55 protein-coding genes, 4 tRNA genes, 2 pseudogenes and 1 riboswitch (1 of these 62 cut by a window edge) are annotated in these 55,397 nt (G+C 71.5%); of the genes and pseudogenes, 37 read left to right on the forward strand and 24 right to left on the reverse strand.

All coding sequences use genetic code 11. From position 1 onward, the window contains the following. Window positions 1-17: 17 nt before the first annotated feature. From IO24_RS0130305 to IO24_RS0130315, 3 genes are all read right to left on the reverse strand, one after another. Window positions 18-773 (reverse strand): polysaccharide deacetylase family protein, encoded by a 756-nt coding sequence (locus IO24_RS0130305; RefSeq protein WP_031141162.1) that lies wholly within the window; start codon window positions 771-773, stop codon window positions 18-20. A 371-nt stretch (window positions 774-1,144) separates the two neighbouring features. After that, window positions 1,145-2,422, reverse strand: a complete 1,278-nt coding sequence (locus tag IO24_RS0130310; RefSeq protein ID WP_031141164.1) for a glycosyltransferase family 2 protein — start codon at window positions 2,420-2,422, stop codon at window positions 1,145-1,147. A 20-nt stretch (window positions 2,423-2,442) separates the two neighbouring features. Continuing rightward, the gene (locus IO24_RS0130315) at window positions 2,443-3,513 is read right to left on the reverse strand and encodes a GNAT family N-acetyltransferase (RefSeq protein ID WP_420823233.1); all 1,071 of its coding nucleotides are present in this window, start codon (window positions 3,511-3,513) and stop codon (window positions 2,443-2,445) included. Between the two features lie 186 nt (window positions 3,514-3,699). On the opposite strand from IO24_RS0130315, the gene IO24_RS0130320 reads away from it, so the two are divergent. Further along, window positions 3,700-4,548 (forward strand): Cof-type HAD-IIB family hydrolase, encoded by an 849-nt coding sequence (locus IO24_RS0130320; protein ID WP_031141168.1) that lies wholly within the window; start codon window positions 3,700-3,702, stop codon window positions 4,546-4,548. Here IO24_RS0130320 and IO24_RS0130325 read toward each other — a convergent pair. Then, a complete protein-coding gene (locus tag IO24_RS0130325; RefSeq protein ID WP_031141170.1) occupies window positions 4,512-5,279 on the reverse strand; it encodes a transglycosylase SLT domain-containing protein in 768 nt (255 codons plus the stop codon). The two genes, IO24_RS0130320 and IO24_RS0130325, sit on opposite strands and share 37 nt — an antisense overlap. A 3-nt stretch (window positions 5,280-5,282) precedes the next feature. Beyond that, a riboswitch (cyclic di-AMP (ydaO/yuaA leader) is annotated at window positions 5,283-5,452 on the reverse strand. A 510-nt stretch (window positions 5,453-5,962) separates the two neighbouring features. Between IO24_RS0130325 and IO24_RS0130330 the strand changes: the two genes are divergently transcribed. From IO24_RS0130330 to IO24_RS0130345, 4 genes are all read left to right on the forward strand, one after another. Beyond that, a complete protein-coding gene (locus tag IO24_RS0130330; protein WP_031141172.1) occupies window positions 5,963-6,973 on the forward strand; it encodes a polyprenyl synthetase family protein in 1,011 nt (336 codons plus the stop codon). 231 nt (window positions 6,974-7,204) lie between these two features. Continuing rightward, entirely contained in the window at window positions 7,205-8,467 is a 1,263-nt protein-coding gene (locus IO24_RS0130335; RefSeq protein ID WP_031141174.1) for a LolA family protein, read from the forward strand. 41 nt (window positions 8,468-8,508) lie between these two features. Then, complete coding sequence (locus IO24_RS0130340; protein ID WP_031141175.1) at window positions 8,509-9,495, forward strand: ABC transporter ATP-binding protein; 987 nt, start codon at window positions 8,509-8,511, stop codon at window positions 9,493-9,495. Further along, entirely contained in the window at window positions 9,482-10,360 is an 879-nt protein-coding gene (locus IO24_RS0130345) for an ABC transporter permease (RefSeq protein WP_031141178.1), read from the forward strand. Before IO24_RS0130340 ends, IO24_RS0130345 begins: the two co-directional genes overlap by 14 nt. On the opposite strand, the gene IO24_RS0130350 is transcribed toward IO24_RS0130345, so the two are convergent. The 3 genes from IO24_RS0130350 to IO24_RS0130360 all read right to left on the reverse strand — a co-directional run bounded on the left by IO24_RS0130350 (window position 10,357) and on the right by IO24_RS0130360 (window position 12,730). Beyond that, window positions 10,357-10,947, reverse strand: coding sequence for a flavodoxin family protein (locus IO24_RS0130350; RefSeq protein WP_031141179.1), 591 nt, complete (start codon window positions 10,945-10,947; stop codon window positions 10,357-10,359). The two genes, IO24_RS0130345 and IO24_RS0130350, sit on opposite strands and share 4 nt — an antisense overlap. A gap of 119 nt (window positions 10,948-11,066) precedes the next feature. Continuing rightward, window positions 11,067-12,221 (reverse strand): amidase, encoded by a 1,155-nt coding sequence (locus IO24_RS0130355; protein ID WP_420823231.1) that lies wholly within the window; start codon window positions 12,219-12,221, stop codon window positions 11,067-11,069. A gap of 5 nt (window positions 12,222-12,226) precedes the next feature. Continuing rightward, a complete protein-coding gene (locus IO24_RS0130360; protein ID WP_031141183.1) occupies window positions 12,227-12,730 on the reverse strand; it encodes a DUF6668 family protein in 504 nt (167 codons plus the stop codon). A 159-nt stretch (window positions 12,731-12,889) separates the two neighbouring features. Here IO24_RS0130360 and IO24_RS0130365 point away from each other — a divergent pair, with 159 nt between their 5' ends. Next, window positions 12,890-14,269, forward strand: coding sequence for a hypothetical protein (locus tag IO24_RS0130365; RefSeq protein ID WP_031141185.1), 1,380 nt, complete (start codon window positions 12,890-12,892; stop codon window positions 14,267-14,269). 13 nt (window positions 14,270-14,282) lie between these two features. Here the strand turns inward: IO24_RS0130365 and IO24_RS0130370 are convergent, their stop codons facing one another. Beyond that, window positions 14,283-15,233, reverse strand: coding sequence for a M28 family metallopeptidase (locus tag IO24_RS0130370; protein ID WP_031141187.1), 951 nt, complete (start codon window positions 15,231-15,233; stop codon window positions 14,283-14,285). Between the two features lie 152 nt (window positions 15,234-15,385). Beyond that, the gene (locus IO24_RS0130375; RefSeq protein WP_031141189.1) at window positions 15,386-15,859 is read right to left on the reverse strand and encodes a VOC family protein; all 474 of its coding nucleotides are present in this window, start codon (window positions 15,857-15,859) and stop codon (window positions 15,386-15,388) included. 69 nt (window positions 15,860-15,928) lie between these two features. On the opposite strand from IO24_RS0130375, the gene IO24_RS0130380 reads away from it, so the two are divergent. Together IO24_RS0130380 and IO24_RS0130385 are read left to right on the forward strand one after the other, a co-directional pair. Continuing rightward, window positions 15,929-16,504, forward strand: coding sequence for a CGNR zinc finger domain-containing protein (locus tag IO24_RS0130380; RefSeq protein ID WP_031141191.1), 576 nt, complete (start codon window positions 15,929-15,931; stop codon window positions 16,502-16,504). Window positions 16,505-16,662: 158 nt separating this feature from the next. Continuing rightward, a pseudogene (locus tag IO24_RS0130385) lies at window positions 16,663-17,865 on the forward strand (MFS transporter); the annotation flags it as partial. A 32-nt stretch (window positions 17,866-17,897) separates the two neighbouring features. Here IO24_RS0130385 and rarD read toward each other — a convergent pair. Together rarD and IO24_RS0130400 are read right to left on the reverse strand one after the other, a co-directional pair. Next, a complete protein-coding gene (rarD, locus tag IO24_RS43545) occupies window positions 17,898-18,911 on the reverse strand; it encodes an EamA family transporter RarD (RefSeq protein ID WP_338055594.1) in 1,014 nt (337 codons plus the stop codon). Window positions 18,912-19,042: 131 nt separating this feature from the next. Next, entirely contained in the window at window positions 19,043-19,897 is an 855-nt protein-coding gene (locus IO24_RS0130400; RefSeq protein ID WP_031141198.1) for an SDR family oxidoreductase, read from the reverse strand. Window positions 19,898-19,988: 91 nt separating this feature from the next. Between IO24_RS0130400 and IO24_RS0130405 the strand changes: the two genes are divergently transcribed. Then, entirely contained in the window at window positions 19,989-20,369 is a 381-nt protein-coding gene (locus IO24_RS0130405) for a winged helix-turn-helix transcriptional regulator (RefSeq protein WP_031141200.1), read from the forward strand. A gap of 32 nt (window positions 20,370-20,401) precedes the next feature. On the opposite strand, the gene IO24_RS0130410 is transcribed toward IO24_RS0130405, so the two are convergent. From IO24_RS0130410 to IO24_RS0130430, 5 genes are all read right to left on the reverse strand, one after another. Continuing rightward, the gene (locus tag IO24_RS0130410) at window positions 20,402-21,481 is read right to left on the reverse strand and encodes a 2-oxoacid:ferredoxin oxidoreductase subunit beta (protein ID WP_031141202.1); all 1,080 of its coding nucleotides are present in this window, start codon (window positions 21,479-21,481) and stop codon (window positions 20,402-20,404) included. Further along, window positions 21,474-23,402 (reverse strand): 2-oxoacid:acceptor oxidoreductase subunit alpha, encoded by a 1,929-nt coding sequence (locus tag IO24_RS0130415; RefSeq protein ID WP_031141204.1) that lies wholly within the window; start codon window positions 23,400-23,402, stop codon window positions 21,474-21,476. The genes IO24_RS0130410 and IO24_RS0130415 overlap by 8 nt, the downstream gene beginning before the upstream one ends. 159 nt (window positions 23,403-23,561) lie before the next feature. Then, complete coding sequence (locus IO24_RS0130420; RefSeq protein ID WP_275935644.1) at window positions 23,562-24,221, reverse strand: response regulator transcription factor; 660 nt, start codon at window positions 24,219-24,221, stop codon at window positions 23,562-23,564. Window positions 24,222-24,449: 228 nt separating this feature from the next. Continuing rightward, window positions 24,450-25,811: a sensor histidine kinase gene (locus IO24_RS0130425; protein ID WP_031141208.1), complete on the reverse strand. Its 1,362-nt coding sequence runs from the start codon at window positions 25,809-25,811 to the stop codon at window positions 24,450-24,452. Between the two features lie 128 nt (window positions 25,812-25,939). Next, window positions 25,940-27,148 carry a sensor histidine kinase gene (locus IO24_RS0130430; RefSeq protein WP_031141210.1) on the reverse strand — a complete coding sequence of 403 codons (1,209 nt, stop codon included), beginning with the start codon at window positions 27,146-27,148 and terminating at the stop codon, window positions 25,940-25,942. A gap of 223 nt (window positions 27,149-27,371) precedes the next feature. On the opposite strand from IO24_RS0130430, the gene IO24_RS0130435 reads away from it, so the two are divergent. From IO24_RS0130435 to IO24_RS0130490, 12 genes are all read left to right on the forward strand, one after another. Then, complete coding sequence (locus IO24_RS0130435; protein WP_010041427.1) at window positions 27,372-27,779, forward strand: NADH-quinone oxidoreductase subunit A; 408 nt, start codon at window positions 27,372-27,374, stop codon at window positions 27,777-27,779. Then, a complete protein-coding gene (locus IO24_RS0130440; RefSeq protein WP_031141213.1) occupies window positions 27,770-28,396 on the forward strand; it encodes an NADH-quinone oxidoreductase subunit B in 627 nt (208 codons plus the stop codon). The genes IO24_RS0130435 and IO24_RS0130440 overlap by 10 nt, the downstream gene beginning before the upstream one ends. After that, window positions 28,393-29,859 (forward strand): NADH-quinone oxidoreductase subunit C, encoded by a 1,467-nt coding sequence (locus IO24_RS0130445; RefSeq protein WP_031141215.1) that lies wholly within the window; start codon window positions 28,393-28,395, stop codon window positions 29,857-29,859. Before IO24_RS0130440 ends, IO24_RS0130445 begins: the two co-directional genes overlap by 4 nt. Then, on the forward strand, window positions 29,856-30,824 hold the full coding sequence (locus tag IO24_RS0130450) for a complex I subunit 1/NuoH family protein (protein WP_031141217.1): 969 nt from the start codon (window positions 29,856-29,858) through the stop codon (window positions 30,822-30,824). The genes IO24_RS0130445 and IO24_RS0130450 overlap by 4 nt, the downstream gene beginning before the upstream one ends. A gap of 2 nt (window positions 30,825-30,826) precedes the next feature. Beyond that, a complete protein-coding gene (locus IO24_RS0130455; protein WP_031141219.1) occupies window positions 30,827-31,492 on the forward strand; it encodes a 4Fe-4S binding protein in 666 nt (221 codons plus the stop codon). Further along, the gene (locus IO24_RS0130460; RefSeq protein ID WP_031141221.1) at window positions 31,489-32,133 is read left to right on the forward strand and encodes an NADH-quinone oxidoreductase subunit J family protein; all 645 of its coding nucleotides are present in this window, start codon (window positions 31,489-31,491) and stop codon (window positions 32,131-32,133) included. The genes IO24_RS0130455 and IO24_RS0130460 overlap by 4 nt, the downstream gene beginning before the upstream one ends. Then, window positions 32,133-32,531 (forward strand): NADH-quinone oxidoreductase subunit NuoK, encoded by a 399-nt coding sequence (nuoK, locus tag IO24_RS0130465; RefSeq protein WP_031141223.1) that lies wholly within the window; start codon window positions 32,133-32,135, stop codon window positions 32,529-32,531. The genes IO24_RS0130460 and nuoK overlap by 1 nt, the downstream gene beginning before the upstream one ends. Further along, entirely contained in the window at window positions 32,528-34,522 is a 1,995-nt protein-coding gene (locus IO24_RS0130470; protein ID WP_031141225.1) for an NADH-quinone oxidoreductase subunit 5 family protein, read from the forward strand. Before nuoK ends, IO24_RS0130470 begins: the two co-directional genes overlap by 4 nt. Window positions 34,523-34,528: 6 nt before the next feature. Continuing rightward, complete coding sequence (locus IO24_RS0130475) at window positions 34,529-36,103, forward strand: complex I subunit 4 family protein (protein WP_031141227.1); 1,575 nt, start codon at window positions 34,529-34,531, stop codon at window positions 36,101-36,103. Continuing rightward, complete coding sequence (locus tag IO24_RS0130480; RefSeq protein WP_031141229.1) at window positions 36,100-37,623, forward strand: NADH-quinone oxidoreductase subunit N; 1,524 nt, start codon at window positions 36,100-36,102, stop codon at window positions 37,621-37,623. The genes IO24_RS0130475 and IO24_RS0130480 overlap by 4 nt, the downstream gene beginning before the upstream one ends. A 254-nt stretch (window positions 37,624-37,877) precedes the next feature. Beyond that, window positions 37,878-38,741, forward strand: a complete 864-nt coding sequence (gene htpX, locus IO24_RS0130485; protein WP_031141231.1) for a zinc metalloprotease HtpX — start codon at window positions 37,878-37,880, stop codon at window positions 38,739-38,741. Beyond that, on the forward strand, window positions 38,738-39,130 hold the full coding sequence (locus IO24_RS0130490; RefSeq protein ID WP_031141233.1) for a YccF domain-containing protein: 393 nt from the start codon (window positions 38,738-38,740) through the stop codon (window positions 39,128-39,130). The genes htpX and IO24_RS0130490 overlap by 4 nt, the downstream gene beginning before the upstream one ends. Window positions 39,131-39,411: 281 nt before the next feature. Here IO24_RS0130490 and IO24_RS0130495 read toward each other — a convergent pair whose 3' ends face one another. After that, the gene (locus tag IO24_RS0130495) at window positions 39,412-40,668 is read right to left on the reverse strand and encodes an APC family permease (protein WP_031141235.1); all 1,257 of its coding nucleotides are present in this window, start codon (window positions 40,666-40,668) and stop codon (window positions 39,412-39,414) included. A 194-nt stretch (window positions 40,669-40,862) separates the two neighbouring features. Here IO24_RS0130495 and IO24_RS0130500 point away from each other — a divergent pair, with 194 nt between their 5' ends. Beyond that, a complete protein-coding gene (locus IO24_RS0130500; protein WP_031141237.1) occupies window positions 40,863-41,129 on the forward strand; it encodes a GlsB/YeaQ/YmgE family stress response membrane protein in 267 nt (88 codons plus the stop codon). A 96-nt stretch (window positions 41,130-41,225) separates the two neighbouring features. Here the strand turns inward: IO24_RS0130500 and IO24_RS0130505 are convergent, their stop codons facing one another. Next, window positions 41,226-41,714 carry a YajQ family cyclic di-GMP-binding protein gene (locus IO24_RS0130505; RefSeq protein WP_030839774.1) on the reverse strand — a complete coding sequence of 163 codons (489 nt, stop codon included), beginning with the start codon at window positions 41,712-41,714 and terminating at the stop codon, window positions 41,226-41,228. A gap of 220 nt (window positions 41,715-41,934) precedes the next feature. Here IO24_RS0130505 and IO24_RS0130510 point away from each other — a divergent pair. Then, window positions 41,935-42,016, forward strand: a tRNA-Tyr gene (locus tag IO24_RS0130510). Between the two features lie 280 nt (window positions 42,017-42,296). Here IO24_RS0130510 and IO24_RS0130515 read toward each other — a convergent pair. After that, window positions 42,297-42,968 (reverse strand): cysteine hydrolase family protein, encoded by a 672-nt coding sequence (locus IO24_RS0130515; RefSeq protein ID WP_031141240.1) that lies wholly within the window; start codon window positions 42,966-42,968, stop codon window positions 42,297-42,299. A gap of 55 nt (window positions 42,969-43,023) precedes the next feature. Here IO24_RS0130515 and IO24_RS0130520 point away from each other — a divergent pair, with 55 nt between their 5' ends. Continuing rightward, window positions 43,024-43,536: a PadR family transcriptional regulator gene (locus tag IO24_RS0130520; protein WP_031141242.1), complete on the forward strand. Its 513-nt coding sequence runs from the start codon at window positions 43,024-43,026 to the stop codon at window positions 43,534-43,536. Between the two features lie 98 nt (window positions 43,537-43,634). Here IO24_RS0130520 and IO24_RS0130525 read toward each other — a convergent pair. Next, window positions 43,635-43,794: pseudogene (locus IO24_RS0130525) on the reverse strand (MFS transporter); the annotation flags it as partial. Window positions 43,795-43,854: 60 nt separating this feature from the next. Between IO24_RS0130525 and IO24_RS0130530 the strand changes: the two are divergent. Further along, the gene (locus IO24_RS0130530) at window positions 43,855-44,067 is read left to right on the forward strand and encodes a hypothetical protein (protein ID WP_030839769.1); all 213 of its coding nucleotides are present in this window, start codon (window positions 43,855-43,857) and stop codon (window positions 44,065-44,067) included. 27 nt (window positions 44,068-44,094) lie between these two features. Here the strand turns inward: IO24_RS0130530 and IO24_RS0130535 are convergent, their stop codons facing one another. After that, a complete protein-coding gene (locus IO24_RS0130535; protein ID WP_031141247.1) occupies window positions 44,095-44,751 on the reverse strand; it encodes an NAD(P)H-binding protein in 657 nt (218 codons plus the stop codon). Between the two features lie 66 nt (window positions 44,752-44,817). Further along, complete coding sequence (locus IO24_RS0130540) at window positions 44,818-46,077, reverse strand: amidohydrolase family protein (RefSeq protein WP_031141249.1); 1,260 nt, start codon at window positions 46,075-46,077, stop codon at window positions 44,818-44,820. A gap of 237 nt (window positions 46,078-46,314) precedes the next feature. On the opposite strand from IO24_RS0130540, the gene IO24_RS0130545 reads away from it, so the two are divergent. The 9 genes from IO24_RS0130545 to IO24_RS0130585 all read left to right on the forward strand — a co-directional run bounded on the left by IO24_RS0130545 (window position 46,315) and on the right by IO24_RS0130585 (window position 51,507). Further along, a tRNA-Thr gene (locus IO24_RS0130545) sits at window positions 46,315-46,387 on the forward strand. A gap of 45 nt (window positions 46,388-46,432) precedes the next feature. Next, a tRNA-Met gene (locus IO24_RS0130550) sits at window positions 46,433-46,505 on the forward strand. 89 nt (window positions 46,506-46,594) lie between these two features. After that, window positions 46,595-46,759, forward strand: a complete 165-nt coding sequence (gene rpmG / locus IO24_RS0130555; RefSeq protein WP_003948671.1) for a 50S ribosomal protein L33 — start codon at window positions 46,595-46,597, stop codon at window positions 46,757-46,759. A 100-nt stretch (window positions 46,760-46,859) separates the two neighbouring features. Next, window positions 46,860-47,312: a MaoC family dehydratase N-terminal domain-containing protein gene (locus tag IO24_RS0130560; RefSeq protein ID WP_031141252.1), complete on the forward strand. Its 453-nt coding sequence runs from the start codon at window positions 46,860-46,862 to the stop codon at window positions 47,310-47,312. 5 nt (window positions 47,313-47,317) lie between these two features. After that, the gene (locus tag IO24_RS0130565; protein WP_031141254.1) at window positions 47,318-47,746 is read left to right on the forward strand and encodes a MaoC family dehydratase; all 429 of its coding nucleotides are present in this window, start codon (window positions 47,318-47,320) and stop codon (window positions 47,744-47,746) included. Window positions 47,747-47,859: 113 nt separating this feature from the next. Beyond that, the gene (locus IO24_RS0130570; protein WP_031141256.1) at window positions 47,860-48,414 is read left to right on the forward strand and encodes a TetR/AcrR family transcriptional regulator; all 555 of its coding nucleotides are present in this window, start codon (window positions 47,860-47,862) and stop codon (window positions 48,412-48,414) included. A 93-nt stretch (window positions 48,415-48,507) separates the two neighbouring features. Next, a complete protein-coding gene (locus tag IO24_RS0130575) occupies window positions 48,508-49,944 on the forward strand; it encodes an MFS transporter (RefSeq protein WP_031141258.1) in 1,437 nt (478 codons plus the stop codon). Window positions 49,945-49,975: 31 nt separating this feature from the next. Then, entirely contained in the window at window positions 49,976-50,356 is a 381-nt protein-coding gene (locus IO24_RS0130580; RefSeq protein WP_031141260.1) for a DUF3291 domain-containing protein, read from the forward strand. Window positions 50,357-50,451: 95 nt separating this feature from the next. Beyond that, a complete protein-coding gene (locus tag IO24_RS0130585; RefSeq protein WP_031141261.1) occupies window positions 50,452-51,507 on the forward strand; it encodes a UDP-N-acetylmuramate dehydrogenase in 1,056 nt (351 codons plus the stop codon). Window positions 51,508-51,829: 322 nt separating this feature from the next. On the opposite strand, the gene IO24_RS0130590 is transcribed toward IO24_RS0130585, so the two are convergent. Further along, window positions 51,830-52,861, reverse strand: coding sequence for an adenosine deaminase (locus tag IO24_RS0130590; RefSeq protein WP_031141263.1), 1,032 nt, complete (start codon window positions 52,859-52,861; stop codon window positions 51,830-51,832). A gap of 132 nt (window positions 52,862-52,993) precedes the next feature. After that, window positions 52,994-54,220, reverse strand: coding sequence for a pyridoxal phosphate-dependent aminotransferase (locus IO24_RS0130595; protein ID WP_031141265.1), 1,227 nt, complete (start codon window positions 54,218-54,220; stop codon window positions 52,994-52,996). A 306-nt stretch (window positions 54,221-54,526) separates the two neighbouring features. On the opposite strand from IO24_RS0130595, the gene IO24_RS0130600 reads away from it, so the two are divergent. From IO24_RS0130600 to nusG, 3 genes are all read left to right on the forward strand, one after another. Then, window positions 54,527-54,599, forward strand: a tRNA-Trp gene (locus IO24_RS0130600). Window positions 54,600-54,707: 108 nt separating this feature from the next. Beyond that, window positions 54,708-54,992 (forward strand): preprotein translocase subunit SecE, encoded by a 285-nt coding sequence (gene secE, locus IO24_RS0130605; protein WP_030233953.1) that lies wholly within the window; start codon window positions 54,708-54,710, stop codon window positions 54,990-54,992. Window positions 54,993-55,072: 80 nt separating this feature from the next. Further along, on the forward strand, window positions 55,073-55,397 hold the 5' end (the start) of the coding sequence (nusG, locus tag IO24_RS0130610; protein ID WP_031141268.1) for a transcription termination/antitermination protein NusG. Its footprint extends 515 nt past the window's final position; only the first 325 of its 840 coding nucleotides appear in the window; it begins with the start codon at window positions 55,073-55,075; its stop codon lies off the right edge, out of view.

A 55,397-nucleotide genomic window follows, 5' to 3' on the forward strand; every position in this document is an offset into this window, starting at 1 on the left:
CTGTGGAAAACGACCTCTCAGCCCGCGAACTCGGGTCCGCGCACCACCGCACGGGCCCGCCGGTACCAGCGCCACGCGATGGTCTTCGGCCCGTCGCGGTACGGCGCCACCCGTGCGCCCGCCCCCGCCAGCCAGCCCTCGACGTCGGCGACGGTGTGGGTGCGCCGGACGATGAGCCGGGCGATGCGGTACCGCTCGTCGCGGCCGGAGCTGAGCGCGTGCCGCACGGCGGTCGCCGTCTCGTAGCCGGCCCGGGCCGACATGGCCCGCACCCGCGGGCTGTTGTAGCCGTGCGGGTAGGCGAGGTGGCGGATCTCGTGGCCCAGGGCGTCCTCCAGCACGGCCTTGGAAGTGCGCAGTTCGTACGCCAGGGCCTTGGCGGACAGGGTGTCGAGCTGTGCGTGTGTGACGGTGTGGCTGCCGATCTCCATGCCGGAACGTTCCAGCTCCGCCGCCCGGTCCAGGGTCATCATCGGAGCGGGCGGCAGCAGACTGCGGCCGCCCGGGGCGATGGCGCCGGTGGTGAGGTAGGCGGTGGCGGGCAGCCCGCGTTCGGCCAGGGCCTCGGCGGTGGGGCCGGGCAGATCGGCGAACCCGTCGTCGAAGGTGAGCAGCACGGGGCGGGGCGGCAGCGGAGCCCGCCCGGCCAGGTGATCGGCGATCGCGCTGATGGTGACGGGCGTCCGCCCGCTGCGGACCACGGCATCGAGATGCGCGGCGAACTGCTTCGGCGAGACCGTGAACTCGGCGATCCAGCCCGGCGGGTCGTCCATGACGGAGTGGTACAGGAAGACGGGGATGGCGGGGGCACCGTCACCCCCCTCCCGCCTCCCACCCGGCCGGTCGGCGGCCCTGGCCCCCCGGCCCGGCCTCCCGTCCGGCCCGTCGAGGTCCCTGGCCACCCGGCCCGGCCTCCCACCCGGCCGGTCGGCGGCCGCTGCCCCACCGTCCGGCCTCGCGCCTGAACTCGCCGATGCCCTCGCGACGCCGTCCGGACCGCCTGAACTCGCCGAGGCCCCTGCCACACCCTCCGGGGCACCGACACCACCCGTCGGGGCTATCGGTCCCTCGCCGTCCTGCGCGCCCCGTCCGGCCCGGTCTCTGCTGTCGTCCCGTCCCTCGCCCCGCGCGCTCGCCGACGTCCTCATCTCGCCCCCCGAGCAGTCGCGCGCAGCGCCCGCCGCGCCTTCAGGTAGCCGACCGGGCCGTACAGCATCCCCCTGCGCTGCAACCGCGACAGCCGCCGCGGCCAGGGATGTGTCCGCACGTCGTGATCACCCGGCGTCCCCCCGCCCTCCGTCTCGCGTACGGCGGTCAGCGTGCGGGCGTGGGCCAGGCCCCGCGGCAGCCGGGCGAGGAACGCCGGCAGCAGCGCGGGCCGGTTCACGAGCACCGCGGTGAGGTAGGCGGTGAGCCCGGCGCCGTAGCCGTACGCCTGGGTCTCCAGGTCCCGCCAGGTCTCCCGGTGGTGGTGCCACACCAGGGCGTACGGCGTGTAGCGCAGCCGGTGGCCCTGGGCCAGGACGCGCACGAAGCCGTAGAGGTCGTCACCGCCCCGGGCGGCCGTCCCGGCGCCGGTGGCCGGGTCGAAACCGCCGACGGAACGCAGCACCGCCGTCCGGAACGCCATGTTCGCGCCCGAGCCGAACCGCCCGGCCGTGAACGGGAACAGCGGCTCGTCGCCCGGCGGACACGCCGGGTCGTACGTCCTTGGAGTGAAGCCTTTCGCGAAACCGCCGTGGCTCTCCAGCAGCACCTGGGCCGGGGTGGTCAGCCGCGCGGGCAGGATCAGCCCGGTGCTGCACCCGAGCCCGGCGTCGGCGGCGAAGGGCGCGCTCAGCTCGGTCAGCCAGCGCGGATCGGCGACCACGTCGTCGTCGGTGAAGGCGACCACCTCGCCGCGTACGGCGTCCAGCCCCGTGTTGTGCGCGCCTGCGAGCCCCGGAACAGGCTCACAGACGTACCGCACGCGCTCGGCGTACTTCCGCTCGATCAGCTCCCGCGTCCCGTTCGTGACGGGCGCGTTGTCCACGACGACGATCTCGAACCGCGGATGGTCCTGCGCCAGCAGCGAGTCCAGCGCCCGGGCCAGCTGCCCGGCCCGCTCCCGGGTCGCGACGACGACACTCGTGAACGGCGTCACTCCGGGTTCGCCGGAGACGGCCGGCCCGCACTCCGCCCGCGCCCGCCGGGCCAGCACGGCCCTGGGATCCGCTCCCCGCGGCACCCGCCCGAGCAGCGTGCCCACGGGCCTGCCGCCCTTCCTGACCAGCACGAACACCTCACCGTGCGTCACGGGCGGGCTCCCCGGGCCAGGTCTGAGCACCGCCGCGTCACCGTCGAGGTCCAGTTCGGCGACCTGCACCACCCCGATGTCCAGGAACCGCCGTATCTCCTCCTGCGCACGCGCCGAACGGGCCATGCGCCCACCCCCCTTGTGTGTCAGGTACGGCGCAGCCGTGCCGCGCCCTTCAGCGTCCGCGCGGCCAGCGACGCGAGCCGCGGCCTGCCGCGGACGAAGCTGTGCGCGCGACGCGCCGGCTCGCGGCTCAGCCAGTGCAGCGCGGCGCCGGCCCCCGGCCGGGTCACCGCGCCCTCGTACACGGGCAGTTCGCCCGTCTTCAGCGCGTCCTTGTACTCGGCCGCGCCCCGCCCCAGGTCGAGCATGCCGATGCCGTCGGCGGCAGCCGCCTCGGCCATGCGCAGGTGCAGCACCAGACCCGGCGAGAACTTGGCGAACTCCGGGTCGTAGGCCGGGAACCAGCAGGCCAGCACCGAGGCCGAACGCAGCCCGAAGTGCGCGGCGACGGGCCGCTCCCCGGCGTACAGCGCGGACAGCGTGCCGCTGCACTCCGGCGCCCGGGTGCGGGCCAGCTGCCCGACGAGCCGGGTGATCCACTCCTGGGCGAACCGGTCCCGGCGGCCGGTCCTGCGGTACTGCGCGGACTTCCACTCCATGAGCGTGCGCAGCGCGGCCGGATCGCGTTCGTCGAACACGAACCGCAGCTCGCCGGCCTGCCGGCCCAGCTTGCGCCCCTTGGCCAGGGTGGACTTCAGGAACTTCGGCGACTGCGCGCGCAGCACCGACTCGTACGTCTCGTAGCCCTTCTCCACGTCGATGACGTAGGTGGCGTGCTCCTCGGCGGCGTACCGGACGAACAGCCGCTGCTCGGCCTCCAGGTTGTCGAAGGCGAAGCTCGACACCGAGCAGGCCTTCAGCAGTTCGCCCGTCTCCAGGTCCAGGCCCGGCCGCAGGATCGCGCCCTGCGCGTCCGAGACGCCGAGCCCGATCGCCCGGCCCTGCCCCAACGGGCCCCGCTCATAGGGCAGGAAGCCGGCCGGTTCCGTCCCCTCGTACACCACGGCGACCCGGGCCCCCGGCCTGACCCGGCCGACGGCTTCGGTGAACTCCGGCTCCATGAAGGGGTTGCGTGGTGTCTCGGAGGCCGCGCGCAGTGCACGCCAGCGCTCCCTCTCCCCTTCGCCGAGCTCCCCGGGCCCAGCCACGCGAATGCGCCCACTGCTCAACCTGACCCCCCGATCAAGTCCCCCCTGGACACTTGGAAGGTACCGCTCGATGCGCCCCCACGGGTAGGTAGCGGAGCATGTTGTTGCCAACCGGTGCAGAGGCCTTCAACCGGGCAATCGGCGTCCGTGGTGCGATGAAACGAAGGGGCGCACTGTCCGTATTCTCTGATCATGGCCGCACCCATCGCATATTCACTCATCGCCACCGATCTGGACGGGACGCTGCTGCGCGGCGACGACACCCTCTCCGACCGGTCTCTCGCCGCGCTCGCGCGGGTGGCGGACGCCGGTGCCCAGCACCTCGTGGTGACGGGCCGGCCGGCGCCGAGAGTGCGGCCGCTCCTGGACGACCTCGGATGCACGGGGCTCGCGGTGTGCGGGCAGGGCGCGCAGGTGTACGACGCCGGCGCGGACCGGCTGCTGTGGTCCATCACGCTGGACAGGGAGCTGGCCGAGACCGCCCTCGGCAAGATCGAGGCCGAGGTGGGGCAGGTGTACGCGGCGGTCGACCAGGACGGGGTCGACGGGCTCACGCTGATCGAGCCGGGCTATCTGATGCCGCACCCGACCCTGCCCGCCGTCCGGGTCGACCGGCGCGACGAGCTGTGGGGCGAGCCCATCAGCAAGGTGCTGCTGCGGCATCCCCATCTGTCGGACGACGAGTTGGCGGCGACGGCCCGCTCGGTGGTCGGCTCACTGGCGACGGTGACGATGTCGGGGCCCGGCACGGTCGAGCTCCAGCCGTGCGGGATCACCAAGGCGACGGGCCTGGCACTGGCCGCCGAGCATCTGGGGCTGCGGCCGGCGGACACCATCGCCTTCGGCGACATGCCCAACGACATCCCGATGTTCGACTGGGCCGGCCACGGCGTCGCGATGGCCAACGCCCATCCCGAACTCAAGGCCGTGGCCGACGAGGTCACCCTGTCGAACGAGGACGACGGCATCGCCGTCGTCCTCGAGCGACTGCTGGGCGGGACGGCTCAGTACGGGCCGTTGACGTTGTCGATCGAGCCGTAGCGGTCGGCCGCGTAGTTGCAGGCCGCGGTGATGTTGGCGACGGGGTCGTACGGGTCCCACGACGTGCCGTCCACGTGGTAGGCCTGGAAGGTCGGGTCGATGGTCTGGAGGAGGCCCTTGGACGGGGTGCCCTTGGCGGCGTTGGAGTCCCAGTTGTTGATCGCCTGGGGGTTGCCGGACGACTCGCGCATGATGTTGCGGTGGATGCCGTCGTAGGACCCGGGGATCCCCTTCTGCGCCATGATGTCCAGCGCCTCGCGGATCCACCCGTCCAGGTTGTCGGCGTAGGTCTTCGCGGAGGCCTGGGTGGCCTGGGCGACACCGCCGGCGGGCTTGGCGGGGGCGGACGACTTGGTCGCCGTCTTCTTCGCGGCGTCCGTCTTGGTGGCCTTCACCGTCAGCTTCAGACCCGGGTGGATGAGCTTCGGGTCGTCGCCGACGGCGGCGCGGTTGTCCTTGTAGAGCTGCTTCCAGCCGCCCGGGACGTCGTACTTGTCCGCGATGCGGGCGAGCGAGTCGCCCTTGGTCACGGTGTACGTCAGGGGCTTGGCGGGCTGGGCCGCCTGCGGCACGGACTGTGCGGCGGCGGGGGCGCTCTGGGGCTCGGCGGCGCTCGCGTGGGTGGCGCCGAGGAGCGGAAGGGTGAGTGCGGCTCCGCCGGTTCCGGCGGCGATGAAGCCTCGGGTCAGCGGGTTGGTTCTGGGGCGACGGTGCTTGCCTCGTCCGGCCATGGCGATGTTCCTCTCCGGCGCCTGCGAGGTGAGCTGTCGGGTTCGGGCCGGGAGGTGCCCGGCCGCGTACGGCGCTGTGTGCCGTGCGCGGCTTCACCCCGAGCCGTGCCGCTGTGCGGACCGGCGACTTACCTGGGTCCCCCGCTCCTGCCCTGCGTGAGTGAGTCGGTTCCGGTGGGGTGTCCGGGCGGCGGCAGGATTAGGCGTCCGCCGGACAGGCCCGGAACGTATGCGAGAGCACATGTCGGGAACAAGCACCTCAGTCACATATCGCGCGGTTGACCTTGGTCGGGGGTGTTTGGGTCGCTTGATCCTTTGCGGGAGCCAAGGCTCAACTGGCGTGAGTGGGAAGGCGGTAGGGGCCGTGGTGGAGGTGGGGTGGAAAAGGGGGGTAAGTGATTCAACTCACTGATCACGAGTCCATAGGGCAATTTCCACCAAGAGGAATTCGCTGATCTATCACGGCAAATCGTGCATACTTCGCTAGATTTGTGTAAGTCGATAAATATCTGTTCTTATGGGTTGATCGAAAACATAACGGTCGTGATCGGATACCGCCCGGCCTGTAACCACGGGCGCTGGCGGTGATCGAAACGTGACCGGATACGCTGACTCGAGTGAGGGCAGCGACCTATCGACAATCCGCATAATCACCGGCAGACACAGCAGACAGGAGACCCCTCGTGACCGACGTCGGGCCGTTCGGGCTGAGCGTGCGGGACCAGGCTCTGGAAGCCGATGTCCAGGCCGGAATGGCGGCTGTCGAGGAAGGCTTGCTCGAGGCCACCAAGAGCGAGGTGCCCTTCATCACGGAGGCCGCCCAGCACCTGGTGCGGGCCGGCGGCAAGCGGTTCCGCCCGCTGCTCGTGATGCTCTCCGCCCAGTTCGGTGACCGGTACGCACCCGGGATCGTGCCGTCGGCCGTCGTCGTGGAGCTGACCCACCTCGCCACGCTGTACCACGACGACGTGATGGACGAGGCCGCCGTGCGCCGCGGCGTCGCGAGCGCGAACGCCCGCTGGGGCAACTCCGTCGCGGTCCTCACCGGCGACTTCCTCTTCGCCCGCGCCTCGCACATCCTGGCCGACCTCGGCCCGGAGGCCGTTCGGGTGCAGGCCGAGGCGTTCGAGCGGCTGGTGACCGGCCAGATCCTGGAGACGGCCGGACCGCAGGACGGCCGCGACCCCGTCGGGCACTACCTGGACGTGCTGGGCGGCAAGACCGGCTCGCTGGTCGCCGTGTCGTGCCGGTTCGGCGCGATGATGTCCGGCGCCGACGAGACGGTCGTACACGTCCTGACCCAGTACGGCGAGCGGCTCGGCGTCGCCTTCCAGCTCGCGGACGACGTCCTGGACATCGCCTCCGACTCCCACGAGTCCGGCAAGACCCCCGGCACCGACCTGCGCGAGGGCATCTCCACGCTGCCTGTGCTGCGGCTGCGCGAGCGGGCGGCCCGGCTCGGGCTCGCCGAGGACATCGCCCTGTGCGAGCTGCTCGACTCCGACCTCACCGACGACGAACGGCACGCCGAGGCCCTGCGCCTGCTGCGCGCCCACCCGGCACTGGAGCAGGCCCGGCGGGACACCGTCCGCTACGCCCAGGACGCCCGTTCGGCGCTGGCGCCCCTGCCGGAGTGCACCGCGAAGACGGCGCTCCTGGAGCTGTGCGACGCGGTGGTGCACCGGGCCGGCTAGCACCTCTTTCCCGTCCGACCCCTACGGGTCGGGGGAGAAGCCGCCCTTCCATGTCATACCCCAGCAGTACATGGAGTTGAGTCCGGGGTCTGACGTATCTCCCTGGCCGATTTGGTCAGATGGACACCACGGAAAACACCACTCCTCACCTGTTCGGGTGAGAATGGCGGCTCAGGGACGAGTGCGTGCACGGCACGGACAGCCGCCGCCGACCATGGAGGTAGGGCACACATGGCACCGTACGCATCCGACGACAGCACGACCGCCGGAGAGGTCGACGAGCAGCGCTCCGGGCGGCGCACAGCCGCACGGTACATCGTCCCGGTCACGGTGATCGGGGTGGCGGCCGCGACGATCGGGCTGGTCCCCGCACTCGCCGACTCCGGCGACCCCGACCTCCCGAAGATCACCGCACAGCAGCTCATCGAGAAGATGGCCAAGTCCGACGTCGAGCAGCTCTCCGGCACGGTGAAGATCAGCACCGACCTCGGCCTGCCGAACCTCGGCGGCCTGGAATCCGGCCTGCTGTCCGGCGCCGCGGGCCAGGGCGAGGGCGGCTCCTCCGCCGACCCGACGGCCAAGCTCACCGAACTGGCCTCCGGCACGCACACCCTGCGCGTCGCCGCCGACGGCCCGGACCGGCAGAAGCTGTCCCTGCTGGAGAACGCCGCCGAGTACAGCCTCATCCACAACGGCAAGGACGTCTGGGGCTACGACAGCAAGTCCAACGAGGTCTACCACGGCACCTCCTCCGAGAGCCCGGAGCGCGGGAAGGACCAGCAGCCGCCGACCATGCCGAAGGACTTCGCCGAGGAGGCCCTGAAGGCGGTCGACGACACGACGTCCGTGACCGTGGACGGCACCGCCCAGGTCGCCGGCCGGGACGCCTACAAGCTGGTCGTCAAGCCGAAGCAGTCCGGCTCGACGGTCGGTGCGATCACGGTGGCCGTGGACGCGAAGACCGGCATGCCGCTGAAGTTCACGCTGACCCCGGCGAGCGGCGGCGCGGCCGTCGTCGACGCGGGCTTCACGAAGGTCAGCTTCGCCAGGCCGGCCGCCTCGACCTTCGACTTCACCCCGCCCAAGGGTGCGAAGGTCACCGAGGAGAAGGACGCCCACAAGGCCTCGGGCGAGACTCCGCGCAAGGCACCCGGCAAGGCCTTCGACTTGGGTGAGGCGCCGGGCCACGCTCCGAAGGGCGGCGAGGACTCCGGCAAGGGCCTCGCCGGCCTCGACGGAATGAAGACCATCGGCGAGGGCTGGAACGCCATAGCCACCTTCGACACCGGCGGCGAGGGCGTACCCTCCGGCGGGACCGGCGGTGACCTCGGCGGCTTCATGGACTCGCTCGGCGACAAGGTCCACGGCAAGTTCGGCTCGGGCACGGTCTTCTCGACCCGCCTGGTCAACGCCCTCATCACGGACGACGGCAAGGTCTACGCGGGCCTGGTCACCAAGGACGCGCTCGTGAAGGCGGCCGACGCCGGGAAGTAAGTCCCGCACGCGTACGGGGCGTCGACAGAACGAGGAAGCCGATGGGCGATGTGTCCGCCACGGAACCGGAGCAGCGGGACACGCGGGCCGAAGCCGGGGAACCGGTCATCGCCACCCGCGCGCTCACCAAGCGCTACCGCGGCGGACAGCTCGCCGTCGACGGTCTCGACCTGACCGTGCCGACGGGCAGCGTCTTCGGCTTCCTCGGCCCCAACGGCTCCGGCAAGACCACCACCATCCGCATGCTGATGGGCCTCATCGAGCCCACCTCCGGCACGGCCCGGGTGCTCGGGCAGCCCATGCCCCGGGCCACCCGCGCCGTGCTGCCGCACGTCGGAGCCCTCATCGAGGGCCCGGCCCTCTACGGCTTCCTCTCGGGCCGCGACAACCTGACCCGCTACGACAGCGCCGATCCGGCCGCCGACCCGCGCACCCGGCGGGCCCGGGTCGCCTCGGCCCTGGACCGGGTGGGCCTGACGGCCGCCGCGGGCAAGAAGGCCAAGGCGTACTCCCTGGGCATGAAACAGCGCCTCGGCCTCGCGGCCGCCCTGCTCCAGCCGCGCCGGCTGCTCGTGCTGGACGAGCCCACCAACGGCCTCGACCCGCAGGGCATGCGCGAGATCCGCACCCTCGTCAGGGAACTGGCCTCGGACGGCACGACCGTCTTCCTCTCCTCCCACCTCCTCGACGAGATCGAGCAGGTCTGCACGCATGCGGCCGTGATGGCGCAGGGCCGGCTGATCACGCAGGGCCCGGTCGCCGAGCTGTCCGCCGGGGCGCGCGGCCGGCTGGTGGTGACCACACCTGACCCGGCCGAGGCGGCCCGGGTGCTGAAGGAGCAGGGCGTCGGCGACGTGGTCGTGTCCGACGACCGGGTGACCGGCGAACCACCGGACCGCGACCTGGCCGAGATGAACGCCGCGCTGGTGACGGCCGGGGTCCGGGTGCGCGGCTTCACGGTCGAACGGGCCTCGCTGGAGGACGCGTTCGTGGCGCTGACGGGGGAGGGCTTCGATGTCGCGGGCTGAAGTCGTGGAATCCGTGAGGCCGGTGAGCCCGCTGTGGACCTTCGGGCTGCTGCGCAACGAGCTCGTCACCACCTTCCGGCGCTGGCGCACGCTCGCGCTGCTGGCCGTGCTGGCGGGCGTACCGATCCTGGTCGGCATCGCCGTCAAGATCGAGACAGGTGACGGCTCGTCGCCCGGCGGCGGGGCCGGCGGAGGACCGGCCTTCATCTCGCAGATCACCAACAACGGCCTGTTCCTCGTCTTCACCGCCCTGGCCGCCACGCTCCCGTTCTTCCTGCCGATGGCGGTCGGTGTCGTCGCGGGCGACGCGATCGCCGGGGAGGCCGGCTCCGGCACGCTCCGCTATCTCCTGGTCGCCCCGGCCGGCCGCAGCCGCCTGCTGCTCACCAAGTACGCGGCGGTCCTCCTCTTCTGCCTGGCCGCCACGCTCGTGGTCGCCGTCTCGGCGCTGACGGTCGGCGCGCTGCTCTTCCCGCTGGGGGATCTGACGACCATCTCCGGTACGCGGATCGGCTTCGCCGAGGGCGTGGGCAGAGCCCTGCTGATCGCTCTGGCCGTCGCCGCGTCACTGATCGGCGTCGCCGCGCTCGGCCTGTTCGTCTCGACCCTGACGGGCAGTGGCATCGCGGCGATGGCCACCACCGTCGGCCTGCTGATCACGGTCCAGATCCTCGACCAGATCCCGCAACTGCACGCCCTCCACCCCTACTTCTTCTCCCACTACTGGCTCTCCTTCGCCGATCTCCTGCGCGAGCCGGTGTACTGGGACGACCTGGCGAAGAACCTCGGCCTCCAGGCCCTGTACGCGGCGGTGTTCGGGTCGGCGGCCTGGGCGCGCTTCACGGCGAAGGACATCACGGCCTAGCGCGCCCGGTCCTCGTACAGGAACCGGGCGAGCGGTGCCTCCTGCTCGAAGAAGGTCTTGGCGCGGGTCAGTGCCGCGTCGTCGGTCAGCACGTCACCGGGCTTGCTGCCGTTGCCCAGCAGCACCCCGCCGAAGCGCATCCCCATGTACGCGGCCGAGTTGTGGAGCGTCCCGACGAGCGGGTCCGCCACCACCTCCTCCGTGTGCGCGAGGGCGGTGACGCCCCACAGGGTGCGGCCGGCCAGGGTCGCCTTGAAGTCGAGGCCCGGCGTGCGCAGCCAGCCCGACCAGTAGTCGAGGTAGCGCTTGGTGTGCGCGGAGACCGAGTACCAGTACAGGGGCGAGACGATCACGATGTCCGTCGCCGCGAGCGTGGCGTCGAGCAGCCGGGCCACGTTGCCCTCGGTCGGGCGGACGTGGTCGCTGTCGTGCCGCAGGTCCTCGAAGTCCGGCACGGGGTGTTCGGTGAGGTCGATCCATTCCTGCTCGACGTCCCGGGGCAGTTGCTCGGCGGCCCGGCGGGCCAGCAGCTCGGAGTTGCCCCCGGCGCGAGCGCTGCCCAGGACGAAAAGGAAACGACGGGTCATGGATACCCCTCCAGAAACTCGGCGGACGTCAATTACACGCGTGTGCATCATATGCGTACGCAAGTAAACAGGCCAGGGGTTTCCTCGCGGGTGCGCATCAGCGGCTTCCGCCGGGGCCGTCAGCCCGCCGCGCGTTCCTCCGCCTCCCGCGCCACGGCAAGCAGCAGCGCCTCCCGGCCCGGCGGCGCCACCAGCTGGAGACCGGCCGGGCAGCCGTCGCCGCCGAAGCCCGCCGACAGGCTCAGCGCAGGGTGTCCGCTGAGGTTGAACGCCCAGGTGAGAGAGGTGGAGTAGCGGGCCCCGGGCCCCTCGTGGCCGTGCGGGGCGGTGGGTGCCGTGGGGGTCAGCAGCAGCGGGGCGTCGGCGAACAGTCCGGAGAGCCGCCGGTCGTTCGCCGCCCGGACGCGCTCGGCCCCGGCCAGGTCGGCACCGGGAGTGCGCAGGGCGAGCCAGGCCGGCCCGGGGTCCGTCAGCCGCAACGGCCTGCGCGGCCGGACGAGCCGTACGACCCCCGCCGCCGCGAGCCGCTCCACCGCCGCCCGGGCCAGCGCGACGGGCTCTGGGTCGGGCCCGGCGAAACCCAGGTCGGGGGACCAGACCGCCGGGACGGGGAGGGTCGTCTCGGCCGGCCCCCGCTCCCCGGACACCACCGCCCACCACAGCCCGGCGTCCCCCGCCGAGCGGGCGAGCACCCCGGGAACGGCGAGTCCCGTACGGTCGCCCGACGGCAGCCGCCCGCTCGTCGTCTTCAGGCCGACCACCCCGCACCACGCCGCCGGGATCCGCACCGAACCGGCCCCGTCGCCGCCCGTAGCCAGCGGCACCAGCCCGGCCGCCACGGCCGCAGCGGCCCCGGCCGACGAACCGCCCGGCGTGCGGTCGGCCCGCCACGGATTGACGGTCCGGCCCCGGGCCCCGAGCCCCCAGGTCTGCCAGGGCGTTCCCGGCCCGGGCACGGCGGTCGCCCCCACGGCCACACAGCCGGCCGCGAGCAACGGCCCCGCCCCGCGCAGCCCGTGCCGGCCCTTCACGGCGACCGGTACACCCGCCAGCGGCAGGGGCACGTCCGCGCCCCGCCCGTCGAGCCGCGCGTCCACCTCGCCCGCCCGCCGCAACGCCTCCTCGCCCCACACCTCGACGAACGCGCACAGCCGCGGATCGGCCTGCTCGATCCGGGCCAGGGCCGCCGCGACGACGTCCGTCGCGCGCAGCTCCCGGGCCCGCACGCCCGCCGCGATCTCCCGGGCCGACAGAGGCACGGCCGACAGGGGCACGGCCGTCAGCGTGCCGCTCCCGTCAGCCGGGCCAACGGCTCCGTCTCGCGCGGCGGACGGCCCGGTTCACCGAGCCGCCAGGACGGCATCCACGGCACGCGGTACACGTCGATGACCGACTCCAGCGACTTGACCCGCCGGGCCAGCGGACGCGGCAGCCGGCCCGGGGCGTCCGCCACGAGGACGATCGCGTCCAGGTCGAGCCCCGGCGGAGCCTGGCCGCGCCGGAAGATCTCCACCGCCCCGGCGACCGTGTCCAGCCCGGTCGCATGCGTCCGCGCGACCAGCAGCACCGACGGGGGATCGCCGGGCCCGGGCCAGGACCGGCCGCTGTCATGGCCGCCGTAGACCGCGGCGAGCGTGGAGACGCCCGCGCCGCCGTGCGTGCCGACCCAGGAGAAACGCCGTGCCCCGGCATGGGCGTGCCCGGGCTCCGGCGGCCCCGGCTCCGGGGTGGTCACCGGGCCGCGCAGCCAGATCTCCGGCCCCTGTCGCATGCCTGTGTGCATGCCCCTCTCCTCCCTCGAATGGCTCGTCTTCATGCCCTCGGTAACGACCGAGCCGGGGCCGACGGCCCTTGGGACGAGCCTGTGACACCGTGGTGACGTGAGAAACGGGGGCGAGCGGACACACTCGACAGTAGGTGTACGACGCCCAGTGAGGGGACGATGTCGCGACTCAGCCGCGAGAAGAAGCGGGAACAGAAGCAGGCCGCACGCGCGGCGACCCCGGCGGCGCCGATCGACGTCCATGTCCCCGGGTCCGGCACGGACGTCGGAGGGGGGCCCGGTGGGGCGTCCGACGGTGCCTCCGTCGGAGGGGTCCCGGTCTTCGCGGCTCCCGGCGAGGAGATCCAGCGGGCCGTCCTGAACCGCCTCCACCACATCGCCCTGGCCACCGGCCATCCCGTCCTCGCCACCATCCGCGACGAGCGCATCGGCTATGTCGTCCCGCTCCAGGTCGACCCGGACGGCTCCAGCCACTTCACCTCCGAGCCGGTCGCCACGACCCCGCCGGAGCAGCAGCACCCCCGGAGCGAGGCCGCGACCCCGCCGGAGCAGCGGCATCCCCGAGGCACTGGTGCCGCTGCGCCGCCGGTGCCACAGCACAGCGGGAGCGAGGCCACGACCCCGCCCGAGCCGCGGCACGCCCCTCCGGCCCGCGGCGACAGCGCCACACACGTGCTGCGTCCCGTGCCGGAGTCCGGCCGCGGCGCGGCCCCGACGTTCCCGTTGCGGGCCGTGCCCGAGCCGCAGCCGGCCGATGAACCCGTCCCGACGTTCGAGCTGCGAGCCGTACCGGGGTCGGCGGAGCCCGCGCCGGAAGACGCGCCACCGGCCCCGGACACGGCGATGCCGCCCGGCACCGTCGCGCCGCCCACCGGCGAGTTCGGCCCGCCCCCGCCCATGGACGCGAGGCCGCTCCCCGTCCCCGAAGCCCCACCGGCTCGGCGACCCGCGCCGGTCCCCGAGGACGCCCTGATCGCCGCCGACCCCGACCCCAAGCCCACCCCCGCCCGCGGCTTCGACGCCGTCGCGGAGGCCGTACTCGGGGACGAGCCCCTCACCGCCCCGGGCGATCCCACCGCGCCCGCGCTCCTCGCGGAGCCGGTCGCGCGGATCAACGAGGCGGTGAAGGAAGGCAGGATCGACACCGCGTCCGGGCTGGCGGAGCAGACCGTCGTCGAGGCGTCGGCGGCGCTGGGGCCGGAGCACCCCGAGGTGCTCCGGCTGGGCGAACTCACCGCGTACATCGCCTACTTGGCGGGTGACCCGCTCCGCGCCTGCCGGCTGTCACTGGACCTGGCCGGCGCCCGCCGCCGGGCCGGCGACGCGGAGGCCGCCTACGGCAACGTGGAGAGCGCGGCGACCGCCTGGCGCGCGGTGCGCGACCCGGCGCTGGGACTGGAGCTGGGACGCGACCTGATCGGCCTGTGGACGGAGCTCGCCGCCGAGGACGGCCCGGCCGCCGAGGAGGTCGAGCAACTGGAGTCGGCCCGCGCCCGCATGGGCCGCCTCACCGAACGCGCCCGCAAGCAGCAGGCGTGACCCGGTTGGGCGCCTACTCCGACAGCTCCCACACCGCGTACGCGAGGGCGTCGCTGTTGCGGTTCAGGGCGATGTCGTTGATGTTGGCGGTGGTGTCGCAGGAGGAGTGGTAGCAGCGGTCGAAGGCCCGCCCCGCCGTACCGCCCCACTTGGCCGCCTGCGCCGCCGTCATCGTCCGGCTGGCCCCGGTGAACAGACCGCCCACCGGCACGCCCGCGCTCTTGAAGGGCGCGTGGTCGGAGCGGCCGTCGCCCTCGGTCTCGATCTCGGTCGGCACGCCGATGCCGCCGAAGTAGTCCTTGAAGGTCTTCTCGATCGCCGGGTCGTCGTCGTAGACGAAGTAGCCGGGGTTCGGGGAGCCGATCATGTCGAAGTTGAGATAGGCGCTGATCCTCGAACGGTCACCGGTGGCCAGCCGGTTGACGTAGTGGCGGGAGCCGACCAGGCCGAGCTCCTCCGCGCCCCACCAGGCGAACCGCAGGTGCTTGGCGGGCTTGTACTGCGCCCGGGACACGGCGAGGGCGGCCTCCAGGACGGCGGCCGAGCCGGAGCCGTTGTCGTTGATGCCGGCCCCCGAGGAGACGCTGTCGAGGTGCGAGCCCGCCATCACGACCTGGTTGGCGTCGCCGCCCGGCCAGTCGGCGATCAGGTTGTAGCCGGTGCGGCCGGAGGCGGTGAACTGCTGGATCGTGGTGGTGTACCCGGCCGCGTCCAGCTTGGCCTTCACGTAGTCGAGCGAGGCCTTGTAGCCGGCCCGGCCGTGCGCCCGGTTGCCGCCGTTGGCCGTGGCTATGGACTGCAGCTGGGACAGGTGGGTCTTGACGTTCGCCACGGGTATGTCGGGCGCGGCGGCCGGTCTGGAGGGAGCGGATGACGCGGCGTCGGCCACGGCACCGCCGGTCAGGAGCATGGCTGTTGCCATGCCGCCCGCGGCGACGGCGCGCGCGGAAACGGAGAGCTTCATGTGGGGGCTCCGGATTCCGTCGGGAAGCCCGTGGGGTGTCCACGGGCCGCCCACAGTGAATGGGGTGCCTGGATGGTGAAGCTGCTACTGACTCTCCGTCAAGATGCTGATCCGGCCAGGGCGTTACGGAGTACAGGCCTCCGCCGCCCATGTCACTGCACGCAGAACTCGTTCCCCTCCGGGTCCGCCATCACGACCCACTCGCCGCCCTGCTCCTTCACCCGTCGCAGTGCGCTCGCCCCGAGCCCCTCCAGCCGTGCGACCTCCTCGTCGCGCCGGCCCACGCCCGGGTGCAGATCGAGGTGCAGCCGGTTCTTGGCCGTCTTCGTCTCCGGGACCCGCTGGAACAGCAGCCGGCGCCCCAGCCCGGTCCCGCTCTCCTCCTCGTACGGGTCCTCGGGATGCCGTACGGCGACCAGGTCCCGGAAGGCGCGGCGGCCGTGGAAGTCGACCGTGGCCTCCTCCGGCAGGGCGCCGAAGCCGAGCAGCTTGCCGATGAGGGCGCTGTTGTCCTCGACCTCGTACCGGAGGGCGGCGGCCCAGAAGTCGGCCTGCGCGTGCGGGTCGTTCGCGTCGATGACGAGTTTCCAGTGCACGGGAGCGGGAGATGCGGGTGTCTGCGTCATGTAACCAGTTATACTGGTTAGGTGAGTGGACGCACAGGGGAAACGCCGGATCGAACGCCCGGCCTGACGCTGGTCTCGGGCCAGGGCAAGCCCTACCGCTTCGACCCCGGCACCCTGTGCCTGGAGCTGACCACGACGGGCGGCCCCGGGGCCTTCGCCCGCTGGGAAGTGCTGCACGAACCCTCCGACCTGGTGACCTGGGCCGGGCGCAGCCGGCTGCCGGACGGACTGGACCTCACCGTCTCCGCCGGGGAACTGGAGCGGGCACGCACCCTGCGCGACGCCGTGCTGCTGCTCGCCGCCGACCGCGCCCACGGCCGCCCCCTGCGGGCTCCCCTCTTGGGCGTCGTCAACGCCGCCGCGGCCGGGCCCCCGCTGATCGCCCGCATCGAACCCGACGGCACCCGCGCCTGGGCCCCGGGTGCCACCGGCACCCACCTGCTCGCGACCGTCGCCCGCGACGCGATCGACCTGTTCACCGGGCCCCACGCCGACCGCGTCCGCGAGTGCGGCGCCCACAACTGCCACCTGCTCTTCGTCGACACCTCCCGCCCGGGCCGCCGCCGCTGGTGCGCGATGGAACACTGCGGAAACCGCGAGAAGGCCCGGGCGCACCGGGTCCGCAACGCTCCTGGGAAGACGTAGCCTCCCTCAGCATCCGCCGGCTGACCCCGTCGATCTCCCGGCGCAGCTCCGTGCAGCGCGGCCGCCCGTTCTCCAGCAGCGCGATGACCAGCAGCGACGTCTTGTCGGCGATCCGACCCTCACTTGCCTGACCGTCCCTCACCGGGGAGTGTTGACGCATGGGCACCCGTGCCTGGGCGCTGCTGCTCGTTCTGTGCGGAACGATCTTCCTCGAAGGCATCGACGTCGCGATGATGGCGGTGGCGATCCCGGCCGTCCGCGCCGATCTCGGACTGGCCACCGGCACCGCGGCCTGGGTGATGAGCGCCTATGTGCTCGGGTACGCGGGCTTCACACTGCTGGGCGGCCGGGCCGCCGACCTGCTCGGGCGGCGGCGGATGTTCCTGCTCTGGCTGACCGTCTTCCTCGCCTTCTCGGGGCTCGGCGGCTTCGCGACGGACGGCTGGATGCTGATCGTCGCCCGGTTCGTCACGGGCATCGCCGCCGCCTTCATGACCCCGGCCGCGCTCTCCCTGATCACCACGTCGTACGAGGAGGGCCCGCAGCGCAACAAGGCCCTGCTGGTCTTCGCCGGGACGGGCGCGGCGGGCTTCTCCCTGGGCCTGGTCATCGGCGGTCTGCTCACCGAGATCGGCTGGCGCTGGGTGTTCTTCGCCCCCGTGCTGCTGGCCGCCGCCCTGCTCGTCGCGGCCGTACGGCTGATCCCTGGGCGCGACGCCCCGCCGAACCGCCGCCGTACCTTCGACCTGCCCGGTGCGATCACCGCCGCCGGCGCCATGCTGCTGGCCGCCTACACCGTCGTACGCCTGGAACACGGGCTGGACCAGTGGCCGCTCACCCTGGCCTCGGGCCTCGCGGCCGTGCTGCTGGCCGGCGTCTTCGTGGTGGTCGAACGCCGCTGCCCCGACCCGCTCGTCCGGCTCGGCCTGCTGCGCCAGGGCCCGGTCGTGCGCGCCGACCTGGGGGCGCTGCTCTTCCTGGGCGCCTTCTTCGGCTTCCAGTTCGTCGTCACGCTCTACCTGCAGGAACTGCGCGGCTGGTCGTCCCTGCAGACGGCGGTGGCGCTGATCGTCATGGGCATCGACGCCGTCCTCGCGCCGACGCTCACTCCCAGACTGGTCGCCCGCTTCGGCAACGCCCGGGTGATCACGGGCGGCTTCCTCCTGGCCGTGGTCGCGTACGCGCTGTTCCTGCCGGTCGGCATGGACTGGTCCTACGCCATGATGTTCCCGACCCTGCTCCTCAGCGGCCTCGCGTTCGCCCTGGCCTACGGGCCGCTGACGATCGCGGCGACGGACGGGGTGGCCGGGTCGGAGCAGGGCCTGGCCGGCGGCCTGCTGACCACCGCCACCCAGTTCGGCTCCGCGATCGGCATCTCGGCGGTGACCGCGGTCTACGGCCTGGCGTCCACCGGGTCCGGCCCCGAGGCCACGCTGTCGGCGTTCCGCGCGGCACTGACCGTGCCGGTCGCCCTGGTGGTGCTGGGCACGCTGATCTCGTTGGTGAGCGCGCGGGAGGTTCGGCGGGCGGTGCGCAACGCGTCCCAGGTGAGCAAGGTCAACGCCAGCCACACCAGCGCGAATCCGGCCCACCGCTCCGGCGGCATCTCCTCGTGGAAGTAGAGGATGCCGAGCAGGAACTGGAGGACCGGCGTCGAGTACTGCAGCAGGCCGATGGTGGACAGCGGCACGCGGATGGCGGCGGCGCCGAAGCAGACCAGGGGCAGCGCGGTGACGATCCCGGCCGAGGCGAGCAGCGCCGCGTGCCCCGCGCCCTCGCCGGCGAAGGTGGAGTCGCCCCGTGCGGAGAGCCACACCAGGAAGCCCAGCGCGGGCAGGAACTGGATCGCGGTCTCGGCGGCCAGCGACTCGATGCCGCCGAGGCCCACCTTCTTCTTCACCAGCCCGTAGGTGGCGAAGGAGAGAGCGAGGGAGAGCGAGATCCACGGGGGCTGTCCGTAGCCGATGGTCAGTACGACGACCGCGGCGCCGCCGGTCCCGACCGCCGCCCACTGCACCGGCCGCAGCCGCTCCTTCAGCAGCAGCACGCCCATCGCGATGGTGACCAGCGGGTTGATGAAGTACCCGAGGGAGGCCTCGACCACGTGCCCGGAGTTCACGGCCCAGATGTACAGGCCCCAGTTGACGGTGATGACGGCCGCGGCGACCGTGATCAGCCCCAGCTTGCGAGGCTGCCGCAGCAGCTCACCGGCCCAGGCCCAGCGGCGCAGTACGAGCAGGGCGGCGCCCACGAAGAGCAGCGACCACACCATCCGGTGGGCCAGGATCTCCATCGCGCCGGCCGGTTTCAGCAGGGGCCAGAACAGGGGGACGAGCCCCCACATCCCGTAGGCCGCGAAGCCGTTCAGCAGTCCTGTGTGCCGCTCACCCCTCGGCTTGCCGGTCACGGGCCCCTCCTTCGCGCCTTGCGTGTGTCCGCGTGCACGACGGTAACGCCGGACGCCCCCGCCTGTCATGTCCGTATCGGCATACGGTCATGACAGGCCGGGGGCGCCCGGGGGGGCGTGCAGGCGGGGAGTCAGCCCTTGAGTGCGGCGGCGATGGCGTCGGTGAGCGGCGTGGTCGGGCGGCCGGCCAGGCGGGACAGGTCACCGGTGGAGACGACCAGCTCGCCCTTCTCGATGGAGGCGTCCACGCCTGCGAGGATCTGCGCGAACGGCTCGGGCAGGCCCGCGCCGGTCAGGATGCCGACGAGGGTTTCGGGGGAGACGGCGTTGTACGCGATCTCCTTGCCGGTCTGGCGGCTCAGCTCGGCGGCGTACTCGGCGAAGCTCCAGGGCGTGTCGCCGCCCAGCTCGTACGTCTTGTTCTCGTGCCCCTCGCCGGTCAGCACGGCGACGGCGGCAGCGGCGTAGTCGGCGCGGGAGGCCGAGGAGACCTTGCCCTCACCGGCGGCGGCGACGACCGCGTCGTGCTCCAGCACCGGGGCGAGGTTCTCGGTGTAGTTCTCGTGGTACCAGCCGTTGCGCAGCAGCGCGTAGGGCACTCCGGAGTCCAGCAGGATCTCTTCGGTGCCGCGGTGGTCGTCGGCGAGCGCGGCGGTCAGGGTGCCGGGGGCGCTGGTGTAGGCGAGCAGGGCTACACCGGCCGCCTCGGCGGCGTCGATGACGACCTTGTGCTGCTGTACACGGCCCTTGTCGAACTCGTTGCCGGAGATCAGCAGCACCTTGTCGCCGGCGGAGAAGAGGCCGTCGAAGGAGGCGGGGGTGCTGTAGTCGGCGAGGGCGATCCTCACGCCGCGGTCGGCAAAGTCGGCGGCCTTCTCCGCGTTGCGCACGACCGCGGTGATCTGCTCGGCGGGGACCTTCTCCAGCAGCTGCTCCACGACGTGACGGCCGAGGTTTCCGGTGGCTCCGGTGACGACGATGCTCATGGTGAGGACTCTCCTTGTGGGGTGCGTTGGCACTAACCCTAGGGGATGCGCTAACTCTTGGAAAGTACCCACTTTGAAGTAAGGTACTGGCATGGCCGTAAGTGACAACGAAGCCCTGTGCCCGTACCGGCTGGTCCTGGAGCACGTGACCAGCCGCTGGGGCGTGCTCGTCCTGACCGAGCTCCTGGACCGCCCGTACCGGTTCAGCGAGCTGCGCCGGGCGATCGGCACCTTCGGAGGCCGGGGCGTCAGCGAGAAGATGCTGACCCAGACCCTCCAGACCCTGGAGCGCGACGGCCTCGTCCACCGCGACGCCAAGCCCGTCATCCCACCGCGCGTCGACTACTCCCTCACCGGCCTGGGCCGCGAGGCCGCCGAGCAGGTCCGGGCCCTCGCGGCATGGACGCACCAGCGCATGGACGACGTGGAGCGGGCGCGCCGCGCGTACGACGAAGCCCGGGCCGCCTCCTAGCGGTCCCGGGCCCCTTGCGTTCCTCCGATCGGTCAGCCCACGACCGTCCAGGTGTCGCCGCCCGCCAGCAGCGCGCCCAGGTCGCCCTTGCCGTGCTGCTCGATCGCGGTGTCCAGCTGGTCGGCCATCTGCGTGTCGTAGACGGGCCGCTCGACCGAGCGCAGAACACCGATCGGCGTGTGGTGCAGGGTGTCCGGGTCGGCGAGGCGGGACAGCGCGAACGCCGTGGTCGGGGACGGGGAGTGCGCGTCGTGGACGAGCACCCGGTCCTCGTTGTCCGGCGTCACCGCGACCACCTTCAGATCACCCGTCAGCGGGTCCCGCACGACGCCCTTGGCCTGGTCCGCGCCGAAGCGGATCGGCTTGCCGTGCTCCAGCCGGATCACGGCCTCCTCGGCCTGCTGCTTGTCCTTCAGCGCGTCGAAGGCGCCGTCGTTGAAGATGTTGCAGTTCTGGTAGATCTCGATCAGAGCCGTGCCCTGGTGGGCGGCGGCCTGGCGCAGCACCTCGGTGAGGTGCTTGCGGTCGGAGTCCACCGTCCGCGCCACGAACGACGCCTCCGCGCCGATCGCCAGCGACACCGGGTTGAACGGCGCGTCCAGCGATCCCATCGGCGTCGACTTCGTGATCTTCCCGACCTCGGAGGTCGGCGAGTACTGGCCCTTGGTCAGACCGTAGATCCGGTTGTTGAACAGCAGGATCTTGAGGTTGACGTTGCGGCGCAGCGCGTGGATCAGGTGGTTGCCGCCGATGGACAGCGCATCGCCGTCACCGGTGACGACCCACACCGACAGGTCCCGGCGGGAGCTCGCCAGACCCGTGGCGATGGCGGGAGCACGGCCGTGGATGGAGTGCATCCCGTACGTGTTCATGTAGTACGGGAAGCGGGAGGAGCAGCCGATGCCCGAGACGAAGACGATGTTCTCCTTCGCCAGCCCCAGCTCCGGCATGAAGCCCTGCACCGCGGCGAGGATGGCGTAGTCGCCGCAGCCGGGGCACCAGCGCACTTCCTGGTCGGACTTGAAGTCCTTCATCGACTGCCGGCCCTCGGCCTTGGGCACGAGGGAAAGCGACTCGATGGTGCCCGTGCCGTGCGTGGACGTCTCAGCCATCGATGGCCTCCTTCAAAGCCGCGGCGAGCTGCTCCGCCTTGAACGGCATGCCGTTGACCTGGTTGTACGAGTGGGCGTCGACCAGGTACTTCGCCCGGATGAGCGTGGCGAGCTGCCCGAGGTTCATCTCGGGGATCACCACCTTGTCGTAACGCTCCAGCACGGAGCCCAGATTCCGCGGGAAGGGGTTGAGATGACGCAGATGCGCCTGCGCGACGGACTCCCCGGCTCTGCGCAGCCGCCGTACCGCCGCCGTGATCGGCCCGTACGTCGAGCCCCAGCCCAGCACCAGCGTCCTCGCCTCGTGCGGGTCGTCCACCTCGACGTCCGGGACGTCGATGCCGTCGATCTTCGCCTGCCGGGTGCGCACCATGAAGTCGTGGTTGGCCGGGTCGTAGGAGATGTTGCCCGTGCCGTCCTGCTTCTCGATGCCGCCGATCCGGTGCTCCAGACCCGGCGTGCCCGGGATCGCCCACGGGCGGGCCAGCGTCTGCGGGTCCCGCTTGTACGGCCAGAACACTTCGGAGCCGTCGTCGAGCGTGTGGTTCGGGCCCTGCGCGAACTGCGTCCGCAGATCGGGCAGCTCCTCGATGTCCGGGATCCGCCAGGGCTCGGAGCCGTTGGCCAGGTAGCCGTCGGACAGCAGGAACACCGGCGTGCGGTACGTCAGCGCGATCCGCGCCGCCTCCAGAGCGGCGTCGAAGCAGTCCGCCGGGGTGCGCGGCGCGACCACCGGCACCGGAGCCTCGCCGTTGCGCCCGTACATCGCCTGGAGCAGGTCCGCCTGCTCGGTCTTGGTGGGCAGACCCGTCGACGGCCCGCCGCGCTGGATGTCCACGATCAGCAGCGGCAGCTCCAGGGAGACCGCGAGGCCGATGGTCTCGGACTTCAGCGCCACACCCGGACCGCTCGTCGTGGTCACGGCCAGCGAACCACCGAAGGCCGCGCCCAGCGCCGCCCCGATACCGGCGATCTCGTCCTCCGCCTGGAAGGTCCGCACCCCGAAGTTCTTGTGCCTGCTCAGCTCGTGCAGGATGTCCGACGCCGGAGTGATCGGATACGACCCCAGGTACAGCGGCAGATCCGCCTGCCGGCCCGCCGCGACCAGGCCGTACGACAGGGCGAGGTTGCCGGAGATGTTGCGGTAGACACCCGGCGGGAACGCCGTGGTGGCCGGGGCGACCTCGTAGGAGACGGCGAAGTCCTCGGTGGTCTCGCCGAAGTTCCAGCCGGCCCGGTACGCAGCGATGTTGGCCGCCGCGATGTCGGGCTTCTTGGCGAACTTCGACTTGAGGAACTTCTCCGTGCCCTCGGTGGGCCGGTGGTACATCCAGCTCAGCAGGCCCAGCGCGAACATGTTCTTGCTGCGCTCGGCCTCCTTGCGGCTGAGGTCGAACTCCTTCAGCGCCTCGACCGTGAGCGTGGTCAGCGGCACGGGGTGCAGGTGGTAGCCGTCGAGTGACCCGTCCTCCAGCGGCGACGTCTCGTAGCCGACCTTCTGCATCGCCCGCTTGGTGAACTCGTCCGTGTTGACGATCACCTCGGCGCCGCGCGGCAGGTCGCCGATGTTCGCCTTCAGCGCGGCCGGGTTCATCGCCACCAGCACGTTCGGCGCGTCACCGGGCGTGAGGATGTCGTGGTCGGCGAAGTGCAACTGGAAGGACGACACACCCGGCAGGGTCCCGGCGGGCGCCCTGATCTCGGCGGGGAAGTTCGGCAGCGTCGACAGGTCGTTGCCGAACGACGCGGTCTCCGAGGTGAAACGGTCACCGGTGAGCTGCATACCGTCACCCGAGTCCCCCGCGAACCTGATGATCACTCGGTCGAGGCGACGGACATCCTTCGCACCCGCCGATTTGCGCTGCTCTCCTACGACTGTTCCGTCGGCCTGCTCCGCTGGGCTACTGACCTGGCTGGTCACTGAACTGGACCTCCCTCGAGGCGGCTGGCCGGGACGGGCCTTCCCGTAGGCCCTCCCAGGATCAACCCTACGACCGCAGGGGTCGCCTTCTTTGTGTCATTCGCATCTTGGACACGACTTGGGGCGATCACGCGCCCGGACGTGCCGGACGGCCGAACGTCAGGAGTTGAGGTACGTCAGCACGGCCAGCACCCTGCGGTGGTCACCCTCGCTCGGGGACAGGCCGAGCTTGAGGAAGATGTTGCTGACGTGCTTCTCGACCGCCCCGTCGCTGACCACGAGCTGCCGCGCGACCGCCGAGTTCGTCCGTCCCTCGGCCATCAGCCCCAGCACCTCACGCTCCCGCGGGGTGAGCCCCGCCAGCACGTCCTGCTTACGGCTGCGGCCCAGCAGCTGCGCGACCACCTCCGGGTCGAGCGCCGTGCCGCCCTCGGCCACCCGCACCACCGCGTCCACGAACTCCCGCACCTCGGCCACCCGGTCCTTCAGCAGGTAGCCGACACCCCGGCTGGACCCCGCGAGCAGCTCCGTGGCGTAGCGCTCCTCCACGTACTGCGACAGCACCAGCACCCCGAGCCCCGGATGCGCCTTGCGCAGCTGCACCGCCGCCCGCACTCCCTCGTCGGTGTGCGTAGGCGGCATCCGCACGTCCGCCACGACCACGTCCGGCAGCTCGCCCTGCGCGTCCAGCTCCGTGATGGTCTTGATCAGTGCCTCGCCGTCACCGACACCGGCGACGACGTCGTGCCCGCGGTCGGTCAGCAACCGGGTCAGGCCCTCCCTGAGCAGCACTGAATCCTCGGCGATGACCACCCGCACCCTGTCCTCCACGATGTCCGGCCCCCCACAGCCCGATGCCGCCCGTGCGCAGCCCACAACGGCCCTGCGCCCACCCGTGCGACGGCTCCAGCATTTCAGGGTCGGGAGGTGTATGGGGGCGGGACCGGCGTCTTGACTGGCCGATCAGGTGGTGGAGGGAAGCTTCGAGGCCAGAGGTGAACACCCCTGGCCCCGTTCACAGCCCGCGGGGCCGAGCCCCCGCGAGGGTCACCGCACGTGCTCCCCCCGCCACGGCAACTCCGCGGTCACCCGGGTCGGCCCGCCCGCCGGTGAGTCCACCACCAGGATCCCGTCCACCGCGTCCAGCCGGTCCGCCAGCCCCGCGAGACCGGACCCCTGGGACACATCGGCCCCGCCCACGCCGTTGTCCACGACCTGCAGCATGAGCCGGTTCTCCGTCCGCCACACCTCCACGCCCGCCCAGGTGGCCCGCGCGTGCTTGCTGACGTTCTGCAGCAGCTCCGACACCGTGAAGTACGCGATCCCCTCGATCGCCGGCGCCGGCCGCTCCACCAGGTCCACCTCGACCCGCACCGGCACCGTGCACCGCGACGCCACCGCCGACAGCGCCGCGTCCAGCCCCCGGTCCGTCAGCACCGCCGGATGGATCCCCCGGGCCAGGTCCCGCAGCTCCTGCAGCGCCGTCTTCACCTCGCCGTGCGCCTCGTCCACCATCCGCGCGGCCGTCTCCGGGTCCTCCTGGAGCTTCTCCTTCGCCATCCCCAGATCCATGGCCAGCGCCACCAGCCGGGCCTGCGCCCCGTCGTGCAGATCCCGCTCGATGCGCCGCAGGTCGGCCGCCGCCGTGTCGACCACGACCCCCCGGTCCGACTCCAGCTCCACCACCCGCGAGGCCAGCCGCGACGGACCGAGCAGACCGTGCACCAGCAGCCGGTCCACCATCGTCAGCGCCCGCACGATCCACGGCGTGGCGATCGTGAACAGCAGACCCACCAGCGCGGTCACCGTGATCTCGAAGGGATTGTCGAGGTAGATCCGGTGCGTCTCGTCGCCGTAGAGCTGGATCCCTTCCTGACCGGCGTACACCGGGAACACCCAGAACCACAGCGGGTACGTCAGCAGTGCCCAGCCCAGCGCCCACACGTTCACGGCGACGACGAACGAGAACACCGCCCAGGGCAGATGCAGCACCGCGTACAGCAAGGCCCGCCACGAGGCGCCGCTCTTGAGGACGGCCCCCACCCACGCCATCGCGCCCGGCTTCCTCATCCGCAGCGGCTCCGGCTCGCCCACCTCCAGGCCCAGCAGCGCCCGCGCCCGCATTCGCTCCAGCGACCCGAAGCCCCGGCACCCGGCCAGCGCCGCCGCCAGTACCGGTACACCGAGGAACGTGACCAGCAGCCCCGCCCCCAGCGACACCATCGTGACCGCGTAGGTGAACAGCAGGATGCTGATCGGCAGGCTGAGCAGCACATGGGTGAGCTCCAGCCAGGTGCGGAGCTCGACCGGCGCCCGCAGTGCGGCGGGCAGCCGGTGCCGCCGTTCGGTACTCCCCGGGAACCCGGGCCCGCTGTCGAGCCCGTACTCCTGTCCGTACTCCGTGGCCATCGGCGCCGTCCTTCTCCTCGTCCCGCGGCTGTGCTCTCGTACCTCCACCCTGCTCCGCCGCAGGTCGGCGGACCATGCGGTCCGTCGGCATCTTGGACGGGGGGTTTTCCCTACCCCGGGGCCCCTGACTACCCCGGGGCCCCGGACCGGTCACGCCACGGCAGTTCCGCCGTGACCGTCGTCGGGCCTCCCGCGGGCGACTCCAGGACGAACAGCCCGTCGACGGCGTCCAGCCGGTCCGCCAGGCCCTTCATCCCCGTACCACCGTCGAGGCTCGCGCCCCCGGCCCCGTCGTCCCACACCTGAATGAGCAGCCGGGTGTTCGTCCGCCACACATCCACCGAGGCCGACGTCGCCCGGCTGTGCTTGCTGACGTTCTGCAGCAGCTCCGAGACGGTGAAGTACGCGATGCCCTCGATGGCCGCGGCCGGCCGCTGCGGCAGATCGACCGTCACCTTCACCGGGACCGTGCACCGCGAGGCGACCGAGGACAGGGCCGCATCGAGACCGCGGTCGGTCAGGACCGCCGGGTGGATGCCGCGCGCCAGATCCCGCAGCTCCTGGAGCGCCAGCTTCACCTCGCCGTGCGCCTCCTCGACCATCGCCGCCGCCGCGTCGGGATCCTCCAGCACCTTCTCCTTGGCCAGCCCGAGCCCCATGGCCAGATTGACCAGCCGGGCCTGCGCCCCGTCGTGCAGATCCCGCTCGATGCGCCGCAGGTCGGCCGCGGCCGTGTCCACCACGACCCCCCGGTCCGACTCCAGCTCGGCGATCCGCCGCTCCAGCTCGTCGGAGGGCGACAGCAGCGCCCGCACCATGGCCCGGTCGGCGTTGGCCAGCCCCCGCGCGATGAACGGCAGCACCGGCCACAGCACGAACAGCGAGGCCAGCGTGACGGTGAACGTGAGGACACCCCACGGCAGCCGGATGAACTCGTACAGGACCGTGCGCCAGCCCACCGGGTCCTTCAGCTGCATCCACAACCGCTGGAAGAAGCCGCCCCCGCCGCGCAGCCGCAGCCGGCTCGGCTCCTCGATCCGCACCCCGAGCAGTGCCCGGGCCCGCGCCCGCTCCATCCTGCCCAACTGCCGTGCGCCCACGAGTCCGGCCGCGAGCAGCGGGAATCCGACCACCGTGACGGTCAGCCCGAAACCGGTGGACAACATGGTCACGACATAGGTGAAACCGAGCAGCGCGACCGGCAGGTTGGCCAGCAGGTGCGCGATCTCTTTCCAGGTGTGCCGGTCATAGGCGAGCCGGGCCGGCGGCGGACGGTCGTCCGGCCCGGCGGCCGCCCGGGCCGCCGTCGTGCCCTGGGACGGGATGCGTTGGGTCATATGCGTTAGCGTGCCCGGCGGCGGGCCACGGCGCCATGAGGTGGGCCGCCAGGATCAACTGAGGAAAACCCCACCCCCGCATGCCGGGCCGTGACGGGCTGCTTACCCTGCCCTTATCAGGGCCTAGACTCCCGTGCGTACAGATCGTCGAACGGCGGCATCCCCGTGAGCCGCAGCATCGTCGCCAGATCCAGGTCCGAGTTTCAGGGAGCGAGGGACGGACGTGCCGGAACCGACCGTCGTCACCACGACCGTCGTCGCGGCGGACTACTTCCAGTCCTATTCGGTCGTCGGTCTGCTCGCCGTCGTCGGCGTGCTGTTCGTCGCCGTGGCCTTCGGGGCCGGCCGCCTGCTGCGGCCCGTGGTCCCCACCCCCGAGAAGCTCCTGACGTACGAGTGCGGCGTCGACCCCGTCGGCGAGGGCTGGGCCCACACCCAGGTCCGCTACTACGTCTACGCCTTCCTCTACGTGATCTTCGCCGTCGACTCGATCTTCCTGTTCCCCTGGGCGACCGTCTTCGCCGCCCCCGGCTACGGCGCGACGACCCTGGTCGAGATGTTCATCTTCCTCGGCTTCCTGGCCGTCGGCCTGCTCTACGCCTACAAGAAGGGCGTCCTGGCATGGACGTGAACCCCCCGGTGTCCGAGCCTGTTCTGCTGCCCGAGCCCAAGCGGCTGGGTGCCCTGGCCCGCCTCGCCCCCGAGCCGATGAAGGTCATCCTCAACTGGGGCCGCCGCTACTCGCTCTGGGTCTTCAACTTCGGCCTCGCCTGCTGCGCGATCGAGTTCATCGCCGCGTCCATGGCCCGCCACGACTTCATCCGCCTCGGCGTCATCCCGTTCGCGCCGGGCCCGCGCCAAGCCGACCTGATGATCGTCTCCGGCACGGTCACGGACAAGATGGCCCCGGCCGTGAAGCGCCTCTACGAGCAGATGCCGGAGCCGAAGTACGTCATCTCCTTCGGCGCGTGCAGCAACTGCGGCGGCCCCTACTGGGACTCCTACTCGGTGACCAAGGGCGTGGACCAGATCATTCCCGTCGACGTGTACGTCCCCGGCTGCCCGCCCCGGCCCGAGGCGCTGCTCCAGGGCATCCTCAAACTCCAGGAGAAGATCGCCCGCGAGTCGCTGGGGGAGCGGTACGGCAGCGGCGCCGGCCGTCCTTCGGCAGCGGCCCTGCAGAGCGGTCTGGTGCAGCCGCCGCCCCCCGCCCCGGGCCCGGACCCGACGCCGGGGGGCGCCCGATGACCGCCGTCGGCTGGCTGCCCGCCGACGCCGAGGAGCTCTTCGGCCCGGAAGCCACGGCCGAGGAGACCTACGAGGTCCTGACGGTCGACGTGCCTCCGGCCGCCTGGATCCCCGCCCTGGAAACCGCCCGCGACCGGCTCGGCTGCACCTACTTCGACTGGCTGAGCGCGGTCGACGAGCCGGGCACGGGCTTCCGCGTCACGGCCCACGTTGCCGCGCTCTCGCCCGTACGACGTCTCCTCCTGCGTACGACCGTGCCGCACGAGGCTCCCGCCCTGCCCTCGGCGGTCGACGTCTACGCGGGTGCCGCCTGGCACGAACGCGAGACGCACGAGATGTTCGGCATCACCTTCGAGGGCCACCCGGCGCTGGACCACCTGCTCCTGCCCGAGAACTTCGAAGGCCACCCCCTGCGCAAGGACTTCGTCCTGGCCGCCCGCGTCGCCAAGGCGTGGCCCGGCGCGAAGGAACCGGGCGAGTCCGAACACGGCGGCCCCAAGCGCCGCCAGATGCTCCCGCCCGGCGTCCCCGACCCCAACGAATGGGGCCCCCTCAAGGGCCAGCTCCCTCCGGCCCCCGCCCGAGGCGCGGCCCGCGCCGCGGGCCGCACGGCGGGCGAACGCCCCGCCCGAGGCGCGGCACGCCCCGCGGGCGAACGCCCGGTACGGCGGACCCGCTCGGCATCGGAGGGCTCAGCGAGCCAGTCCGCTGCCGCTACGGAGACTCCGGCCGGCCAGTCCGCTGCCGGTGCGCAGACTCCGGCTGCTCCGGGGCGTACGCCTTCGGTGGGGGAGGGGTCGGCCAGTCGGTCCGCTGCCGGTGCGGAGGCTTCCGCTGCTTCGCGGCCTGCGCGTTCTGCCGCGGAGGGTTCGGCGAGCCGCTCCGCGCCCGGTGAGCCGACCGGTGGGGCCCCGGCGGGACCGCGGCGCAACCGCTCGGCGTCGCAGGGCTCGGCCAGCCAGCAGTCCAGCGCCCCGGCATCCCCGACACGGGGCTCCGAGCCCGCGCCGCCCGGTTCTGATGCAGCGGCGACCGGTTCCGGGGCGTCGGCGACCGGTTCGGAGCCGTCGGCCGGTGAGGCCGGGTCACCGGCCTCACCGGCGGGACCGCGCCGGGCGCGCAGCGCATCGGAGGGCAGCGCGAGCCAGCGGACCGGGTCCGACCGCGGTGACACCCGGCCGGGCACGAGCACCCCCCGCAGCTCGGACGCCCCCTGGCACCACGCCCGCCCGGCCTACGACGAACCGGCCCCCGAACCGTCCCCGGAGGCAGCGCGGTTGCCGGCTCCAGAGCCGGAAACCCCCGAGAGCCCGCACACCCCGGCCTCGACGGACTCGGCGAACGCTCCGAAGCCCACGGGCGACGAAGCGAAGCCCACGGACAACGAATCGTCCACGGACGACAAGGCGAAGCCGACCGACCACCCCGACCATCCCGAGGACCCCGCAGGAGGCCCGCAGTGAACGACGTGCTCGACGTCGCCCTGCGACTGCTGGTCGTCTTCGTCGTCTTCCTCACCCTCCCCCTGGTCATCGGCCAGACCGAACACAAGGTCATGGCCCACATGCAGGGCCGCCTCGGCCCCATGTACGCCGGCGGCTTCCACGGATGGGCCCAGCTGATCGCCGACGGCGTGAAGTTCGCGCAGAAGGAGGACGTCGTCCCCGCGGGCGCCGACCGCCGCATCTTCCAACTGGCCCCCGCCGTCGCCCTCCTGCCCTACCTCCTCGTCCTGCTCGCCATTCCGATCGGCCCCGGCGAGGGAGCCGTCGGCCAGGTCATCGACGCGGGCGTCTTCTTCGTCCTGGCCGTCATGGGCGTCGGCGTCCTCGGCTCGCTGATGGCCGGCTGGGCCTCCGCGAACAAGTTCTCCCTGCTCGGAGGCCTGCGCACCGCCGCCCAGCTCCTCGCCTACGAACTGCCGATGCTCCTCACCGCCGCCTCGGTGGCGATGGCGGCCGGCACCGTCTCCCTCCCCGGCATCATCGACGCCTTCGAGTGGTGGTGGCTGCCCTGGCAGATCGTCGGCGCCATCGTCTTCTTCGTGGCCGGCCTCGCCGAACTCCAGCGCCCGCCCTTCGACATGCCCGTCGCCGACTCGGAGATCATCTTCGGCGCGTACACCGAGTACACCGGCCTCCGTTTCGCTCTCTTCCTCCTCGCCGAGTACGCCGGAATCGTCGTCCTGTGCGGCCTGACCACCGTCCTCTTCCTGGGCGGCTGGCACGGCCCCTGGGGCGCCGACGGCCTCGGCTGGGTCTGGACCCTGCTGAAGACCGCCGTCCTCGCCTTCCTCGTGATCTGGCTGCGCGTCACCTATCCCCGCCTGCGCGAGGACCAGCTCCAGAAGCTCTCCTGGACCCTCCTCGTCCCCCTCTCCCTCGCCCAGATCGCCCTCACCGGCGTCGTCAAGGTGGTGATCCAGTAACCATGGCCCCCATCCCCGGCTCTGGGCTCGCCAAAGGCCTGGCCGTCACCCTCCGCACGATGACGAAGAAGTCCGTCACCGCGCAGTACCCGGACAACCAGCCCGACCTTCCGCCCCGCACCCGTGGCGTGATCGGCCTGTTCGAGGAGAACTGCACGGTCTGCATGCTGTGCGCCCGCGAGTGCCCCGACTGGTGCATCTACATCGACTCCCACAAGGAGACGGTCCCGGCGGCGACCCCGGGCGGCCGTGAGCGCAGCCGCAATGTCCTCGACCGCTTCGCCATCGACTTCTCCCTGTGCATGTACTGCGGTATCTGCATCGAGGTCTGTCCTTTCGACGCCCTGTTCTGGTCCCCCGAGTTCGAGTACGCCGAGACCGACATACGCGACCTCACCCACGAGCGCGACAAGCTCCGCGAGTGGATGTGGACCGTCCCGGCCCCGCCGGCCCTCGACCCCGGCGCGGAGGAACCGAAGGAACTCGTCACCGCCCGCAAGACCGCCGACAAGCTGGCCGCTCAGCAGGCCCCGCCGGCCAGCGAACCGCACGCCGACCAGCAGGCCCGCGCCGCCGAACAGCCCACCCTGCCCCAGGGCGACTCCAAGCAGCAGACCGACCAGCCGGAGCCAGGCCGGCCGACGCCGGGACAGGAGGGCGCGGAATGACCCTCGCCGCAGCCGCCGCTGTCCTCGCGACGGGCCCGACCACCGGGGCCGCCGCCGAAACCCACGGCTTCCTCTCCCCGACCGGCGTCGAGATCGCCTTCCTCCTCGTCGGCCTGGTCACCTTCGGCGCCGCCCTCGTCACCGTGACCACCCGGCAGCTGGTGCACGCCGCCCTGTGGCTGGTGGTCACCCTCGGCGGCCTCGCCGTCGAGTACCTCCTGCTCACGGCCGAGTTCATCGCCTGGGTGCAGGTCCTCATCTACGTCGGCTCCGTCGTCGTCCTCCTCCTGTTCGGTCTGATGCTCACCAGGGCCCCCATCGGCCGCTCCCCGGACGCCGACTCCGGCAACCGCTGGGCCGCCCTCACCGTGGCCGTCGCCGCTGCCGCCGCCCTGGTCTGGGTCGTCGTCGACGCGTTCCGCACGACCTGGATCGACCTGGACGGCCCGGCCGCCGGCTCCACCGAGGCCACCGGCGCGAGCCTCTTCCAGAACTGGGTCCTCCCCTTCGAGGCACTCTCCGTCCTCCTCCTCGCCGCCCTGGTCGGCGCGATCGTCCTGTCCCGCAAGGCGAAGGCCGAGACGGCGACCGCGGCCGGCAGCACCCAGGCCGCCCGGAACGAGAAGGAAGGGACCCGCTGATGCACCTCGCCTATCCCGCCGTGCTCTCCGCCCTCCTCTTCTGCACGGGCCTGTACGGCGTCCTCGCCCGCCGCAACGCGATCCTGGTCCTGATGTCGGTCGAGCTGATGCTCAACGCCGTCAACCTCAACCTGGTCGCCTTCGACGTCTGGCTCAGCAGGACCGCCGAGGAGACCCTGCACTCCGGCCAGGCCCTGACCCTGTTCACCATCGCCATCGCCGCCGCCGAGATCGGCATCGGCCTGGCGATCGTCCTCGCCGTCCACCGCAACCGCGGCACCGCGGACATCGACAGACTCCGCGACACCGCCGAGCGGCACGACCCCGACGGCCCCGACAGCGACGCCCCCGCGGCCGAGCGGTCCGACGAGGCCCAGAAGGCTGAGGCCACCGCGTGACCACGACCACCCTCGCCGTCCTCGTCCCCCTCCTTCCGTTCCTCGGTGCCGCCGCCGGCCTGCTCCTGGGCCGTACGGCACCCGGCTTCGTCCGCCCGCTCGCCGTCCTGCCGACGCTCACCGCCCTGGTACTCGCCGCGCTGGTCGCCGTACGCCAGGGCGGTGACGCGGCCGTCGACTCGGCCACGGAACTCACCCCCACCGGCTCGGTCCCGATCGAGCTCGCCCTGCACATCGACGGCTTCGCCGCCCTCGTCGCCGTCCTGGTCGCCCTGGTCGCCTCCTGCGTGCAGATCTACTCGACGGGCTACCTGCGCGACGACCCGCGCTACCCCTCCTACGCCGCCCTCGTCTCCCTGTTCACCTCCGCGATGCTCCTGGTCGTCTACTCCGGCGACCTGATCGTGCTGCTGGTCGGCTGGGAAGTCATGGGCATCTGCTCCTACTTCCTGGTCGGCCACTACTGGGAGACCCCGGAGGCCCGCGCCGCCTCCCTCAAGGCCTTCCTGGTCACCAAGCTCGGCGACGTCCCCTTCCTCATCGGCCTGTTCGCCCTGGCCACCGACGCCGGCTCCTTCCGTATCACCCGGATCCTCGGCACCGTCGCGAGCGGCGGACTCGACCATCCGACGCTGATCGCCCTGCTCCTCCTCGCCGGAGTGGCGGGCAAGTCGGCGCAGTTCCCGCTGCACACCTGGCTCCCCGACGCGATGGCGGGCCCGACCCCCGTCTCCGCGCTGATCCACGCCGCGACGATGGTCGCCGCCGGTGTCTACTTCATCGCCCGGCTCCTCCCGGTCTTCGAGGCCTCCCAGGCCGCGATGGTCGTCCTCGCCGTCATGGCCGCCGTCACGATGACCGGCTCGGCGCTCGCCGCGCTCGCCCAGGACGACATCAAGCGCGTCCTCGCCTACTCGACGATCGGCCAGCTCGGCTACATGTCCGGCGCCCTCGCCGTCGGCGACCGTGGAGCCGCCGTCTTCCACCTCCTGTCCCACGGCGCCTTCAAGGCGCTGCTGTTCCTCGCCGCGGGCGTGATCATCCACGCCGCCGGCACCAACTCGCTGGCCGCCATGTCCCGCATGCGGAACCTGCGCGACCGCGTCCCCGACGCCTACTGGACGATGACCGTGGCGCTGCTCGCCCTCGCCGCGATCCCGCCGTTCAGCGGCTTCTTCTCCAAGGAGGCCGTCCTCGGCGTCGCCGAACACGTCGTCACCGGTCACACCGAGCACGCCCCCGCCGCCGCGGGCTGGATCGTCCTCGTCGCCGGCCTGGTCACGGCCGTCCTCACCGCCGCCTACGCGACGCGCCTGTGGCTGCTGGCCTTCCGGGGCCGGGGCATCGAAGCCCCCGACCACGGCAGGCAGCCGCTGACGATGACCGTGGTGCTCTGGGTGCTGGCCGTCCCGTCCCTGGCCCTCGGCGGGTTCGCGTTCCGACTGCTGCCCGACTGGTTCGACGGCCGCGACCTCACCCCGACCCTGACCACCTCCGTCCTCGGCACGGGCGTGGCCCTCGTCGGCGGCATCATCACCTACGCCGCCTGGCGGCACACCACCGCGCTCACCGCCGGCGCCCCCCTGGGCGCGGTCGCCGCCCACCCCGAGGGAGACGCCGCCCAGGTCGAGGCCGAAGCCATCGCCAGCCACAAGCCCGCCTACGGCGACATCGCCTACGCGCGGGACCCCGCCGACCCGGGACGCCTGCTGCTCGGTCCCCTGCACCGGCACGCGGCCGCCGGCTTCCACCTGGACGCCGTGTACACGGCCCTCTTCGTCCGCCCGGTCCAGGCCGGTGCGAGCCTCGTCCGGTTCCTCGACCGCGAGGTCGTCGAAACCTACGTACGCGGTGCGGGTGCGCTGCCCCGCTGGCTCGGCACCGCCGTACGGCGCGCCCAGACCGGCAACGTCCAGACCTATGTGAGCGCGCTGCTCGCCGGCACCGTCGTCCTCGCGGTCGCCGTCGTCCTCGCCGCCACGGGAGCGTGAGCAGGCGTGATCGATATCAGCGAGTCCGTGATGCAGTTCCTTCTGGCATTCGTCGTCGCCGGCCCGCTCCTCGGCGCCGCCGCGGCTCTCCTGCCCGCCCCGCCGGGGCTGAAGGGGAAGTCACCCGAGCAGGCCGTACTCCGGCACGGCGTCACCGTGACCGGCGCGGTCCTCATCGCGGCGATCGTCCTCGCGCTCGGCTTCGACCACGACCAGCCGTCGAAGATGCAGGCCAGCACCGACATCAGCTGGATCCCCGCACTCGACGTACGCATCCACCTCGGCATCGACGGCATCTCCCTCCCCCTCCTGGTCCTGACCGCGCTGCTGACCTTCCTCTGCGCGCTCTACTCGTACTTCAAGATGCCCGCGGGTCCGACCCCGAAGGCCTTCGTCGCCCTGCTGCTCGTCCTCGAGTCCGGCACACTCGCGACCTTCGCCGTCCTCGACCTGCTGCTGTTCTTCCTGGCCTTCGAGATGGTCCTCATCCCGATGTACTTCCTCATCGCCCGCTGGGGCGGCGAGGGCCGGAGCCAGGCCGCCTGGCGATTCATCCTCTACACGCTGCTCGGCTCCGTGGTCATGCTGCTCGGCCTGCTCCTGATCGGGATCAAGGCGGGCACGTTCGACATGATGGCACTCGCCACTGACAACGGCCGGTCGCTGACCGCATCCGTGCAGGTCATCGCCGTTCTGGCGATCGGGATCGGGCTCGCGGTGAAGACGCCGATGTGGCCGCTGCACAGCTGGCTGCCCGACGCCCACACCGCTGCGCCGACCGTCGGCTCGGTCCTGCTGGCCGGCGTCCTGCTGAAGATGGGTACGTACGGATTCGTCCGGATCCTGCTCCCCATCACACCCGACGGGTTCCGCACCTTCGCGCCCTACCTCGCCGCCCTCGCCGTCGTCGGCATCATCTACGGATCGCTGGCCTGCCTGGCCCTCGCCAAGCAGGGCGCGAAGGGCGACCTCAAGCGCCTCATCGCCTACTCCTCCGTCGGCCACATGGGCTTCGTGCTGCTCGGCATCGCCACGATGACCCCCACCGGCGTGAACGGCGCCCTCTTCGCCAACATCGCCCACGGCCTCATCACCGGCCTGCTCTTCTTCCTGGTCGGCGCGCTGAAGGACCGCACCGGCACCACCGACCTCGACACCCTCGCCGAGGAGACCGGCGCCGCCCTCTACGGCAAGGCCCCGCGCCTCGGCGGCCTGCTCGCCTTCGCCGCCGTCGCCTCGCTCGGCCTGCCGGGCCTGGCCGGCTTCTGGGGCGAGATGCTGGCCCTGTTCGGCGCGTTCCAGCCCGCCGAGGGCCTCAACCGCGCCGCCTTCCTCACCTTCATGGCGATCGGCGCGTTCGGCACCCTGCTCACGGCCGCATACCTGCTGATCGTGGTCCGCCGCGTCTGCATGGGCGCCCTGCCCCACGACGCCCCCAAGCTCACCGACGTCCGCAGTTACGAGTTCGCGGCCTGGACCCCGCTCGTCGTCCTCACCGTCGTCGCGGGCATGTGGCCCAAGGTTCTCCTCGGCCTGAGCGACCCGGCCGTCCAGCAGCTCCTCGCAGGAGGCACCCGATGAGCTCCCCGGCCCAGCCCCTGGCCGCCTCGCTGGTCCAGTCCGTCGACTGGCTCGCGATCGCGCCGCCCACCATCGTGGCGGTCGTCGGACTCGTCGTCCTGGTCGCCGACCTGTTCCTCGCCGAGCACCGCAAGGCCGTGCTCGGCTGGACGTCGGTGGCAGGCCTGGCCGCCGCCACGGTGATGCTGCTGCCCCTGCTGGACGGCGACCGCAGCACCTTCTGCCTGACCGGCGACGCCGCCGTGTGCAGCTACACCGCCGACCACTTCACCCTGGTCATCCAGTTCCTGGTCCTCGGCGGTGCCCTGCTCGCCGCCCTCCTGTCGGTCACCGCCCTCAAAGACGCCCGCAAGGAGCTCCCCGAAGGCGAGTACTGGTTCCTGCTGCTGTCCTCCGCCGCCGGCGCCGCCCTCCTGCCCGCCTCCCGCGACCTCGCGACCCTGATCGTCGCCCTGGAGGTCGCCTCCCTGCCCGCCTTCGCACTGGTCGGCCTGCGGTACGGCGACCGGAAGTCCTCCGAAGCGGCCCTGAAGTTCTTCCTGTCCTCGGTCACCGCGACCGCGGTCAGCCTGATGGGCATCAGCTTCGTGTACGCCACCACGGGCACCCTCTACCTCACCCAGATCGCCGACCGTATCCAGAACGTCGACGGGCAGTTCCACACGCTCGCCCAGACCGGCGTCGTCCTCACCCTCGTCGGCTTCGCCTTCAAGACGGCCGCCGTACCCTTCCACTTCTGGGTGCCCGACACCTATGTGGGAGCACCCCTGCCGATCGCCGCCTACCTGTCGGTCATCGGCAAAGCGGTCGGCTTCAGCGGCCTGATCCTCCTCACGGTCGTGGCCCTCCCGTCGTACGCCGACGTCTGGGGCCCCGCCCTGGCGGCCCTGGCCGCCCTCACCATGACCGTGGGCAACGCCGGAGCCCTGCGCCAGCAGGCCACGCGCGCCTACAGCGCGGTCCGCCTGCTCGCCTGGTCGTCCGTCGGCCAGGCCGGCTACCTCCTCGTACCGATCGCCGCCGCCGCGTACTCCGACGACGCCGAGAAGTCGATCGGCTCCACCGTCGCCTACGCCCTGATGTACGGCGCCGTGAACCTCGGTGCCTTCGCCGTGGCCGCCCTCGTCGGCCGGACGAAGTCCCTCAACCGCGTCGCCGACTACCGCGGCCTGTACGCCTCCAACCCCCTGTCCGCGCTGCTCCTGGCCTTCTTCCTGCTCTGCCTCGCCGGGCTGCCGCCGGGCATCATCGGCCTCTTCGCCAAGGTCACCGTCTTCTCGGCGGCCGTCGACGCCGGCCTCGGCTGGCTGGCCGTGGTGATGGCCGTCAACGTAGTCATCGCGCTCTTCTACTACCTCCAGTGGACGGCCCTGCTCTTCCGCGCCCCCGAGGGCGAACCCGAGAAGCACCGCGTCCCCGGCCCGGTCACCGCCGCGATCGCCCTGACCGGCGTCCTCGGCATCGCCCTGTCCGGCGCACCCCAGCTGGTCCTGCGCTTCACCGACACCGGGCTCTTCTGAACACACCGGGGTCCCCGGAAACCGGCCGCTTACACCGCGCGCGCGTGGGGCACTCGCTCCCACGCGCGCGTGCCGCTGCCCGCCGCCGTCACCCGGACGGTCCACACCCGCCGCCGCACACGCAAGGGAACTAGAGCCTTCCGCCTCGCGTTGACCAGTACGGGAGGGTCCACTGGACGTGAGGACGCGGCACCAGTGGCACCGCAGATTCAGCAAGCAAGGGTCCCCCTGCCGCACCACTTGGAGGGCGTACTGTGCACCGCCGGCACAACGGGCTCAGGACAGCGATCCTCCTCGGAGGACTGTCCGCACTCATCATCGTCATCGGCAGCTTCTTCGGCCGCATGGGGCTCGTCATCGCCGTCCTGGTAGCACTGGCCACCAACGCGTACGCGTACTGGAACAGCGACAAACTGGCACTGCGCGCGATGCGCGCCCGCCCGGTGAGCGAATTCGAGGCCCCGGCGCTCTACCGCATGGTCCGCGAGCTCTCCACCCAGGCCCGCCAGCCCATGCCGCGCCTGTACATCTCCCCGACGGAGGCACCCAACGCCTTCGCCACGGGCCGCAACCCGCGCAACGCGGCGGTGTGCTGCACCGACGGCATCCTGCGCCTGCTGGACGAGCGCGAGCTGCGCGGCGTCATCGGTCACGAACTCAGCCACGTCTACAACCGCGACATCCTCATCTCGTCGGTCGCCGGCGCCCTCGCCTCCGTCATCATGTTCCTGGTCAACTTCGCCTGGCTGATCCCCATCGGACGCTCCGACGACGATGACGGCCCCGGTCTGCTCGGCATGCTGCTGATCATGCTCCTGGGCCCGCTCGCCGCCTCGCTCATCCAACTGGCCGTCAGCCGCTCCCGGGAGTACCAGGCGGACGCCTCCGGCGCCCAGCTCACCGGCGACCCGCTCGCCCTGGCCAGTGCCCTGCGCAAGCTGGAACTCGGCACGAAGCAGCTCCCGCTGCCGCCCGAGCCGCGCATCGAGACCGCCAGTCACATGATGATCGCGAACCCGTTTCGGCCCGGCCAGGGCCTCTCGAAGATGTTCTCCACACACCCGCCGATGGCGGAACGCATCGCCCGGCTCGAGAAGATGGCAGGTGGGAACCAGTGAGGACCATTCTCAACGTCATATGGCTCGTCCTGAGCGGCTTCTGGCTGTTCCTCGCCTACATGCTCGCGGGCCTGCTCCTGTGCATCACCGTCATCGGCATCCCGTTCGGCATAGCGGCCTTCCGCATCGGCGTCTACGCCCTGTGGCCCTTCGGGTACACGACGGTCGAGCGCCGTGACGCGGGCGCCCCGTCCTGCGTGGGCAACGTGCTGTGGCTGGTGCTCGCGGGCTGGTGGCTCACCCTCGGCCACATCGCCACCGGCATCGCCCTGTGCGTCACGATCATCGGCATCCCGCTGGGCATCGCCAACTTCAAGCTCATTCCGGTCTCGTTGCTCCCGCTCGGCCGCGACATCGTGCGGACGGACGAGCCGTTCGCGGTGCGCTGACGGAGAGGCACCGCGCCTCCTGTTCTCCACAGGCCCGGGGTTGTCCACAGGCCCGCCCGGCTGTCAGCGGCGGCCTGCATGATGAACCCATGACCGCGATCGAGCAGTTGCCGCCCCGAGCGATGGCCGAGACCCGCAACACCCGCTTGGAGTCCGGCCCGTCACGCCCCGAGCCGGCCGCCCCAGCGAGAGACGCCCCAAGACCCGAGCCGAGAGGCCCTGCAAGACCCGAGCCGAGAGGCTCCTGAAGGCCCGGGTTGCAGCGGAGGGGCGGGCCGGCCCTACCCTCGCCCTGCCCCGGGCTTCACCCGCTGCCGCACCGCGTACGCCACCGCCCCCACCACCAGCACCCCCGCGCCCACGACCACGGACACCCCGGGCAGCGAGAAGGCCAGCACCACACACCCGACCAGCCCCACCACCGGCACCACACGCGCCGTGGGCGCCGAAGACAGAGTCCACGCCGATGCGTTGGCCACGGCGTAGTACGCCAGCACACCGAACGAGGAGAACCCGATCGCGCCCCGGACGTCCACCGTGGCGGCCAGAACAGCGACCACCGCACCCACGGCCAGCTCCGCCCGGTGCGGCACCTGGAACCGCGGATGCACGGCGGCCAGCGCCCCCGGCAGATGCCGGTCCCGGGCCATGGCCAACGTCGTCCGCGACACCCCCAGGATCAGCGCGAGCAGCGAGCCCATCGCGGCCACGGCCGCACCGATCCGCACCACCGGCACGAGCCCGGGCACCCCGGCCGCCCGCACCGCGTCGGCCAGCGGCGCCGTCGCCTCCCCGAGACCGCCCGACCCGAGCACCGAAAGGACAGCCACCGCCACAGACGCGTACACCACCAGCGTGATGCCCAGCGCCAGCGGGATCGCGCGGGGAATGGTGCGCGCCGGATCCCGCACCTCCTCGCCGAGGGTGGCGATCCGGGCGTACCCGGCGAAGGCGAAGAACAGCAGTCCGGCCGCCTGCAGCACCCCGTCCGCCCCGCCCGAGGCGCCGACGTCCAGCCGCCCGGCATCGGTCTCACCGGACACCAGACACACGACCACCACGCAAGCGAGGACAGCCAGGACCAGCGCCACGATCAGCCGCGTCAGCCACGCGGACTTCTGCACACCGCCGTAGTTCACCGCGGTCAGCGCCACCACGGCCGCGGCCGCCACCGCGTGCGCCTGCCCCGGCCAGACGTACGCGCCCACGGTGAGCGCCATCGCCGCACAGGAGGCCGTCTTCCCGACCACGAACGACCAGCCCGCGAGATACCCCCAGAACTCCCCGAGCCGCTCCCGCCCGTACACATACGTTCCGCCCGAGGCCGGATACAGGGCGGCGAGGCGAGCCGACGACAGGGCGTTGCAGTACGCGACCACAGCGGCGACGGCGAGCCCGAGGAGCAGCCCGGTGCCGGCCGCGTGCGCGGCCGGCGCGAGAGCGGCGAAGATCCCGGCTCCCACCATCGAGCCGAGCCCGATGACGACGGCGTCGCCCACGCCGAGGGTGCGGCGCAGGCCGGCAGCGGAGGCAGTCATGCGTCGCACCCTACTGATCAGTGCAACCGGCGGGTGCAGCCAGGACGTCCTCCCCAGCAACACGGCGTGAACGTGCGCGGCAAGGGGGGCCGGGCGCGGAACACCCGACGTACGACGCACGGGCCCGGCCTGCCGCAAGCAAGATCACATGGCCGGGACAGCGCGGGCACAGCGTGAAAGGGCAGGTTCACAGCATGACCATCATCAGCTGGATCATCCTGGGACTGTTGGCCGGAGCCATCGCGAAGTTCCTGCTGCCGGGGCGTGACCCGGGCGGCCTCATCGGCACGACCCTGATCGGGGTCGCGGGCGCGTTCATCGGCGGCTGGATATCGGCCCGCTGGATGGACCACCCGATCACGAAGGACTTCTACGACGGCGCGACCTGGGCAGCGGCGGTCGGCGGATCGCTCGTCCTGCTGATCGCTTACCGCCTTCTGTTCGGCAACTCGCGCGACTGACCCCGCTCACCGACGGCAGCCGGCAGACGGGAAGGGCGGGCACCAACAGTGCCCGCCCTCTCACAGCCGTGCGGGCGGTAGCCCGGAGGGCCGGACCTACCGGTAGTTCACGAACTGCAGGGCGAAGTCGAAGTCCTTGCCCTTCAGCAGGGCGATGACGGCCTGCAGATCGTCACGGTTCTTGGAGCTGACCCGCAGCTCCTCACCCTGCACCTGGGCCTTCACGCCCTTGGGGCCCTCGTCGCGGATGGTCTTCGCCACCTTCTTGGCGTTCTCCTGGGAGATGCCCTCCTTGATCGACGAGAAGATCTTGTACTCCTTGCCGGAGAGCTGGGGCTCGCCCGCGTCCAGAGCCTTCAGCGAGATGCCCCGCTTGATCAGCTTGGACTGGAAGACGTCGAGGATGGCCTTCACCCGGTCCTCGGAGTTCGCCTCCATGAGGATCTGCTCACCGGACCACGAGATCGAGGCACCTACGCCCTTGAAGTCGTAGCGCTGCGAGATCTCCTTGGCGGCCTGGTTGAGTGCGTTGTCGACCTCCTGCCGCTCGACCTTCGAGACGATGTCGAAACTGGAGTCGGCCATGTCCTGTGGCTCCTTGTATCGGGGTGCGTGTCGTGCGTACCGGCGTATACGGGCGGTCGCAGGGCCCGTTCAGGTCCCGGGCCGCATCCGGACAAGCCTAGCCACCCGCGGCCCTGGGAGCGCAGATCAATCGGGTGGCGGAGCACCCCTCCACATCAGGTATTGTTTACGTCGTTGCCACGGAGCGCCGCGGAAGAGCGGCTCGAGGGGCAGCTACCCCGGCGGTGTGCCCGAGCGGCCAAAGGGAGCAGACTGTAAATCTGCCGGCTCAGCCTTCCCAGGTTCGAATCCTGGCGCCGCCACACTGGGGAAGACCCCCTCTGAACAGGTTCCTACCTGTTCAGAGGGGGTCTTTCGTTTGGCCGGTGCCCCCAGGCGTCCCCCGGGGGGGATGGGCATGATCACTCCGGCTCGTTCCACTCCCGCGGGGCCGCTTCGATCCGGCTGTCTCCACTCCCGGGTCTGGCGAAGCACGTTGGCGTACCCCTTGTGCAGCACTGCGACACTGCGGCCGGCCCGGCAGCGAGGCTGCCTCTGCTGGGCTCAGCACGTCCCGGCACACAGAGCCCGGCGCACAGTCGCTCAGTGCCTCGCATGGTCCCGACGGGTCGCGATCAACCGGTTCCTGATCTCCTCGGCGCTCAGCACAAGTGCGAAGCCTTTGCGGAGGACGGCGAGTTCTGGTTCCTGGCGGGACTCGTCGTCGGTGGCCGTGGTGTCGGATCCGAAGACGACCTTGTAGCCGCGTTCGTATGCCTGCCGGGCCGTGGTGCCGCAGCAGTAGTTGGTGAGGGTGCCCGTGACGATGACCGTGTCGCGGCCGAGGTTGCGCAGCATCGTGTCGAGCGGAGTGTCATAGAACGCGCCGTACGAGGGCTTGCGGATCAGGGCCTCATCGGGGCGGCGGCCCATCGGAGCCCACACCTCGGCGGGGCCCGGGCGGCGCCAGTCGGTGTCGGCGTGCGGGAGGAAGCGCAGGGCGTGCGGCCGGTCCAGTCCGAGATGGGTGTCGTCGAAGATGGTCCAGATCACCGGGACCGAGGCGGCCCGGCAGTCCTCGACCAGCTGCCGCAGCCGGGGTGCCATCCGGGTGGCCGCGGGCACCCAGTAGGGGCTCGCCCCGGGGCGGACGAATTCGTCCTGCATGTCGATGACCAGCAGCGCCGTGCGTTCGGGCCGCACGTCGAACGACGCCCGGCCGTGCTCGTAGGCGTCACGCGCTCGCGTGATCACCCAGTCCTCGGTGAACGCCATCCCCGCCCCCTATCTCGATTCGAGGTACCTCGTTTCGATGTGTGAGAGTAGCAGGATGCTGGAACTTGCGATCCTGGGATTCCTGGCCGAGGGGCCACTGCACGGCTACCAACTGCGCCGCCGGATAGCGCAGTTGTCCGGCCATGCCCGACCGGTCAGCGACGGCAGTCTCTATCCGGCGATCAACCGCCTCGTGAAGGCCGGGCTGCTCGACCGCAGAGCCGAGCCCGGCGCCTCGGCCGTCCAGCGGCACACCCTGAGCCTGACCGCTGCCGGCCGCACCGAGCTGCTGCGCAGGTTGCGGGAAGCCGACGGCCTGGACATCAGCGACAGCACCCGGTACTTCACGGTCCTGGCCTTTCTCTCCCAGCTCCCCGACCCCGCCGACCAGCACGCGGTACTGCGTCGGCGACTGGACTTCCTGGAACAACCCGCGAGCTTCTTCCACGATGGCGACCGCCTCCTGGGCGCCGAGGACACCGACGATCCCTACCGCCGCGGCATGCTCACCATCGCCCGCGCCACCAGCCGCGCGGAACGGTCGTGGCTACGGGAGCTACTGGCCTGACGCCGACACGGCGGGTGCAGTTGGTGCCGCTGTCCACCCAGGACGTGCCCGTGACGACGATCGTCAGGTCCAGGCCCGGAGCTCCGACATCAGCACGAGTTCAGCCTGTGTCGGGCGGCCACGATGAGGGCGCCGGCCCATCAGGGTGATCTTCGGTCCCCTGGCCTTGGAGAGGGCGGCGGACACGGGAGCCGTGGCCATCATGACCGGGCCGGAGGGGGCCGTCGTCAGCCCGGCGACCAGCAGCGACCTGCCGAGACAGGACAGCCCCCGCAGGGGAGAGGCATGGCCGGGCGGCTCGCGCGGCACACTGGCTCCATGTCCTCCCGCCGCAGAGTCTGCCCCGAGTGCCGCCGCGAGATCGCCGTCGTCGCCGGGCGGTACGCGCGCCACGACCCGCCCGGCGCCCGCGAGCACGGCGAACTCACCTCGTGCCCGGGCTCCCGCCGCCAGGCCCGTCCGGGCCCGGAGCAACCGTCCCTGGACGGCTACACGGTCCCGGACTTCCCCGGCCAACTGCCCCTGTTCTGAAGCCGGCTGAGCGGCCGGCCGCGAACTTCAGTTCCCGGCCACCGACTTCACCGCCACGGACACCGGCGCCGACCCGCTGATCAGCTCCAGAGTGAGACCGGCCGTCGCGGAGGTGTCCACCAGCTCCGCCAGCACGGCTGCCACGTCGTCGCGCGGAATCGGACCGCGGCCCGTGCGCGCCTCCAGGCGTACGAGACCGGTGCCGGCATCGTCGGTGAGCATGCCGGGGCGCAGGATCGTCCAGTCCAGGGCGTCCAGCCCGCGCACATACGCGTCCGCCTCGCCCTTGGCGCGCAGATACACGTCGAAGATCTCGTCGCCCTGGTGGCCCGGGTCGGCCCCCATGGACGACACGACCACGAAGCGCCGGACGCCCGCCTTCACCGCCGCGTCCGCGAAGAGGACCGCCGCGGCTTTGTCCACCGTGTCCTTGCGGGCCACCCCGCTGCCCGGGCCCGCGCCCGCCGCGAAGACCGCGGCGTCGGCACCCCTGAGCCGTTCCGCGACCTCGTCGACGGACGCCGACTCCAGGTCGAGCACGACCGGTTCGGCACCGGCCTCCCGCAGATCGTCGGCCTGCTCGGCCTTGCGGATGAGCCCCGCCACCTCGTCTCCGCGTGCGGCGAGCAGCCGCTCCAGCCGCAACGCGATCTGACCATGACCACCAGCGATGACAATGCGCATGCTTTCGACCGTACGCCTGGACGGCACCGTCCGCCGCACGGCTTCCGTCACACCCCGCCGCAGGCCTTACGGCGCTTCGCCCCGGCCCTGGCGCGGCAGCCCCAGCTCCACCGAGGCCGCCGAACTGCAGTACTCCCGCACCGCGCTGGTCCGCGCCACCACGCGCCCCTGGTGCACGACGATCCGGCTGTACGCCAGTGACAGCACCCCCGCGAGCCGGTCCCCGCGCACCGCGAGCAGCTCGGCCGGGAAACCCGCCTCCACCCGCACCGCGGGCAGCCCCAGCACCGCCCGAGCCGAGGAACTCACCGCGTCGTACGCCTCCTCGGGGGGCAGCCCGTGACGCGAGGCCAGCAGGAAGGCCGCCTCCAGCGGGTCGCCACGCCCCACCGGGTTGGACACGTCCCGCAGCGCCCCGCTCCCGGCGGCCACCCGTACCCCGGCCGCGCGCAGCAGCCGCACCGGAGCCGTCCCGCGCCGGTCGACGCCGCCGCAGCCGCCCTGCGGCAGGCACACGACCGCCACCCCGGCCGCCGCGAGTTGGTCGGCTGTCCGCGAGGCCACTTCGAAGGGCAGCCGGCCGAGGTCGCCGCACGGGCTGAGGGCCACCCCGGGGCGCAGTCCGCCCGCCATCGCCGCGAGCCGGGCCAGCCGGGCCGGGTCCCCGGCGTCCGTGTGCAGATCGACGGGGCAGCCGTGCTCGGAGGCCATCTCCAGGACGGCCTCCACGTACCCCGTCGGATCCGGGTCGAGGTCCGGTCGCCCGCCCACCACCGAGGCGCCCATCTTCACGGCGTCCCGCAGCATCGCCAGCCCGTCCGCGCCGGCCACCCCGGTCAGCACCCGGGGCATCGCCACCGTCGTCAGCTCCGCCAGCCCGCGCAGCGCCCGCCGCGCCTGGAGCACCGCCGCCAGCGCGCCCAGTCCCTGGACATCCCCCACGCGCACGTGCGCGCGCAGCGCCGTCGCCCCGTGCCCGAGCTGGAGCAGCGCGGCCTCCGTCGCCCGGCGCTGCACGTCCTGCGGCTCGTAGGAGACCGGCCCCTCGGCGTCCGCCGACAGGGCCGTGTCGGCGTGGGCGTGCGGCTCGGCCGGGGCCGGCAGCAGCAGATAGCCGCTGAGGTCCACGCGCGCCCCGCACGCGCGCGTGCCGACCGTCCCCAGGCTGCCGGCCGTGCCGACCGCCTCGATGTGCCCGCGCCCCAGCCGTACGTCCACGGTCCGGCCGTCGGTGAGCCGCGCACCGCACAGCAGCAGCGACGACGGGTCGGCCGGACCCGGCGAGGACGACGGGGGCGGTGGTGGCTGCGGCCGGCTGTCGGGCATCGCACTCCAGGGGCTCGGGCTGTGCGCGGGAGGACGCATGATCACGCAGAGTGAGACGAGCCTAGGACGGCCTCCCGCCCGTGGCCGGGAGGAGCGCAATAGTCGTACTTGCGTGGTCCGCTCACGGCACGGGAGACACCCACGGGGCTGCCGGGAGGACGGTCCGGGCGCCCCGGCCGGGCACCTCGAAACGGATTTGGGTGAACGGCGGCCGAGCGTGTAATGTCTTCATCGCTCGCCCCAATAGCTCAGTCGGCAGAGCGTCTCCATGGTAAGGAGAAGGTCAACGGTTCGATTCCGTTTTGGGGCTCTGGTGTGACTGGTTCCGTCGCAAGACGGGGCCGGATCGCATCTAAGCGGTGTAGCTCAGTCGGTAGAGCAAGCGGCTCATAATCGCTGTGTCACCGGTTCAAGTCCGGTCACCGCTACTGACAGTAGCCGATTGCGGGGTCGGTCCTTCGATCGGCTACTCTTCTTGCGTTAATACAGTCCATCCGTTCGTCTTAGGAGCACTCACGTGGCTGCCACCGACGTCCGCCCGAAGATCACGCTGGCCTGCGTGGAGTGCAAGGAGCGGAACTACATCACCAAGAAGAACCGGCGTAACAACCCGGATCGTCTTGAGATGAAGAAGCACTGCCCGCGTTGCAATGCGCACACCGCGCACCGCGAAACGCGATAAAACAGGCTCGTACACGAGGCCGTTCCCGAGCAATCGGGGGCGGCCTCGCGTCGTTGAGGGACCCGTACCGGTCAGTAGAGCTACCAGGAGGTGCCGAGCCATGGCGCTCGACCAGTCCTTCGTGGGGCGGACGTACCCGCCCACCGCGCCTTACGAGGTGGGCCGGGAGAAGATCCGTGAGTTCGCCGAGGCGGTCGGGGACGCCAACCCGGCGTACACGGACACGGACGTCGCCAAGGCACTCGGGCACCCCGACGTGATCGCCCCGCCGACCTTCGTCTTCGCGATCACCTTCAAGGCCGCCGGCGAGGTCGTTCAGGACCCCCAGCTCGGCCTGGACTACAGCCGCGTGGTGCACGGCGACCAGAAGTTCGCCTACCGCCGTCCGGTCCGCGCCGGCGACCGGCTCACGGTCACCTCGACGATCGAGGCGATCAAATCCCTCGCGGGCAACGACATCGTCGACATCCGCGGTGAGGTGCACGACGAGGCCGGCGAGCACGTCGTGACCGCCTGGACCAAGCTCGTGGCCCGCGCGGCCGAGGGGGCGTGAGCGACATGACCGCGAAAATCTCCTACTCCGACGTCGAGGTCGGCACCGAGCTGCCCGCCCAGACCTTCCCCGTGACCCGCGCGACCCTCGTCCGGTACGCGGGCGCCTCCGGCGACTTCAACCCGATCCACTGGAACGAGAAGTTCGCCAAGGAGGTCGGCCTGCCGGACGTCATCGCGCACGGCATGTTCACCATGGCCGAAGCGATCCGCGTGGTCACCGACTGGGCCGGCGACCCGGGTGCGGTCGTCGAGTACGGCGTCCGCTTCACCAAGCCGGTCGTCGTCCCGAACGACGACCAGGGGGCCGTGATCGAGGTCGCCGGCAAGGTCGCCGCCAAGCTCGACGACAACACGGTCCGCGTGGACCTGACCGCGACCAGCGCCGGGCAGAAGGTGCTGGGCATGTCCCGGGCGGTCGTGCGACTGGCCTGAGACCGGCCGCGACACGGTGTAAGGGGCGCTCTCCACTACGGGGCGCCCCTTACGCGTAGGGCGCCCGGACCTCCGCTTGACATGGTTAGTGATTGAGCACTAACTTCGAGGGCATGGCAAGGATGAGCGCGGAAGAGCGGCGCGAGAGCGTCATCCGGGCGGCGATGACCGAGTTCGCCCGCGGTGGGTACCACGGCACCTCGACCGAGGCGATCGCCCGTCGGGTCGGCGTGTCACAGCCGTACCTCTTCCGGCTCTTCCCGGGCAAGAAGGCGATCTTCCTGGCGGCGGCCGAACGGTGCGTCGAGGACACCATCCGGATGTTCGCGGAGGCGGCCGAGGGGCTGGAGGGCGAAGAGGCCCGCCATGCCATGGGCGGCGCGTACGTCGAGGCCATCTCCGAGCAGCCCGAGCAGCTGATGATGCAGATGCAGATGTACCTCGCCGTGACGGCCGCCGAGGAGGAGGGGGACCGTGAGTTCGGTGAAGCCGTGCGTACGGGCTGGATGCGGCTCTGGGACACCATTCACCTGCCGCTGGGCGCCGACGCCCACGAGACGACGACCTTCCTCGCTCAGGGCATGCTCATCAACTGCCTGGTGGCCATGGGCTTCCCGGCCGATCACCGGGTCTGGGCTGGGTTCGCCCCGTCGGAGGACGGCAGTTGACACACCTGTGCACAGATGTGGGCCCTTTTTCGTGACCGCGAAAGTTAGTAATCAATAACTAATCGATCACCGCAGATTCTCCTTGGGGGAGAGATGTCACAGCAGACCGCACGTCGCGGGGGAGCCGCCTGGGCCCTCGTCATCACCAGCGTCGCCGGATTCATGGCAGCCCTCGACAACCTCGTCGTCACCACCGCCCTGCCCTCCATCCGCGAGGACCTCGGCGGCGGCCTCCACGACCTGGAATGGACCGTGAGCGCCTACACGCTCACCTTCGCCGTCCTGCTGATGTTCGGCGCCGCCCTCGGCGACCGCTTCGGCCGCCGCCGGCTCTTCATCGCGGGACTCACCGTCTTCACCGGTGCCTCCGCAGCCGCGGCCATGGCACCCGGCATCGACTCCCTCATCGCCGCTCGCGCGGTCCAGGGCGCCGGCGCGGCCGTCATGATGCCGCTGACGCTCACCCTGCTGACCGCCGCCGTGCCCGCCGCCAAGCGCGGCATGGCGTACGGCATCTGGGGCGCCGTCAACGGACTCGCCGTCGCCTCCGGACCGCTCGTCGGCGGCACCCTCACCGAACACATCTCCTGGCAGTGGATCTTCTGGCTGAACGTCCCGCTGGGCCTGGCCCTGCTGCCCCTCGCCCGCCTCCGCCTCGCCGAGTCCCACGGCACCGGTGCCCCGCTCGACATCCCCGGCACCCTGCTCGCCAGCGGCGGCCTCTTCGGCATCGTCTACGGCCTGGTCCGCGGCCCCGTCGACGGCTGGACCGGCGGACTGGTCCTCATGGCCCTGTTGGCGGGCTCGGTGCTGCTCGTCGCCTTCGTCCTCTACAGCACACGCGCCAAGAACCCCATGCTCCCGATGCGGCTGTTCCGCTCCCGGGCCTTCGCCGGCATCAACGCGGCGAGCCTGCTGATGTTCCTCGGCATGTTCGGCTCGATCTTCCTGCTCAGCCAGTACATGCAGGGCGTCCTCGGCTACTCGCCCACCGAGGCGGGGCTCAGGATGCTGCCCTGGACCGGCATGCCGATGCTGGTCGCCCCGATCGCCGGCATCCTGGCCGACCGCATCGGGGGCCGACCGGTCGTCGCCGCGGGCCTCTTCCTGCAAGCCCTGGGCCTCGGCTACATGGCGGTGGTGGCCACCGCCGACGCCTCCTACGCGGCCCAGCTGCCCGCCCTGATCGTCAGCGGCATCGGCATGGCGCTGTTCTTCGCCCCTGCCTCGCACCTGGTGATGTCCAGCGTCCGGCCGTCCGAGCAGGGCATCGCCTCCGGCGCCAACAACGCCCTGCGTGAGGTGGGCGGGGCGCTCGGCATCGCCGTCATGGCGTCGATCTTCGCGGCTCAGGGCGGCTACGAGACCGGCCAGACCTTCGTCGACGGCATGCGGCCGGCCCTGGTGACGGGCTCCGCGGTGGTCGCCCTCGCCGGCATCGCCGCCTTGCTGATACCGACCCGGCGGCACACCGAGCGGCAGGCCGCCCCGGCCGAACCGGCACCGGTACTGAAGACGGCCGCCCACTGACCCCGACGTACTCACGACAAGGAGAAGCGGCATGCCCACTCTTCCCTGGACCGTCCCGAACACGCCGCCCCGCGACACCGAGGTGCACGTCTTCGCCTCCCGCTTCGAGACCCGCACGCTGTGGGGAGCGCTGAAGTTCCTCGCCGGGACGCCCGCCGTCTGGCGGCAGGTCCGCCGGAGCCCCGGCGCCTACGGAGCGACCCTGAGGGCGAAGCCCCTCGAACGGACCTTCTGGACCCTGTCGGCCTGGGAGTCCAAGGACGCACTCCACGCCTTCGTCCGCGCGGGTGCCCATGGCCCCGCCTCCAGGGGCCTCGCCCCGCAGATGAGGGACTCGTCCTTCACCACATGGCAGGTGAGCAGCGACGAACTCCCGCTGCCCTGGTCCGAGGCGCTCCGCCGCCTGCCCTGACGACCACCGCGCGCGTGCGGCCCCTTCCCCCCGCGGAACGGGGCCGCACACACGTGTGCCCGACCCTGTCGGTACCGTCTCGTACTCTTGAGCCCGTGCAGGAACTCCACGACGCCCCCCTCGCCCCGCTGACGACCTTCCGGCTGGGCGGCCCCGCGACCCGGCTGGTCACCGCCACGACGGACGACGAGGTGATCGCCGCCGTCCGCGAAGCCGACGAGACGGGCACCCCGCTGCTGCTCATCGGCGGCGGCTCGAACCTCGTCATCGGCGACAAGGGCTTCGAAGGCACCGCCCTCGTCATCGCCACCAAGGGCTTCTCTCTCGACGGCACGACGCTGGAGCTGGCCGCGGGCGAGATCTGGACCGACGCCGTCGCCCGCACGGTCGAGGCGGGCCTGGCCGGCATCGAGTGCCTGGCCGGCATCCCCGGCTCGGCGGGCGCGACACCCATCCAGAACGTGGGGGCGTACGGCCAGGAGGTCTCCTCCACGATCACCGAGGTCATCGCCTACGACCGCCGCACCGGCGACACGGTCACCCTGACCAACGAGGACTGTGGCTTCTCCTACCGCCACAGCCGCTTCAAGTCCGACCCCGAGCGCCACGTGGTCCTGCGCGTCCGCTTCTCCCTGGAAGAGGCCAACGGCCTCTCCGCCCCCCTCCGGTACGCCGAGACGGCCCGCGCCCTCGGTGTGGCGGCGGGCGACCGCGTCCCGCTCGCGCAGGCCCGCGACACGGTGCTCAAGCTGCGCGCCGGCAAGGGCATGGTCCTGGACCCCGAGGACCACGACACCTGGTCGGCCGGCTCCTTCTTCACCAACCCGATCCTCACGGACACGGACTTCGCGACGTTCCGGGCACGCGTGCGTGAGCGGCTCGGTGACGAGGTGGACCCCCCCGCGTACCCGGCCGCCGACGGCCACACCAAGACGTCCGCGGCCTGGCTGATCGACAAGGCGGGCTTCACCAAGGGGTACGGCGACGGACCGGCCCGCATCTCCACGAAGCACACCCTGGCGCTGACGAACCGGGGGAGTGCGACAACCGAGGATCTCCTCGCCCTGGCCCGCGAGGTGGTGGCCGGAGTCCGAGAGGCCTTCGGAATCACCCTGGTCAACGAGCCGGTGACCGTCGGAGTCAGCCTGTAGGCCACGCGGCGTCGCTGCTGGGCCGGGAGGGTCCGCAACCCGGCGGCGCGAGGTGCCGCTGCGCCCACCCTCCCCCAAGCTCTCGGCTCCGCTCGAGCAGGGGGACCCCCATCGCCCTTAGCGGCACGATTGCCCGCAGCTAGGCGGGACGCACCCGCAGCCGCCGGACGACGTAAGGGGACGTGTCGGGGGGCGTCCGCCCGCAGCTGATGGCGCGTCAACGGACAGTCAGTCGGTACGCAAGCCCATCGCGCCGTTCCGAGGACGGACACCCCCCGGCGCGGCCCCGACCCCACCCGGCGTTAGGGCGCAGGCAGGCCCGCTACGACGTCAGCCAGTCGTCCACACCCGCCAGCAGCTTCGTCTTCACATCCTCCGGCGCCGCCGACCCCCGGACCGACTGCCGGGCCACCTCCGCCAGCTCCGCGTCCGTGAACCCGTGGTGCCGCCGCGCGATCTCGTACTGCGCCGCCAACCGGGACCCGAACAGCAACGGATCGTCCGCGCCCAGCGCCAACGGCACCCCCGCCTCGAACAACGTCCGCAGCGGCACGTCCTCCGGCTTCTCGTACACCCCGAGCGCCACGTTCGACGCCGGGCACACCTCGCACGTCACCTGCCGGTCGGCCAGCCGCTTCATCAGCCGCGGATCCTCCGCCGCCCGCACCCCGTGCCCCACCCGGTTCGCCCCCAGGTCGTCCAGACAGTCCCGCACCGACGACGGCCCCGCCAGCTCACCCCCGTGCGGAGCCGACAGCAACCCGGCCTCACGCGCGATCCCGAACGCCCGGTCGAAGTCCCGCGCCATCCCCCGCCGCTCGTCGTTCGACAGCCCGAATCCGACGACCCCCCGGTCGGCGTACCGCGTCGCCAGCCGCGCCAGCGTCCGCGCGTCCAGCGGATGCTTCATCCGGTTCGCCGCGACCAGCACCCGCATCCCGAGCCCGGTCTCCCGCGACGTCGTCTCCACCGCGTCCAGGATGATCTCCAGCGCCGGAATCAGCCCGCCCAGCCGCGGCGCGTACGACGTCGGGTCGACCTGGATCTCCAGCCACCCCGACCCGTCGCGCAGATCCTCCTCCGCGGCCTCCCGCACCAGCCGCCGGATGTCCTCCGGCTCCCGCAGACACGAGCGCGCCGCGTCGTACAGCCGCTGAAAGCGGAACCACCCCCGCTCGTCCGTCGCCCGAAGGCTCGGCGGTTCCCCGCTGGTCAACGCCTCACTCAGCGCGTCCGGCAGCCGGACGCCGTACTTGTCGGCCAGTTCCAGCACGGTCGAGGGCCGCATCGACCCGGTGAAGTGCAGGTGCAGATGGGCTTTCGGCAGCTCAGAGACATCACGTACACGCTCCATCCCAGGATCCTGCCGTACGTCCCAGCCGTCCCGGTAGCTGTTTCCCCTTTCGTGGTCTTGCTCGCACAAACAAATGGGGCACATACCGAACTCGGTATGTGCCCCCGGGCCGCAGGACCGGCGAAGCGGACGTCAGTCCCGCGCCTCCGCCAGCAGCTTCTGGATCCGGCTCACGCCCTCGACCAGATCCTCGTCACCCAGCGCGTACGACAGCCGCAGGTACCCGGGCGTACCGAACGCCTCACCCGGCACCACCGCGACCTCGGACTCCTCCAGGATCAGCGCGGCCAGCTCGACCGTGTCCTTGGGCCGCCGCCCCCGGATCTCCTTGCCGACCAGCGCCTTCACCGACGGATACGCGTAGAACGCGCCCTCCGGCTCCGGGCACACCACACCGTCGATCTCGTTCAGCATCCGCACGATGGTCTTGCGGCGCCGGTCGAAGGCCTCACGCATCGTCGCCACGGCGTCCAGCTCACCGGAGACCGCGGCCAGCGCGGCGGCCTGCGCGACGTTGGACACGTTCGACGTGGCGTGCGACTGCAGGTTCGTCGCGGCCTTGACGACGTCCTTCGGGCCGATGATCCACCCGACACGCCAGCCGGTCATCGCGTACGTCTTCGCGACACCGTTGACCACGACGCACTTGTCGCGCAGCTCGGGCAGCACCGCCGGCAGCGACACGGCGGAGGCGTCGCCGTAGACGAGGTGCTCGTAGATCTCGTCGGTCATCACCCACAGCCCGTGCTCGACGGCCCAGCGGCCGATCGCCTCGGTCTCCTGCTCGCTGTAGACCGCGCCGGTCGGGTTCGACGGCGAGACGAACAGGACGACCTTCGTCTTCTCCGTACGGGCCGCCTCAAGCTGCTCGACCGTCACCCGGTAGCCGGTCGTCTCGTCGGCGACGACCTCCACCGGGACACCCCCGGCCAGCCGGATCGACTCCGGGTAGGTCGTCCAGTACGGCGCGGGCACGATGACCTCGTCGCCCGGGTCGAGGATCGCGGCGAAGGCCTCGTAGATGGCCTGCTTGCCACCGTTGGTGACGAGGATCTCCGAGACGTCGGGCTGGTAGCCGGAGTCGCGCAGCGTCTTCGCGGCGATCGCGGCCTTCAGCTCGGGCAGACCGCCGGCCGGCGTGTAGCGGTGGAACTTCGGGTTCTTGCAGGCCTCGATCGCGGCCTCGACGATGTAGTCCGGAGTCGGGAAGTCGGGCTCACCGGCGCCGAAGCCGATCACCGGCCGCCCGGCGGCCTTGAGGGCCTTGGCCTTGGCGTCCACGGCGAGGGTGGCGGACTCGGAGATCGCGCCGACTCGGGCGGAGACCCGGCGCTCGGTGGGAGGGGTTGCAGGGCTCATGGGCCCCATCGTTTCAGACCGGAAACCCGCGCGGCACGGGGGTTTCACAGACTGAACAACGTCGGGCACATCCCTGAACAACAGTGCGGATCCCCCGCGCGGCCTGGGCGATCTTCAGCGGAATCACGTCGGTCCGCCGCCTGTTCCCGAGGCGATCTTCCGCCAACGAGCCCTCCCGCGGGCCCTTTCTGTTCGACGACCGGCCGCAGAGCACGTACACTCTCACCTCGTTGGCCTTCAGCAGGCCGCGCCCGTTCGGTGCACACCAAGCATCCGGACGGATGCGGTACGTTGGGGGACACACAAAGGGTCGTAGCTCAATTGGTAGAGCACTGGTCTCCAAAACCAGCGGTTGGGGGTTCAAGTCCCTCCGGCCCTGCTACACACACCTTCGCCAGGATGTGTGCGCATGTACGTACAGCAATGCACCGCCGTGCGGCTCAGACCGGGCGCGGCACGGCCACGACCCGGAATCAGGTGAGGACGAGTGACGGACGCCGTGGGCTCCATCGACATGCCTGATGCCCAGGACGAGGCGCCGGAGTCCAAGAAGACCCGCAAGGGCGGCAAGCGCGGCAAGAAGGGCCCGCTGAAGCGCCTTGCCCTCTTCTACCGCCAGATCGTCGCGGAGCTGCGCAAGGTCGTCTGGCCGAGCCGCAACCAGCTGACGACCTACACGACCGTGGTGATCATCTTTGTCGTCATCATGATCGGCCTGGTCACCGTGATTGACTATGGGCTCAGCAACGCCGCCAAGTACGTGTTCGGCTGAGCAGTCCGCGAAGAGCGCCGAGGTACCCGGCGCTCCTTTCGCATGTTCCACCCCTATGTATCCAGGAAGAAGCAGCCACCGTGTCTGACCCGAACGTGAACGACGCCATCGAGCCTGTCGAGTCCGTCGAGGACGAGCTCGACACCGTCGAGGGCGCGGACAGCGAGGACACCGAGGCCTCCGCCGAGGTCGAGGCTGCCGACGCCGTCGCGGACGACGCCGCCGAGGAGACCGACGCCGCCGAGGAGACCGAGGCCGGCGAAGAGGCCGCGGAAGAACTCGAGGAAGAGGCCGAGGACGACCGCGACCCGATCGAGAAGCTCCGCGAGGAACTGCGGGTCCTGCCCGGCGAGTGGTACGTCATCCACACGTACGCCGGCTACGAGAACCGCGTGAAGACCAACC

Origin of the sequence: Streptomyces flavovariabilis (assembly GCF_000725785.1) — a bacterium.
In the GTDB taxonomy this organism is placed as follows: Bacteria; Actinomycetota; Actinomycetes; order Streptomycetales; family Streptomycetaceae; genus Streptomyces; species Streptomyces hawaiiensis.

Bases quoted from the DNA above. Each gene is read 5' to 3' on its own strand.
- IO24_RS0130505 (WP_030839774.1), bottom strand. From the start codon at position 41,714: ATGGCCGACTCCAGTTTCGACATCGTCTCGAAGGTCGAGCGGCAGGAG.
- IO24_RS0130370 (WP_031141187.1), bottom strand. From the start codon at position 15,233: ATGAAGCTCTCCGTTTCCGCGCGCGCCGTCGCCGCGGGCGGCATGGCA.
- IO24_RS0130445 (WP_031141215.1), top strand. From the start codon at position 28,393: ATGACCGCCGTCGGCTGGCTGCCCGCCGACGCCGAGGAGCTCTTCGGC.
- nuoK (WP_031141223.1), top strand. From the start codon at position 32,133: ATGCACCTCGCCTATCCCGCCGTGCTCTCCGCCCTCCTCTTCTGCACG.
- IO24_RS0130500 (WP_031141237.1), top strand. From the start codon at position 40,863: ATGACCATCATCAGCTGGATCATCCTGGGACTGTTGGCCGGAGCCATC.
- IO24_RS0130540 (WP_031141249.1), bottom strand. From the start codon at position 46,077: ATGCCCGACAGCCGGCCGCAGCCACCACCGCCCCCGTCGTCCTCGCCG.
- IO24_RS0130575 (WP_031141258.1), top strand. From the start codon at position 48,508: ATGTCACAGCAGACCGCACGTCGCGGGGGAGCCGCCTGGGCCCTCGTC.
- IO24_RS0130495 (WP_031141235.1), bottom strand. From the start codon at position 40,668: ATGACTGCCTCCGCTGCCGGCCTGCGCCGCACCCTCGGCGTGGGCGAC.
- IO24_RS0130430 (WP_031141210.1), bottom strand. From the start codon at position 27,148: ATGACCCAACGCATCCCGTCCCAGGGCACGACGGCGGCCCGGGCGGCC.
- IO24_RS0130535 (WP_031141247.1), bottom strand. From the start codon at position 44,751: ATGCGCATTGTCATCGCTGGTGGTCATGGTCAGATCGCGTTGCGGCTG.
- IO24_RS0130320 (WP_031141168.1), top strand. From the start codon at position 3,700: ATGGCCGCACCCATCGCATATTCACTCATCGCCACCGATCTGGACGGG.
- IO24_RS0130455 (WP_031141219.1), top strand. From the start codon at position 30,827: ATGGCCCCCATCCCCGGCTCTGGGCTCGCCAAAGGCCTGGCCGTCACC.
- IO24_RS0130570 (WP_031141256.1), top strand. From the start codon at position 47,860: ATGGCAAGGATGAGCGCGGAAGAGCGGCGCGAGAGCGTCATCCGGGCG.
- IO24_RS0130405 (WP_031141200.1), top strand. From the start codon at position 19,989: ATGGCCGTAAGTGACAACGAAGCCCTGTGCCCGTACCGGCTGGTCCTG.
- IO24_RS0130565 (WP_031141254.1), top strand. From the start codon at position 47,318: ATGACCGCGAAAATCTCCTACTCCGACGTCGAGGTCGGCACCGAGCTG.
- IO24_RS0130530 (WP_030839769.1), top strand. From the start codon at position 43,855: ATGTCCTCCCGCCGCAGAGTCTGCCCCGAGTGCCGCCGCGAGATCGCC.
- IO24_RS0130515 (WP_031141240.1), bottom strand. From the start codon at position 42,968: ATGGCGTTCACCGAGGACTGGGTGATCACGCGAGCGCGTGACGCCTAC.
- IO24_RS0130410 (WP_031141202.1), bottom strand. From the start codon at position 21,481: ATGGCTGAGACGTCCACGCACGGCACGGGCACCATCGAGTCGCTTTCC.
- IO24_RS0130590 (WP_031141263.1), bottom strand. From the start codon at position 52,861: ATGGAGCGTGTACGTGATGTCTCTGAGCTGCCGAAAGCCCATCTGCAC.
- IO24_RS0130305 (WP_031141162.1), bottom strand. From the start codon at position 773: ATGGACGACCCGCCGGGCTGGATCGCCGAGTTCACGGTCTCGCCGAAG.
- IO24_RS0130595 (WP_031141265.1), bottom strand. From the start codon at position 54,220: ATGAGCCCTGCAACCCCTCCCACCGAGCGCCGGGTCTCCGCCCGAGTC.
- IO24_RS0130335 (WP_031141174.1), top strand. From the start codon at position 7,205: ATGGCACCGTACGCATCCGACGACAGCACGACCGCCGGAGAGGTCGAC.
- IO24_RS0130520 (WP_031141242.1), top strand. From the start codon at position 43,024: ATGCTGGAACTTGCGATCCTGGGATTCCTGGCCGAGGGGCCACTGCAC.
- IO24_RS0130350 (WP_031141179.1), bottom strand. From the start codon at position 10,947: ATGACCCGTCGTTTCCTTTTCGTCCTGGGCAGCGCTCGCGCCGGGGGC.
- IO24_RS0130345 (WP_031141178.1), top strand. From the start codon at position 9,482: ATGTCGCGGGCTGAAGTCGTGGAATCCGTGAGGCCGGTGAGCCCGCTG.
- IO24_RS0130425 (WP_031141208.1), bottom strand. From the start codon at position 25,811: ATGGCCACGGAGTACGGACAGGAGTACGGGCTCGACAGCGGGCCCGGG.
- IO24_RS0130375 (WP_031141189.1), bottom strand. From the start codon at position 15,859: ATGACGCAGACACCCGCATCTCCCGCTCCCGTGCACTGGAAACTCGTC.
- IO24_RS0130580 (WP_031141260.1), top strand. From the start codon at position 49,976: ATGCCCACTCTTCCCTGGACCGTCCCGAACACGCCGCCCCGCGACACC.
- IO24_RS0130310 (WP_031141164.1), bottom strand. From the start codon at position 2,422: ATGGCCCGTTCGGCGCGTGCGCAGGAGGAGATACGGCGGTTCCTGGAC.
- IO24_RS0130365 (WP_031141185.1), top strand. From the start codon at position 12,890: ATGTCGCGACTCAGCCGCGAGAAGAAGCGGGAACAGAAGCAGGCCGCA.
- IO24_RS0130480 (WP_031141229.1), top strand. From the start codon at position 36,100: ATGAGCTCCCCGGCCCAGCCCCTGGCCGCCTCGCTGGTCCAGTCCGTC.
- IO24_RS0130360 (WP_031141183.1), bottom strand. From the start codon at position 12,730: ATGCACACAGGCATGCGACAGGGGCCGGAGATCTGGCTGCGCGGCCCG.
- IO24_RS0130560 (WP_031141252.1), top strand. From the start codon at position 46,860: ATGGCGCTCGACCAGTCCTTCGTGGGGCGGACGTACCCGCCCACCGCG.
- IO24_RS0130325 (WP_031141170.1), bottom strand. From the start codon at position 5,279: ATGGCCGGACGAGGCAAGCACCGTCGCCCCAGAACCAACCCGCTGACC.
- IO24_RS0130400 (WP_031141198.1), bottom strand. From the start codon at position 19,897: ATGAGCATCGTCGTCACCGGAGCCACCGGAAACCTCGGCCGTCACGTC.
- IO24_RS0130340 (WP_031141175.1), top strand. From the start codon at position 8,509: ATGGGCGATGTGTCCGCCACGGAACCGGAGCAGCGGGACACGCGGGCC.
- IO24_RS0130460 (WP_031141221.1), top strand. From the start codon at position 31,489: ATGACCCTCGCCGCAGCCGCCGCTGTCCTCGCGACGGGCCCGACCACC.
- IO24_RS0130440 (WP_031141213.1), top strand. From the start codon at position 27,770: ATGGACGTGAACCCCCCGGTGTCCGAGCCTGTTCTGCTGCCCGAGCCC.